Raw genomic sequence first — 54634 nt, 5'->3', positions numbered from 1 at the left:
AGGTCGAAATCGATCAGGGCAATGGCGCGGCCGTCGCGGAAGACGACGTTGTCCGGGCACGCGTCGTTGTGGCACAGCATCGTTCCGCCCTCCGGGTCGGCCGGCTCCCCGGGCCACCCGGCACGGGGGTCGACCCCGACGGTCGCGCTGGTCTCGTGCAAGCGCCGCAGCAGGCGCCCCACCGACTCCAGGGCCGGCGTCGTCATCACCCAGTCCGGGAACGGCGGCAGGGCCACGTCACCGACGATGAAGGTCAGCTGCTCACGGCCGTCCTCGGTGAGACCGACAGGGGTCGGTGCCGCGTCGAAGCCGTGCTCCTTCAGTGCCCGGAGATGGGCGTGCAGGGCGGGTGCGTTGGGCGGCGCCGGACGCTCCACCAAACCACCGCGGCGGAAGACCGCCCCCGCGTTCACCATGCCGCCGACCAGTGCCTCGCCCTCAGCCGTCATGACGATGACGCTACTCATGTTCTCCGAGCGTGTGGGTGGCCTCCCGCTGGATCCTCGCGGAGCGATGAAGGAAGTCGAGGATCACGGCGAGCTCCGCCTCCGAGTACTGCGCGTACAGGTCGGCCAGCTGAGCCGCGAAGGGGGCGAAGAGCGGCGCGAACCGGGTCTCGGCGTCCGGGTCGATCTCGACGTTGACCCGCCTGCCGTCCCGTGAGTCCCTCACTCTTCGGGCAAACCCCTTGCGCTCCAGCCGGTCGATCAGCCCGGACACGGAGGCCGGAGCCAGACCGGTGAGCTCTGCCAGCTCGCCCGCGCTGAGTGCGCCTGACCGCTGGAGCAGGTCGAGCGTCTTCTCCTCGACTGCGCTGAGGTCCATCCGGGCACTGATCGCCGCGTGATACATGACGGCCGCATTGCTGTGCACCCGTCCTGCCTCCCCGAGTTCGGCGAGAAGTTCTGCCCTTGACGGCTCCATGCCCCACTCCCTACATTTAGTTCGGCCGAACGAAATATATCAGGACCGGAAGGGGCAGGGAAAGCATGGACACCCGAGAGACCGAGATCCACGAGCTCTTCGCCGAGTACTGCAAGACCTGGACCGAGGGGGACTCCGCCGGGTTCGGGCGGCTGTTCACCGAGGACGCCGACTACGTGTCCTACGACGGCAGCTGGGCGGCCGGCGCCGCGCAGCTGCAGGACAACCACGACAAGCTGTTCCGCGGTGTGATCGCCGGATCGGCGATGGTCGGCCAGGTCGAGTCGCTGCGCTTCATCACCGATTCCGTGGCCGTGCTGGTGGGCAACGGATCGGTCCTCATGCCCTGGCGGAGCAACCTGCCGAAGCGGCGGCTGTCACGGCAGATCATCGTCTGCGTGCGTACGCCGGAGGGCTGGCGGATAGCGGCGATCCAGAACGGCCGGCAGCGACCGGTGACCATTCCCGAGCCGGACTCGATGCCGTCGAGGATGTCGCAGGCCATGACGCGGCTGGCGCAGCGCTTCGGCGTCGGCCGGGCGCGTGAGGTCGCACTGCCGTGACGGTGTCGACCGGGGCCCGGCGTTCAGCTTCGTTCGCGGGCGGCCCCGAGGTGGGTGTGGGTGTGGGCCATGAACTGCTTCACGGTTTCGGGGTCGAACCAGGCGTGGAAGCAGGGTGAGGAGATCCGCAGTTGGCCGTGGACGACAGAGGCGGCGACGACGGGGAAGGGTGCGGCGACCTGAGGCAGGCCGGCGCTGATCAGTGGCCTGCTTTCGTCGGCAGCGGCTGATGCGCCGGGGCGGGGGTATCGGCCGAGGTCGGTCACGCCCACGGTGACGGGCAGGGGCGGCTGCTCCAGGAGCTGTTCGAGGGCGAGGACTTCGAGCTCCAACTCGCCTCCACGGACGGCTTCGTGGAATTGTGCGGTGATCTGCTGTCCTGCGTGTACGGCGCCGTGGTCCGCGGTGAGATGGAGGATCGCGTGGTACCCGGAGGTGGCGAATACCTGTGCCTGTCGGGGAATGCGCAGTCGGCGACGCATGTCGACGGGCATGTGGCACACCAGCGGCGCCGTGGTCTCGCGGGGACCGGGGTGCATGGAGCGGGCGGCGGCCAGTAAGGCTCCACAGGTCAGGGCGTGCATGGAGATGCGCGCGCGGCGGGCCGTGGCGGCGAGATCCGCCGTGGCGTGTTCGCTGAACCGCAGGTGTTCAACGCTGTAGCCGGACGGTCCCGCGCCACCGCGGTGAGGCAGTTGGACGACGGCCAGTCCGGCAGCGGTACGGCCGCGGCGAGCCGCGTAGCGGGTGATGTCCGCCGCGGTGAACCTTGTGGTGTCGATGGCTGCCTCCATGGGCGCAGGGGTGCTGCCCGGCGTTTCCGGAGGCAGGGGGAGCCCGCTGCGCGCCACCGCGTACAACTCGGTGAGTTCGCTGTTCAGTGAGGCGGTACTCGCATGGTCGGCGACGGCATGGTGCAACACCAGCACCACCGTGTCGGTGTCCTGCCCGGGCAGGACGGCCACGTGCAGAGTGTCCGCCGCTTTCGTGGCGCCGATGCGCGCGAGCTCCTCCTCGACGCGGGTGCCTCGTGGGCGCGCAACAGGTACGGGCGGCGCTGAGCGGGCGTGGAATCGCCAGCCCGAAGGCGCCGGTTCGATGGTTGCGGCCAGCAGAGGGTGGCGGGTGGCCAGGGCGGCCAAGGCGGCGGTGAGGGCCGTTGTGTCGATCCGTTCGGGGTGCTCGCCCCAGGCCGCGAGCCGGACGCCGCCGGGGACGAAGACCCATTCGCTCGGCGCCAAGGCGCGAGGGACCGGCACTGAACTACTCCCACCCGGTGACAGGGGGTGGGGCGTTGCGACACCTCACCGCCAATGGACACTAATTGTAGTCAGCAGACTACGCTCTGGAGTCAACTGGCTGGACCGCCCCCGCTCGCTTGCCACCGAGGATTTCGCCGCACATGACGCCCAACGAAGTCCAGCCCTCCGGGCATGCCCTCGATCGCCGACTTCCGCTCCTCATCGATCAGGTCGGGCCTGCCGGGGCCGGCTGCGGCATCGCGGTGGGCCCAGCCCCGGACAGCACCTGCGTGACCGTCATGCAGTGGGCCCGCGAGTACCTCTGCAACCCGCACCCCGACCTGGGGCGTCGCGGACCGGTCTGCCCGTACGTGCCGGCGTCCTTGGCCTGGGGGCGCTTCCACGTCGTCCCCTACCCGGCGGCAGACATGCCAAGGGCCGCTGTCGCCATGGCGGTTGAGCACTGCCGCCAACTGCTGCTTGCGCGGTCGGCGGAGCGCCGACGCGGCTCCACCAAGGGAGACGCGGCCGTTCACACCACCGTCCTGCTCACCTTTCCGGCACTGGACCCCGTCCCTGCGCAGGTCCTCGTGGAAGAGGTGCAGCATCGCGCCAAGACCGCGTTCGTCGAGCAGGGCCTCATGATCGGCGAGTTCCATCCCGGCCCCCCACCGGCTCCGGGGCTGCACAACCCGCACTTTCGGCCGCTGGCCAGCCCTGTCCCGCTGCTGGCACTGCGCCACATGGTCGCCGCAGACCAGCCGTTCCTGCGCAGCGACCCCACTCACCTGGCCGCCTACCGGCGCCGCTTCGGATCCGGCGCCCGCACGGCGCCCAGCGCAGCCCCACGAGAGCAGGCATGAGCCACACGTCGATGGACCCCGAAGAATTCCGGGCAGAAGCGCACCGCGTCGTCGACTGGATCGCCGACTACTGGCGCGAGCTCCCCAGCCGACCGGTCCAAACCGCAGTCAAGCCAGGCCGCGTCACCAGCCAACTCCCGCCCTCGCCGCCCGCCACCGCCGAGCCCTTCTCAGCGGTCATGGAGGACTTGGACCAGATCCTGCTGCCTGCCATGACGCACTGGCAGCACCCGTCCTTCTTCGGCTACTTCCCCGCGAACACCTCCGGGCCTTCGGTGTTGGGGGACCTGCTGTCCGCCGGGCTGAACGTGCAGGGCATGCTCTGGTCCACGAGCCCCGCGGCCACCGAGCTGGAGACCACCGTCTGCGAGTGGCTGCGCCAACTCCTGGACCTGCCCGGCGCCTACCGCGGCAACGGCGTCGTGCAGTCCACCGCGACCACCGCCTTCCTCATGGCGATCACCGCGGCGCTCAGCCGCGCCGGAGGAGCCGACTGGCGCCAGGAGGGCGACACCCGCGCCTACACCTGCTACACCTCCGATCAGGCCAACGTCATGGTGCAGCGCGTGTGCCGGGTCGTAGGCATCGGCGACCGGCGTCTGCGCCGCATCCCCAGCGACCCCACCACGCTCGCGTTGCAACCGGAAGCTCTGGAGCAGGCGATCCGCGCCGACCTCGCCGCCGGCCTGCGGCCCGCCATGGTGGTGGCCACCGTCGGCACCACGTCCACCTGCGCGGTGGACCCGCTGCCGCGGATCGGCGAGATCTGTGCCCGCCACGGGCTGTGGCTGCACGTGGACGCCGCCTACGCCGGCGTTGCGGCCGTGTGCCCCGAGTACCGCTGGATCCACGACGGAGTGGCGTGGGCCGACAGCTACAGCACCAGCCCGCACAAATGGCTGCTCACCGGATTCGACTGCTCCGTGCTCTGGCTCTCCGACCCGGAGCCGCTGATGCGCGCCACCTCCGCCGCGGCGGACTACCTCGACACCGACCCCGACGCCTGCCTGGACCTGGGCAACTGGCAGCTGCCGCTCGGCCGCCGGTTCAGATCCCTGAAGCTGTGGTCGGTACTGCGCTGCCACGGCCAACAGGGTTTGCGCGCACACATCCGCCGCGGCGTCGCCCACGCCCAGGCGATGAGCGAACATCTGCGCAGCGACGGGCGGTTCGAACCGGCCGCGCCGCAACGTCTGGGCCTGGTGTGCTTCCGCCTGCGCGCCGGCGACGCCGCGACCACCGCGCTGGCGGACCGGCTCAACTCCTCGGGCCGCATGTTCGTCACCACCACCCGCGTCAACGGCAGGGCCGCCGTCCGGCTGGCCGCCGGCGGACTGTTCACCCGCGACGAACACATCGACGAGGCATGGCGGCACATCCGCGCGACCGCGGACAGCATCCTGGCCGCCGACGTGACCCGTCACCGCTGTGACGGACGCACTTCCAGCCCTGACTCCACGAACCCGAAGGAAACTCGATGACCCGCGGCTACCGCCTGCTCGCCGACTATCTCACGCAGCTGTTCGAAATCGACGACCACCTGCTTCGGCCCGACGTCCCCCTCACCGATGTGGGCGTGGACTCCCTCGCGCTGATCGAACTCGGTATGCGCATCGAGGACGACCACGGCATCAGCCTCACCGGCCTGGACCCCTTCAGCACCCTCGCCGAGGCAGCCGATGCCCTCGACCAGGCCCTTGGTACCCCGGCAGCCGAAACAACCGCAAGCCCCGGTCCGGCACCCGCCATTCAAACGGGCGCTGACCGATGACATCCACCGCCGCACCCGACCGCGGCACCGAACAGGCCGTCGCCAACCTCCTCGTCCACCTCGCGACGCCGGCCGGACGGGCCGACCCCTACCCCGTCTACCAGGCCCTGCGCCGGCTCGGACCGGTGCTTCCCGCGCCCTGGGGCGGCGCGCTGGTCACCGACCACACACACGCCAAGGCCGTGCTCGCCGACACCAGCCTGTGGCCCGTACTGACCGCCACCTGGCATGACACCCACCGCCCGCAATGGCGCGAGAACCGGGCGCTGCGCTGCATCGCGGATTCGATCCTGCTCGCCGCACCCGAGGACCACCTGCGGCATCGCCGCGCCATGGGGCCGCGGTTCGCCCCCCGCGCCGCGGAGAACTACCGACCGCTGATCCGCGCCGCGGTCCACCGGTCCTGGGACGCGTGGCAGCGCCACCTCGACCACAACGGCACGGCCGATGTCGTCGACCTGGTGGCCCGGCCCGTACCCGCGGCCCTGCTGGCGGCCCTGCTCGGCGTCCCGCAGCAGCAGGCCACCACGTGGAGCAGGCTCGGGCAGCAGATGGTGGCGGCCGTCGACGTCATGCCGTCCGGGATCGACCTGCGCGCCGCGGACACCGCAGCCCGCACCCTCACCGCGGACCTGGACGCGCTGGTGCGCAAGCGCGAGGCCGTACCAGGTGAAGACCTCGTCTCCTGGTGCCTGGCCTGGAATGCCGGAGGCCTCACCCTGTCGCGTCACGAGATCGTGGAAAGCGTTGCCGCCCTCATCAGCGCGGCAGGCGACACCACCACCGCGACACTCGCGAACATCGTGTTGGGCCTGTGCCGGCACCCGGACCAGGCCGACTGGCTGCGCGATCACCCGGCGCACATCCCCCACGCGGTCGAGGAGTTCCTGCGCTGGGACCCAGCCACCCAGGCCACCATGCGCACCGCTGCGCGCACACAGTCACTCGCCGGGACGTCCCTGACGCAGGGCGACCCCGTGCAGGTCCTCGTCGGCTCGGCCAACCGCGATCCCGCGCTCACCCCTGAGCCCGACGCCCTCGACCTGAGCCGGGAGCCCGTTGACCACCTCGCCTTTGCCGCGGGCCCGCACTACTGCCTCGGCGCGGCCCTCGCCCGGGTGCAGGCTGCCGAATTCCTCACCGCCGCCCTCGACCGGCTCTCCGGGATCGAGCTCGCGGCACCCCCCACCTATCCGCGGCGATTCGCAGTGCGCGGCCCCGCAGCCCTGGTCCTGGCACGACGTCACTGCCCCCCAGGGCCAGGCCGCGCCGTTCGCACGAACAAAAGGCCCCGGCATTGACCGCGATCACCGCCCTGCGTGACAGGCATGCCCACGTTGCGCTCGTCAACGTTCCGCTGCACGGTCACGTCAACCCGACCCTGTCCCTTGCCGGGGAACTGGTGTCCAGAGGCCACCGCGTGAGCTACGCGACGGCCGGGGAGTTCGCCGACGAGGTCACCGCGGTCGGTGCCACGCCCGTCCTGCCGGCCTGCCCCCGACTGCGCTGGAACGGCGGCCTGGACAGGGGTTTCACCCTTGCGGCCGCGTACGCTGCCGCCACGCTGACGCCGCTGGTCGAGGCCTTCCGGAACGATCCGCCCGACGTGGTACTGCATGACGTCCTCGCGTTCGCCGGCCCCGCGCTGGCCGCCCGATGGCGGGTTCCGAGCATGATGCTCGCCCCCACCCACGTGCCGTATCAAGGGTGGCAGGAGGACATGGCCATCACCGAGGAGGTGATCAACGACCCTCAGATGACCAGGTTCGCGGAGGCCTGTGCCGTCCACGGCATCCCGGTTCACCCGGACCGTCTGCTTCGTCCACCCGCGCGAGCCATCGCGTTCTTCCCCCGCGCGTTCCAACGCAACGCCGCCACCCTGCGCGGGCAGTGCACGTTCGTCGGCCCCACCACCGCAGCGGCACCGCCCGCCGGACTGCCCGCCCCGGTCCGCGACGGCCGTCGCACGGTACTGATCACCCTCGGGACGCTCTATCACGGTCGCGCCGAGTTCTACCGCGCCTGCCTCGACGGCCTCGCCGACCTGCCCTGGCGCGTCATCATGGCCGTAGGCCCCGAGCTGAACCCCGCCCGCCTGGGCCCTGTCCCCGGCAACGTGTCCATCCACGCGCGAGTGCCCCAGGCAGACATCCTCGCCACCGCCGACGCCTTCATCACGCACGCCGGCATGGGCGGCACCATGGAGGCGCTCAGCCACGCCGTCCCGCTCGTGGCCGTCCCCCAGATGCCCGAACAACGCGTCAACGCCCAGCAGATCGCCGCGCTGAACCTCGGCGTCCACCTGCCACCGGAGCAGGCCACCCCGTCCGCCCTGCGCAACGCACTGACCACGGTCACCACCGACCCGGCCATCGCCCGTGGCACCGCCGACATGCGCGAACAGATTCGACACTGCGGCGGCGCCAGGGCCGCAGCCCTCGCCGTGGAGGAACTCCTCGCCCGCTCCCTCCGCCCCCGGCCCACTGCCGCCCGCAGCCAGGGACACCTCGCCACGACAACTCGGCCCCCTACCTGAAACGAGCAGCTCAACGCCATGGACCGGTCCATCCTCCAGCCCGCCGACGAGCTCCTCGCCCACTGGCCGACGAGCGCGCCCGTCATCGGCATCGCCTTCACCTTCACCGGCGCATGCGATCTGGAAGCGCTGCGCGAGCGCGCAACCGAACGCTGGGGGGAACTGCCCCGGCTGCGCCAACGCCTCGTACCCCCCGCGACCAAACGCGGCCGCCATCTGTGGGAGCACGGCCCCCGGTTCCAACCCGGCGACCACATCGTCAGCAGCACCGGACCGACCGACTTCGCTGCCTGGCTGCACCGGACCGCGACGCAACCCCTGCCCGGCACCGCCCCACCCTGGCAACTACACCTGCGCTCGGCAGAAGGCGAGTTCACCCTCTTGCTGCGCGCCCACCACAGCCTGCTGGACGGCCGTTCGCTGATCACCCTGCTACGGCGCCTCCTCGACGCCGGCCTCACCGGTGAGGAAACGGCCCGCAGGTCGTCCCCGAGAGCCACCGCACCGGTACCCCGCGCCCGGGCCATCGCCCACGGAATCCGGTCCGCGCTCACCCCGGCGCGGCCTGTTCCACCACCGACCTCCCCAGGGCCGCACCCGGCCTACGCGACAGCGGAGGTCCCCCTCAAGCTCTTCAGGGCCGCCGCCCGCATGCTGCCGTCACACCTCACCACCCACGAGATCGCACTGGCTGCAACAGCCGGAGCTCTACGGCAGTTGCACCTCACGTACCCACCCGCGGCACGCCGACGCCCGGTGTTCGCGAGCCTTCCCGTCGACCTGCGCAACGCCGAGAACGCCGATGAACTGGGCAACCCCATCGCCAACCTCCGGGTGCCCCTCCCCGTCGACGTCGACGATCCCCGCGAACGTCTCGCCGCCTGCCAGGGGTTGGTGGCCCCGTTCGGCGCACTCGACAACCTGAAAATCCCGCTGGCCGTCCTGGGCGCCGCGTGCCGCCTCGGCCCCCGCATGGCCGCCCGTGTCAGCGCCCGCGGCACGGCGGCCTCCTACGTCGCGGCAACGTGTACCTACGTGCCCTACCGAAGCAGTGCACGCACCCTGTTCGGGCAACCCCTCGCCCGCCTCCACGGCTTTCCCCTCATCCCTGCGCCCGGTGCCTACTGCTTCGCCCTCTGCGGCGACACCCGCTCCTACACCGTCAACGTCCTGAGCAACTCACTGCCCGACGACGCCCGGCAGATGGCCGATGCCTTTCTGAGCCAGATGCACACCCTCGCCAACGCCGACCCCAGCGACAGACTCGGCGCACACGGGGACTGTTGATGCCTGCGGCCCTCGACCGAGGTCCACGACCGGTCGCGTGAACCATGATCGTCTGCCGGTGTGTCACAGCACAGCCATGCTGCTTGACGGGTGGAGTGGGGCCCTCCACACCGGCCCCGCCCGTCACGGGCAGAGAAGAGGAGCTGTGCAGACCAACCGGCGAGCAGTCCTGTGCGCGGCCACTGCCGCGGCCGTCTCCGCAATGGCCCCGCCGCTCCCGGGAGCAGGAACGGCCACCGCCGCGACGGCGGTGCTCGGCACGGACCGGGAGCCGGCCGCCTGGCGCGCCCTGGCCCGAGTCCTGAGCCCCGGCGCCCGCCTCTACCGGCCGGGGGATTCCGGTTACCCCTCGCAGGCCAGCGCGGACAACCAGCGCTACGCCTCCGTGCGCCCGGCCGGGGTGGTGGCCTGTGCCGTCGAGAAGGACGTCCAGGCGGCGCTGCGCTGGTGCACCCAGCAGGCCATGCCCTTCGCGATCCGCTCGGGCGGCCACAACTACGCCGGACACTCCACCACCGAAGGCCTGGTCATCAGCCTGCGACCGATGCACGACGTCCAGCCCGTGGGCCGCCGTCTGCACCTGGGCGGCGGCGCCACCAACTCCGATGTGTACGCCGCCCGTTCCGCGGGCCTGTACTTTCCCGGCGGCCGCTGCCCCGGCGTCGGGGTCGCCGGGCTCACCCTGGGCGGCGGACTCGGCTTCAACGACCGCAAGTGGGGCCTGACCTGCGACCGCCTCGCCGAGACCCGCCTCGTCCTGGCCGACGGATCCCTGGTGCGCGCCGCCGCGGACGAGAACGCCGACCTGTACTGGGCATGCCGCGGCGGCGCCGGCGGCAACTTCGGCATCAACACCGCCTTCGTCTTCGACGCCGTCCCCGTCGACCGACAGCGCGCCACCGTCTTCGACCTCACCTTCCCCCTCAAAGCAGGCCCGGCCGTCACCGCCGAACTCCAGCACCTCCTGGACACCGACCGCACCGACGACCTCGACGTGCGCATCGGCTTCAAGCACGCCGGCAACGGCACCACGACCGTGGTGGTCCTCGGGCAGCGCCTGGGCGCCGAGGACGCCCTGCGCCGCCTCCTCACCCCCCTCCTGCGCCTCCGCCCCACCACCGCCTTCCTCCAGGAGCGCGGCTTCTGGTCCGCGCAGGACTACCTCATGGAGTCCCCCGGCAAGAAGGACTGCTACGCCTCCCGCTCCCTGGTCCCCAACCGGTGGCTGACACCCGGCGACGTCGAGCACATCACCGAGTGGACCCGCGCCTGGCAGCCCGGCCCGGCGCAGGCGACCGGCTACATCACCCTCTTCGCCATGGGCGGCGCCGGCGGCGGCCCGCGCCCCGACGAGACCGCCTACCCGCACCGGGACGCGACGTTCGTCATCGACATCGGCACCCACTGGAACCCCGGCACCCCACCGGCCGAAACACAACACCTCCTGGACCGGACCCGCACCGCCCACCACCTCCTGCGCCGCCGCCTGGGCACCGACGCCGCCTACGCCAACTTCCCCGACCCCGAGCAGCGCGACTGGCGCACGGCCTACTACGGGGCCAACTACACGCGCCTGCTCCACGTCAAGCGCCGGTACGACCCCGCCCGTCTCTTCCGCCACCCTCAGTCCATCGGCGCTCGCTGACCCCGGCCGGTCCGTGGCCGCCGCCCACGTGCGCCCCGGCGAAGAGCCGCGCACCCCTCAGGCGGGCTGCAGACCGAGTGCGGTGCGGGATTCCCCCACCAGGCGCAGCGAACCGAAGACGACGATCAGGCCGCCGGGGCCGGCGAGTTCGGCGGCCCGTTGCAGCGCCGACGGGGGGTCCTCGGCGGTCAGGCACGGTCCTCGACGACCGGGGGCGAGCTGAGCGTGCAAGGCGGTGGGGCTCGCGGCCTGGGCTGCGCCGGTGCGGGTGAGGACCAGCGGCCAGTGGGAGGGGAGCGGGGCGAGCATGCCGGAGACGTCCTTGTCCTCCATCGAGGCGAACAGCAGCACGGGCGGTCCCGCATGCCCGTTGCCACGGGCATGGAGCAGGATCTCCGGGGCTACGGTCGCGACCCCCTGCGGATTGGTGGCGCCTTCCAGCAGGACGCGGCCCGTCCAGCCGTCCAGCCGGGTCTCGACCAGTTCAAGGCGTCCGGGCCAGCGTGTGGCTGCCAGTCGTGAGCGGAGCTGCTCCCCGTCCGGCTCGCGGATGTGGCCGCGTTCGGCCATGGCGTCCACCGCGGCGACGGCGACCGCGAGGTTGTGGTGCTGGTGTGCCCCGGAGAGCGGGCAGGGCAGATCGCGGTGCACGGCGCGGGGAGTGGATACGTCGACCAGCGCCGCCGGGCCGTGACCGGCGGCGCGGGCGGTGTAGCGGACCTCGCGGTCCATGCGCCACACGGACAGTCCCGCCCGCTCCTGGAGGACCCGCTCAGCCGCGGTGGCCGCCTCGGGGGCCAGGCGTCCGAGAACGACATGGTCCCCGTCCCGCACGGCCGCGACCTTGGCCTGAGTGATCTGGGACAGGGAGGTGCCGAGCAGCCGGGTGTGGTCGAGCCCGATGCCGGTGACGACCTTCACATCCAGGCCGAGTTCCGCAGCCGCCGACCGACTCCCGCCGATACCCGCCTCGGCCACGGTCAGCGCGACCCCCGCCCGCCGGAAGTGCACGGCCGCGGTTGTCGCGTAGATGCCCTGGGCCAGGACGGGCAGGCCGTGCCGCTCGATCGCCTGCCAGACCTCGGAGAACGCCGCGGCGTACTCGGCGCGCGTCACGGGAACCCCGTCGATCCGGATCCGCTCCCTGGGCTCCTGCAGGTGTGGGCTGGGCATGCTGCCCACCCGTGCGCCGGTCGCGGCCACCGCCGACACCGCGAACGCGCACGTCGACCCCTTGCCGTTCGTACCGACCACCAGCATCCCGCGCAGTCCCTGCTCAGGACCGCCCAGCGCCGCCAGCAGGCCGGAGACGTTCGCCTGTCGCACCTCCCGGGGAAGCCCGTCGGGGTTCTCCTGCACCTTCGCGAGCATGTCGACACACAGTTGGTAGTCCACACGGCGGATCATGCCACTGAGCGCAATGGGTCGGCAGCAATGAGTGCGGTCCTCAGCCAGTGGGGAAGGAGTCCGGGGGTCCTGATGCGCTCGCGGATCCGGACGCCGGCCGGTTTGAGTGAAGTGGTGCCGGTCCAGGGGGCGTTGGCGTTGTATGTGCCGGGCTTGAACACGGCTCCGGAGCGTTCGTCGTCGGAGAAGTTCCAGTTCACCGGGCGGCGCTGCCCAGCTCGGCGGGGGCCTGATGACGGCCGTGATCTGTACGCCGTACTTCCCGACTGGTGGACCTCAAGCGGAAGCGCACCGGGCCGACGAGTGCCCGGGCGATAGTGACCGGTCCGGCGCACGGACAGGCTGGACGGAACCGCTCCGGTAGGGGCATGTCTCATATGCCTTGGGCGAGTTGGCCGAGGGCGTCCCTGCGAAGCCCGCTCAGCACGGCCAGCCGGTTCTCGTCGTGGATGCGACGCGTGGTGATCCGTTCCGGGTAGCAGCGCATGAACATGTTCGTGAAGTGGCTTCCGTAGTGCAGGAGCTCGTCGTGCTCGCAAGCGTCGCCGTCGCAGTCCGAGGAGAAGGGGCGGGCTACGGCGTTGAAGGCGGGCTCGTGAAAGTAGGCCAGCGCATACCGCTCCCGGTCGGCGAGCCGCACCTTGTGCGGTGTGGACAGCAGGGCTCCCCGCGTGACGAGCTGCATGATGTCGCCGGGGAAGACGGTGAGCGTGCAGGGGACCGGCGGGACATAGAGCCAGCGGTCGTCCTCCTCGTACAACCCGGCGGCGCTCTCGTCCGCCAGCCAGTTGCGGTTGCGGCGTTCGTCGGCGACCGGCGGCCGGACGAACAGCGCCTGCCCGACCGGGTCCTGGGCGGCGATGACGAGCAGTCCGTAGTCGGTGTGAGCGCCGATCCCGCGCTCGGCCGTGGCCGTGGCGGCCGGGAAGCGCAGTACGCGCATGTGGTGCCAGCCGGCCTCGGTCAGCCGGGTGAGCGCCTCCAGCGGCAGGCTGAGGCCGAGGGCCGTCAGGCGCAGCAACCGCTGCCCGACACCGGCGAGTTCGTCCATCCACGCCCGCATGGCCCGCCGGTAGTCCTCGTCCGGCCACGGGGTGGGGCCGTGGCAGGGCCAGCTCTGCCGGACCCGGGGATCGTCGGCGGGAATGTCGGGCGTGACCGTGAAGATCTCGGATCCGTCCTGCACCCCGTCGGTGACCTCCTCGCCCGAGGCGATGTATCCGCCGTAGCTGAGGTCGCTGACATGTCTGGCCTTGACCTGTGGGGGGAGGGCGAAGAACCGTCTGCTCGCCTCGTAGGCGGCGCCGATCAGGAGGTCCTGCCGGGCGGTGGTGGCGATCTGGAAGATGCCGTCCCGCTGCCACGCGTTGATCATCCGCTGGGCCAGCCCCGCGTCGGCCGTCGTGCCCGTCACCGAGTCGGGCAGGTGGAAGGTGGACAGGTCGCTCATGGCGGGATCTCCTTCTCGCGGATGCTGGGGCGTGGCCTCCCCGATGCCCTTCTGCACGCCGCGCGGTCGCGGCGGGTTCACAGAATCTCGACATCCGGCACACAACCGCGGGGCCGGTGGCCGTTGCCGGCCTCCAGCCCCGACGGTCCTTGGTGTGTGGTGGTCAGCTCGTGGGGAAGGAGTCCGGTGTCCTGATCCGCTCGCGGATCCAGACCCCGGCCGGCTTGAGTGAAGTGGTGCCGGTCCAGGGGCCGTTGGCGTTGCAGGTGCCGGGCTTGAACACGGCTCCGGAGCGCTCGTCGTCGGAGAAGTTCCAGTTCACCCAGCTGATCTTCTTGGCGGCCAGCAGATCGAGGTACTGCTGGCTGCGCGCGAAGTCGTTCGGGCCGTCGCCAGTGGCTTCCTGGGTGCCGAACTCGGTGACGAAGATCGGGATCCGATCCGACGCCCGGTCGAGAGCGTCCAGGTACTCCTGGTCGTGCGAGGCGGCGTAGAAGTGGAACGTGTACATGATGTTGGTGGCGTTGACCGGGTTGTTGACGACGTCGCTCTCGTCACGGCCGTCCGAGATGCCGAGCGAGCTCCAGCCGTGGGTGCCGACGAGGATCGGCGTGGCGGGGTCCTGGGCGCGGATGACCGGGATGAGCTGCTCGGCGTAGGACTTGATGCGCGACCAGCTGACGCCGTTGGGTTCGTTGGCGATGTCGTACAGCAGGTTGGTCTTGTTGCGGTGGCGCTGCGCGATCTCGGTGAAGAAGGTCTTGGCGCGGTCCAGGTTGTGGTGGGGGTCGCCGGGTGTGAGCTGGTGCCAGTCGACGAGGGCGTACATGCCGCGGGCCGTGGCCATCTCGATGAGCTGGTGGACCCGGTCGGTGAACATGCGCGGGTTGGTCTCGTAGCCGCCCTCCTGGACATAGAGGGAGATCCGCAGGACGTCGGAGTTCCAGTCGCCGGCGAGTGCGTCCAGGGAGGCGTCGGTCAGGCACTGGCTGTACCACTGCAGGCCGTGACTGCTCATGCCGCGCAGCTGGATGGGCTTGCCGTACTGGTTGCACAGCTTCACGCCGCACACCTTCAGCCGGCCGTTGACGGCGGCGGGTGTGCCGCCCGGTGTGCCGTCTCCGCTGCTCCGCGTGGTGGCGGTGAGGGAGCCGGAGGCCGGCGACAGGTTGCCCGCCGCGTCGCGGGCGCGGACGGTGAAGGCGTACGCCGTGCTCGGCGACAGGTTGCTCACGGTGTAGGAGGTTCCGGTCGTCGTGGCGGTCTGGACGCCGTCGCGGTACAGCACGTATCCGGTCACGCCCACATTGTCGCTGGACGTGTTCCAGGCGAGCGACACGCTGGTGGCGGTGGTGGCGGTGGCGTGCAGGCCGGTCGGGACGGTGGGGGCCGTGGTGTCGGCGCCGCTGTCACCGAGCTGCTTCCACAGTGCCGGGGTGGTGGAGGGCTCCCAGCCCGTCAGGGACGTGTGGCTCTGCAGGCATTCGTAGTCCTGGCCGCCGTAGGACACACGTGTGCCCGCGCTGTACCAGGTGTTCGGCTGCCATGCGGGGGAGGCGTCGATCTGGACGCTGCCGGTGGGCGCGGAGGTGGACGCGGCGGCTGTGGGGGAGGGGAGGAGGCTCAGGCCGAGAGCGGCGAGCAGGGCTCCGGCGAGCAGGATGGACAGGAGTCTGCGCATGCTGTCCTCGCGGTGGGGGGTTCGGTCAACTGACGGTGGTCTCGTCGACGTCGGGTCGGCGTCAGACCAGTTGGTAGCCGCGCAGGTTGCGCAGCAGCAGGTAGCAGTCCTGGAGCGACCCCGATGTGTCGCCCAGCGAGCGGTAGATGCCCCACTTGGGCCGCACCCGGTCCAGGAGGAACGTGTCGACGCCCGTCCTCGTCCCGTCGACGAGGGTGGCGCCGTCCTTGCGGAGGATCCAGCGCACGCTGCCCGCGGTGCCGTCGCCGATCTTCATCCGGAAGTCGACGTCGACCCAGGAGTCGTGCAGCGGGACGAGGTCGGTGCGGCCGACCAGGAGGTTCGACTCGAACAGCTTCAACTCGACGGTCTGCACCCCGTTCACCCGGCGCAGCGACATCACGGTGATCGGGGAGGTGCCGGTGCCGGGCTGCTTGGTCTGCATGATGTGGGTGAAGGACGTGGTCGCCTTCAGCGAGCCCGGGATGTACATCTGGTACGTCACCCGCCAGGTTTCGCCCCGCAGCCAGCGCAGATACGTGTTGCCGGACGTGCGCAGGCCGGTCACCTCCTGGCGTTGCCGGTCCGTGGAGGTGTCCCGGTCGGCCATGTGCATGGTGAACCGGTAGGTGTCGCCGACCGGGCGGATGTGCGGTTGGCCCGCCGGGTGGGAGTTCGCGCGGTCGTCCTCGATGGTCTCGAACGCGCCGAGACCGACGGCCGCGGGATCGGGCGCCCAGCGCAACGCCCAGGTGTCGGCGAGTGGTTCGGCGGCGGAGGCGGTCGGCAGCCGCAGTGCGGTCGGCAGAGCGGCCGCGGCGAGACCGCCGACCGTCGCGCCGAGCAGGCCCCGGCGTGAGGTTCCGCGGAGGTCGCCAGGGGGTCGGATCGGGGGCATCAGGGGTCTCCTTGCTGTGAGTCGGAGACTGTTAGGAAAGTTTCCTTACTGTTGCGGCAGAGTAGAGCTCTGACGGGACACGGTCAAGGGTGGATGTGATGGCGATGACGGGCCGATTCCGGGAAGCCGCCGCCAATGACCGCTGAAGGACAGATCATTGAGCGGCTGAAGGGCAGATCATTGAGCGCGATCCGGTCTGGGGAGCACAGCAGGGAGCCGCAGTGAGCACGAGCAAACCGCTTCGCCGGGAGGACAGTTGACGGACGACATGGACAAGCGCGCCGCACGGCAGTCCCCGCCGCCGGAGGCGGAGGGCATGGGGCGCCGGAGATTCCTCGGCTACGTATTGGCCGCCTCGACGCTGACCGTCGCCGCCGAACTCGGCGAGGCGGCACTCGCGCCGGACGAGGCGGCGGCCGTAGTGCCCTCCGTGCCGGGCCCGTCGGAGATCTACGACCTCAACGACATGCTCACGCATGCCGCGTTGCCGACGGCAAACCTGATCACGATCCGGATCGACACCGACGGCACCGCCACCTTCGCCCTGCCGCGCGCCGAGGTCGGGCAGGGCATCACGACCTCCAGCGCCATGCTGATCGCCGAGGAACTGGACCTGCCGCTGGAACGGATCCGCGTCACGCTCGCCGACGCGCGGCCCGAGCTGCTGTTCAACCAGCTCACCGGCGGATCCAACACCACGATCTCCACCTTCACCCCGATCCGGGTGGCCGCCGCGGTGGCCCGCGGCCGGCTGCTGGAGGCGGCGGCACTCCAACTGGGTGAAGCCGTCAGTACGTTGACGGCGAAGGCCGGTGTCATCACCTCCGCCCTGACCGGCAGGAGCCTCACCTACGGCGAACTCGCCGAGAAGGCCGCCGCAGTGACGACCGGTCAGGTCTCCGTCACCCTCAAGGAGGCAACGGAGTTCAAGGTCATCGGCACCGCACAGCGGCGCGTCGACGCACTGGAAGCGGTCACCGGGCGCAAGAAGTTCGCCATGGACCTCCAAGTGCCCGACGCCCTGCCGGCCATGGTCTGCCGGCCGCCGACGATCAACGGCACGGTGCGCTCGGTGGCGAACCTCGCACAGGTCCGCGCGATGCCCGGCATCACCGACGTCGCCGTCATCTCCACCGGGGTCGCCGTCCGCGGCCGTACCTTCGGGCAGTGCATCGACGCCGTGCGCGCACTGGAGGTGTCCTGGGGGCCCGGACCGGCCGAGGCGAAGAGCGACGACACCGTACGGGACGAACTGCGCCGGGCCGAACTGCCGCTGCTTCCGCTGGACTTGCTGACCAAGTCGGTCGACGCCCGGTTCACCTTCCACTTCGCCTCCAACAGCGCCCTGGAGACCAACTGCGCCATCGCCGACGTACGGCCGGACGCGGCAGAGATCTGGGCGAGCCTGAAGTCCCCGATCGTCGCCCAGGAGGAGATCGCGCTGAAGCTGGGGCTGCCCGCCTCCGCGGTCAAGATCCATGTCACCGAGGGCGGCGGCTCGTTCGGTCGCAAGCTCTTCCACGACGCCGCCGCCGAGGCCGCCGAGGTGTCGCGGGCGATGGGCAAGCCGGTGAAACTGATGTGGCACCGCACCGACGACTTCCGCCAGGGCCGCACCCACCCCATGTCCACCTCCCGGGTGCGCGCCACCTACGCGCTCGGCCAGGTGCTCACCTACGAGCAGCGGCACACGTCCGTGGCCACGGACTTCGGCCACGGCCTCGGCGAGATCATCACCGCCGAGGCGGCCCGGCTGCCCGTCGGCGACCTCACCTTCTCCGAGACGATCTTCGCGCTCACCCAGCAGACCCCGTACCACTTCGGCGTCGTGACCCAACTGCTGAGCGAGACCGACAAGGGCTTCAACACCGGCTCCATGCGCAACATCTACTCGCCCAACGTCCGCTGCGCGCAGGAGCTGGTGGTGGACGAGCTGGCCAAGCGCATGGGCAAGGACCCCTACCGGTTCCGCCGCGAGTTCCTGAAGGACGACCGGGCCCGCGCGGTGCTCGACAAGGTCACCGAGGTCGGCCAGTGGGGGCGCGCCATGCCCGCCGGCACCGCGCAGGGCATCGCGCTCCACCCCGAATACCACGCCTACGTCGCCGTACTCGCCGAGATCGACTGCCGCCCCGAGACCACCGGCCGCACAGTCCGCGACGGCTACACCGGCCCGCGCGTCACCAAGGTCGTCTGCGCCGTCGACGTCGGCCTTGCGGTCAATCCGCGCGGCCTGGAGGCCCAGATGATGGGCGGCATCGCCGACGGCATCGCGATCACCCTCAGTTCGGGTCTGCACCTCGACAACGGGCACTTCCTGGAAGGCAGTTGGGACAACTACTTCTACACGCGGCAGTGGAACACCCCGCCCGAGCTGGAGATCGTCGTCATGCCGCCCACCACCGGACAGCCCGGCGGCGCGGGCGAGTTGGCCGTGGCCGGGGCGATGGCCGCGGTGGCCTGCGCCTACGGCCGCGCCACCGGCACCATGCCGACGACCTTCCCGCTCAACCACGGCGAACCGCTCGGCTTCGAGCCGCTGCCCACCACCCCGCCGATCCCCGCGTCCCCCGCCGACGGCCTCGACCGCGCCTTCTAGGAGTCCCCGTGCCCGAACACACCTTCATCCTCAACGGCAAGCGGGTCACCGTCGACATCGAGGACGACGTACGGCTGCTGTGGGTCCTGCGCGACGCCCTCGGCGTCACCGGACCCAAGTACGGCTGCGGACTCGGCGTCTGCCAGGCCTGCACCAGCCACATCAACGGCAAGGCCTTCAACCCCTGCACGGTGCCGGTCGAAGACGTCGCACCGGACGACGAGATCACCACGATCGAGGGCCTGCCCGCCACCGTCGACCGTGACCTGCACCCGATGCAGGAGGCCTGGCTGGAGTACGACGTGGCGCAGTGCGGCTACTGCCAGCCCGGCCAGATCATGACCGCCGTCGCCAAGGTCCGCCAGGCCCGCGAGGAGGGCCGCGAGCTCACCGAGGCGGACCTCGACGAGATTCGCAACGTCTGCCGCTGCGGCACGTACCACCGCATACGGCAGGCGATCACGGCCGGGGCGAAGAGGTACTGAGGAGCCTGGCGCTGTGCAAGCAAGCCCGCTCGTCTTTTGTTCGTGAATGCGACTACTAAATAAAGTTACTATAGGGGTCGCCCTTACCGAAGAACAGGGAGCGCCTGCCCATGCCCCGTACGGAAGCGCACTTCACGCGGTACGTCGCACTCGGCGACAGCCAGACCGAGGGAGTCGGCGACGGCGACGACGAAACGGGACTGCGCGGCTGGGCCGACCGCCTGGCCGAGCACCTCGCGCGGTGCAGTCCGGGGCTGCACTACGCCAATCTCGCCGTCCGCGGCCGCCTGGCCGGGCAGGTGCACGCCGAACAGCTCACCCCCGCGCTCGCCCTGCGCCCGGACCTGGCCACCGTGGTGGCCGGCGTGAACGACCTGCTGCGCCCGGGCTTCGACGCGGACCAGGTGGCAGGGCACCTGGAGGCGATGTTCGCCGCGCTCACCACCCAAGGCGCGGAAGTGGTCACGTTCACCTTCCCCGACGTCGCCCGCATCACGCCGCTGGCCCGCCCCGTCGGCCCCCGCGTCGTCGCACTCAACGACCGCATCCGCGACGCGGCCCGCCGGCACGACGTCGTGCTCGTCGAGACCGCCCACCACGACGTCGTCACCGACCTCCGCCTGTGGAGCCCGGACCGACTCCACGCCAGCCCTCTAGGCCACCAGCGAATCGCCGCCGCAGTCGCCCACGCCCTCACCCTGCCGGGCAGCGACGACTCCTGGACCCACCCCCTGCCCACCCCCGCCGGCCGGCGCACCCCCCTCGCCGAACTCCACTGGGCCGCCACCTTCTTGGGCCCCTGGCTGACCCGCCGCCTACGCGGCCGCTCCTCCGGCGACGGCCGCACCGCCAAGCGGCCGGAAATGACACCCTGGCACGAGGACGTTCCGGGCACCGGGGAGGCGGCGTCCGCGACGCGGTGAACAACGTGCCGGAGATGCCGCTCGCCACCGGCACGTCGTGAGCGCACCGCGTATGTGCGTGTGGCAGGCGTCGGCCCGCTCCCAGTCCTCCTCGTCGACGGCCCGTTCCTGCTCAGTGAACACGGGACGGTACTTTTCGAAGCCGGGGAGTGCCTCGACTTCGGCGTGAGTCCAAGGCATGCCGTGCTCGATCTCGCCCGTGTGGATGTAGGAGGCGGTCAGCCAGGACAGGTACAGGCTCCTGTCGCGCGCGCGTGCCAGGCCCCCCGCACACGGCACTGACCGTGCGCACGCGGAATCCCCCAGTAGCTCAGCCACCTGATCCCCCACCGACCGGGGCTCCGGTGATGGCCTGCATCTCCTGCCCGATCATCTCCTGCAGCGGCACGCCGTCGCGGTTGTTGAGGATGACGCCGACCCAGCCGGTGTCAGGGTAGATGTCCCAGTTGGCGCTGACGCCGGGGTTGCCGCCGGCGCGCTGGTAGTTCCACTGGCCGTTGACGATGGAGACCGGAATCCCGTACGCCCCGAACGACGCCGGTCCGTGGGGGATCTTGGCGGCAGTGAGAACGTCGGCCCAGGGCCGGTCCAGCAGCGTTCCGTCGCCCAGCGCACGCGCGAACCGGACCAGATCCGGTGCGGTGGCGAAGCCACCGTCCCCGGGGGCATCGATGAAGGCGCGGCCCGGATTTTTGCCGAGGACGTTCGGGTCCGGGCTGCTCTTGTCCAGGTTGCGGACGGCGTCCACCACGCTGCCGTCGGCCAGTTCCATGTACGGGTGCGCGATGTGCTCGTCGGTGAGCCACTGCGGCCTGGTGCAGAACGCCGAGCCGGTCATGTTGCAGCGCCCGAAAATGTTCTCCTGCACGTAGTCCCAGTACGTCTTGCCGGTCACGGCCTCCACGATCAGCGCGGAAATGGTGACCTCCGCCTCCTGATGGGCGGAGTCAGCAGCGCCCGGGACGCCCACCAGCTTCGCCTGCCGAGCCCGCTGCTCGTAGTACTCGTGCACCTCATCCCGGCTCTGGAAGATGCGTTGCACGTCGTCATCCGGGCTGTCGAGCCCGGAGGTACCGGACAACACGTGGTGAATGGTCACCTGCTCGGCGATCTCCCTGGCGAAGCCCTTCAGATGGGTGCCCACCGTGTCCGACAGCTTTACCTTGCCCTGCTGCGCCAACTGCAAGACGGCCACCGCGCCGAACGGCTTGCCCGCCGAACTGAGGCTGAACGCGACGCCCTCGTGGTTGGCGATCCCCTTCTCCTTGTCCGCCATGCCGTAGCTGCGGGACAGCACCGTCCGGCCCCGGTGCGACAACAGCACCACGCCTGAGAACCTGCCCTCGGCGGCCAACTTCGCCACATACCGGTCGTAGGCTCCGCCAGGCCGGGTGTCCGGCGGGATCGGGTCGGTCGGGACCTGGTCGGCGTGGCCTGGCTGGGCACCCCCCAGCGACGCGCCTGCCACCACGCCGGCGGTCGCCAACCTGCCCCACCCGAGCAACCGCCGCCGGTTGACACCGCGTACGGAATCCGAGCCCATGATCACAGTCCTTTCCCGATGGACGGACCGACCGCTGATGCACGGTGGTCCATAACTCCACTGAAGACGGGGGACTGTTGCGGTGGCGTACGCGGTTTTCGATACGTCCGCGATACACGTTCCGGGAAGGGCACTGGTCGCCGTACCGAGGTCAGCGCGGCGCGAGCGACCCACCAAGGAGATCCGCGATCGCCGGGGCGACTGCGGGTCAGGAGCGCCTATCCGGTTGTAGGAACGATCGCTGCGCATGGAAGCTGTGGAGCACCCTCGCCGCAGACAAGGACGAGCCGGGGTCGTGGGACTCTTCTTGGGCCGGTCAGTCCCACCAGAACTCCCAGCAGTTCAGGTTGATGAGGTGCTCGGCGTAGGCGGCCAGGGTGGGGTGGGCGCCTTGCCAGATGGTGTCGGGGCAGAAAGCGAAGTGTTCGGCGGCAACGGCCAGGGCGTGGTCGAGATGCTTCGGGGGTGCTGCGACGCTGAGGTGGAGGGTGTCGAAGCCGACGCCGACGACGCGTACGCCGAAGCGTTCTTCCCAGTCGCCGACGACGGCAGCGAACTTGGCTGTGTCGTTGTCGTAGTTGGCGGGGCCTTCCCAGCCGACGGTGGCGAGGGCGTCGGCCCCGCGGGCTGCCGTGACAAGTCCCAGGCGTGCGTGCGGGTTCTGGGCCAGGAAGGTGTGAGCGTACTGCTCGGCCATCGCGGCTGGGTCGTCGCTGGGTGGCGGGGTGAGCGCAGGCCCGGGCCAGGTCCGCCCGAAGGGGGCGGTGATGGCGAGGCGTTCGCTCGCAGTGAGCACGTCGTCGTCCTCGTCGATGGCGGTGTGGTCCTGCCACCAGTGAGACAGGAGTGTCGACGGGCTGTGGGCCGCCGGCGAGGACATGCGCTCGGGATACAGTTCGCCGCAGGCCCAGGGGCGGAAGTCGCTGTCGCGCGGGTCCAGGGGTGTGAGCAGGAGCGGCCAGAGGCCGGAGGTGTCGTGCTGGGCGCGAAGCCGGGACCACAGTTCGGCGGGGGCCGGGCTGTCGCTCAGCCAGAGAGGCTGTACATCGCCGTCGCCCTCGTCGGAGGTGATCAGTCCGCCGGGCGGAAGGGCGATGTCCTGGGGAAAGTGAGGTTCAACGTTCACGGGTCGGATGCTAGGGCGGGGGTCTGACAGTGAGGATGTAGTCGGCATCGCGCGGGCGCCTGACTCCCGGTCTGACTGACGTCTCGGCTGTCTGTCTGTTGAAGTGTCGGCCCTTGAGGGATGCCGACGCGGAGCTCGCTCCCCTCGTGAGACGAGCCGCTCCCAGCCTCGTCGCTCAGCCCGAAGTGGTGACGGAGACGGCCGGCCAGCTGCTGATCACCGCCGGAGACAACCCCGACCGGCTCAGATCCGAAGCGTCCTTCGCGCATCTGTGCGCCGCACCCCCCCAGCGGGTTCTCGGCCGAGCCGAGGAGCCGGCCGAACTCCCCTTCCTCGGCGTCCTGATTGAACGGCGGGAACTCGTACAGGTCCAGGACCATCTCGTGCAGTACGACCCAGCCAAGACGGCCGACCAGTTTGACGATCTAGATCTAAACGAGCTTCAACGGCGTCGGAGCTCCCACGCATCGCTTTCCAGCCAGCCGAAACCCCGAACTGATGGGCGAGTGGCCGGTGTTCGGACATAGGTTGGGTCCTGAGTGATTGATTCACATCTTGGTTGAAGGACGGACCTGATTCATGACCGACCCCGTGACGACGCCTGAACCGGCTCAGCATCAGAACATCGACACGTCGGTGCCGCACTCGGCCCGCATCTGGAACTACTGGCTCGGCGGGAAGGACAACTACCCCGTCGACGAGGCGGCCGGCGACGCCTACACCGCCGTCTTCCCCGGCATCGTCACCATCGCCCGCAGCAGCCGTGCCTTCCTGCGGCGCAACATCGCGCATCTGGTCGGCGAGGCGGGTATACGGCAGTTCCTGGACATCGGCACCGGTCTTCCGACCGCGCAGAACACGCACGAGGTCGCGCAGGGGATCGCTCCCGAGGCGCGGATCGTCTACGTCGACAACGATCCGATGGTCCTGGCGCACGCCCGTGCCCTGCTCTACTCCACGCAGGAGGGCGCGACCGCCTACATCGACGCCAACGTGACGGACCCGGACCGTATTCTCGCCGTCGCCGCCGAGACGCTGGACTTCGGCCGCCCCACCGCGCTCATTCTCAGCAACATCCTGGGGCACGTCGCCGACTACGATCAGGCCCGCTCCATCGTCACCCGGCTGATGGGCGCACTGCCGTCGGGCAGTTACCTCTCCATCAACGACGGGTCGCGCGGTATCGACCCGGTCTTCGAGCGGGCCCAGGACGCCTACAACAGCAGCGGAGCCGTCCCGTACAACCTGCGCAGCGTCGACGAGATCACCCGGTTCTTCGACGGCCTGGAACTCGTCGAGCCCGGCGTCGTCTCGGTCACGCAGTGGCGTCCGGAGTCCGGTTCGGAAACCCCGGAGGTGGTCGCCGAGCACGGCGGGCTCGCCCGGAAGCCGTAGCACGACGATGCGCCTGAGCCGCCCCCCGCCGACCAGGCTGCGGCGGGCGGCTCGGGCGCCGGGTCAGCGCCCGTGGTGGTGCATCACGTGCTTCGTGCGCGAGAAGTCGTCCAGCGCGATCAACATCCACCACTCGTTCCTGCCGAGATTCAAGGGCGCCAAGCCCTACCACCCAGGCGCACGAACGCGGCGTCACGCTCGTCGGAGCGACGGCCCACTACGTCACCGCCGACCTGGACGAAGGACCGATCATCGCCCCGGAGGTCATCGGCGTCGACCACAGCCACACCCCCGAGGACCTGGCCGCCATCGGCCGCGACGCGGAGTCGGCGGCCCTGGCCCGAGCGGTCCGTTGGCACTGCGAGGGACGGGTGTTCGTCCAGGGCCGGCGCGCGGTGGTGCTCCGCTGAGGTCAGGACAGCAAGCCCTCCCAAAAGGCGAGGTTGTGCTCCTCGGTGAAGTCCCGGCTCGCCTTGGAGCAGGCGGCCGGCGCGGCGCCGCCGGCCGGGGAGGTGTCGCAGGCCGAGAGTGACATCAACTCGCCGGTGGACGCACGGTACTTGGGCCAGTTCGGCGCACCGGGGCCGTTCGGGTCGCCGAATGCGGCGAACCGGTCCCAGTAGGTGATCATCTGGCGGGACAGTTCCAGCTGGTCGTCGTCGTAGGGGAGGGTCTGGCCGAGGTAGTCCCAGAGGTAGCCGAGGTCGTCGACGTGGATCGCGCCGCCGAAGGGGAAGTTGCGGGCGGCCTCGTTCTGTTGCTGGATGCGGTGGATGGACGTGAAGTGCGGGGTGTCGCTGTCGGCGAACTCGTACGCGTACGTGGTCACCCACTGCGAGAGCGTCGCCATCAGCTGCTGACGGGTGTACGACGTGGAGCCGTTCTGGGCGTCGGTCCAGGCCTCGCCCGGCGTCCGGTAGGCGCTGAGGGGGTATTCGGCGAGCACCTGGTCGGCGTTTGTGCCGTAGGCCGAGCGGACGGCGGTCTCGTACTGGGCGGCCGTCATCGGCGTGCCGAGGTAGTCGTAGTTCTGGAAGGTGGACAGGCCGCGCTCGCTGTTGGTCTGGCCCAGCATCACCGGGACCCGGTTGAAGTCACCGGTGCGGACGGCGGTCGCCGGGTTGACCGGGAAGGCGCGGCCGCCGAGGGAGAGGGAGACGCCCGCGTTCTTCTGGGCGGCGAGCAGTTCGGCGGCCGGTTTGGCGCGCAGACAGGCGAGGGTGTCGGAGGCGGCCTGGCAGCCCACGGCCTTGACGAAGGCGGTGCTCTGCGCCTGGCCGGAGGCCGCGGACTGCAGGTTGCAGCCGCCGCTCATGATGACCGCGCGGGCGAACAGGCCCTTGGCGGTGGGGGAGGCGAGGTGGTCGCAGACCGAACCGGCGCCGGCGGACTGCCCCGCGATGGTCACGTTCTTGGGGTCGCCGCCGAAGCGGGCGATGTTGGACTGCACCCAGCGCAGGGCGGCCTGCTGGTCGAGGAGTCCGTAGTTGCCGGGGCCGTTCTCGCTCTCGGCTTGCAGCTGGGGGAGGTTGAGGGTGCCGAGCACGCCGAGGCGGTAGTTGACGGTGACGACGACGGAGTCGGTCTGCGTGAGGAACTTGCGCGGGTTGGTGTCTTGGCCCGCGCCGCCGGTGAAGCCGCCGCCGTGGATCCACACCAGCACCGGCGCCTTGGCCGTGGCGGAGTCGGGGACGTAGACGTTGAGGTCGAGGCAGTCCTCGGTGGTGATGGTCTGCTCGTAGCCGGGGTCCCAGCCGGTGTTCTGCGCGCACCGGTCGCCGAAGGCGGTGGCGTCGCGGACTCCGGACCACTTCTCGACCGGTCGGGGAGCCTTCCAGCGGCCCGCGCCGGAGGCGTCGGCCGCGTAGGGAAGTCCGAGCCAGGCGGCGTAGCCCGGCCGGTGGGTGCCACGGACCTTGCCGTCCGTGGTCTGTACGACGTCGGAGGCGGGGCGGGATCCGGCTGATGGGGACGACTGGGCCCGGGCGACGAGCGGAGTCAGCCCGAAGGTAAGAAGACAGAGGGCGATGAGGCTTCGGTTCACGGCATGTCTGAGCACACGGACCTCCAGCGGAAGGGTGGGGGTGGCTGTGCCGACTGTGAACGTAACCGCGCGCAATATTGTCAGCAATATGCGCGACGCAGATTTCTTCATCCCTTGAAGTCGTCCCGGAGCCTGCCGACTCATGGATGACCTGCGCGGATGTGTGCGGTTCAGGATCTGAAAATCGCCGGTGCGGCCGGGCCGGATGCCGTTTGAAGTGTTGACCGCGGGCTCTCCCGCCTCCACACTCGGTCCGCAACCGCCCGACTCCCGAGCCGGCGTGGCCCGGTGCCAGGCTCGTTCGTGTCAGGGGGCGTCGGGCGGTGTGCCGACCAGGTGCGCCGCAGGGGAGGTGCGCGAAGCCGCGGAACCGGCCCATGGCCCCGGCGGGCCGCAGGCCGGGGCTCCGATCACGTGATGACGCGTTCGACCTGCGAGGCCTCGGCCGCGTCCGCCTCGGCCGCCGGTACGGGCCGCCGGCCGCGCACGGTCGAGATCACGGCCAGCAGGGCCATGCCCAGGCACGCGAGCAGAATCACCGCCGACGGCGCCTTCAGCATGGACAGGGCGGAGCCGGTCAGCAGCACCACCAGGGCCCAGCGCACGGCGGAACCGGTGATCCGGGTGGAGATCAGCGCGCCCAGGACGACACCGGGTATCGCGCCGATCAGGAGCGTCGCCGCGAGGCCGAGGTCGGCGTCACCGACCAGCAGGTGACCCAGGGCCGCGGCGGCCACCATGGGGATGGCCTGCACCAGGTCGGTGCCGACCAGATGGTTGGCCTTGAGACGCGGGTGGGCCAGCATCAGCATGACGATGATCAGGGAGCCGGAGCCGACCGACGTCATCCCGACGATGACTCCGCCCACCAGGCCGATCAGCAGGGTCGCCCCGGGGCGTACGGGGACATGGGCGTCCTCGGTGACCGTGGCGGCGCGGCGGCGGTCGAGCCAGATACGGCTGAGCATGCCCGCGACGGCCAGCAGGAGCGCGGCGCCGACGACGTACTTCACGCGCTGCTGGAGGTCGTCGCCGTCGCCGAGCGCCTGGAGCAGGAACACGCCGCCGAACGCTGCCGGGACGGCGGTCGGCAGCAGCCACCGCACGATGTCCCAGCGCACGGTGCCGGCCCGCTGGTGCACCAGCGCGCCGAAGGGCTTCATGAACACCGAGGCGGCCAGGTCGCTGCCGATGGCCGCGGTGGGGTTCACCCCGAACACCATGACCATGATCGGGGTCATGAGAGCCCCGCCGCCCATGCCGGTGAGCCCTACGGCGAAGCCCACGAGGGCTCCCGCGACGATGATCGGGCCGTCGAATTCCATGAGTGAACCCTAAACAGTTTTCCTATGGGAAACGTATGGAATCTGTCACGTTCCCGGGGGTCATCGAGGACGGCCGCCGACGTTCGCGGGAACCACCGACCCGCCCAGCGCACTCTGTGTGTGAGAGTCGGCCCTGTTGAGCCGCGTACGTAGGGGGTTGTTGTGAGCCAGGTGCTCTATGGCGAGCGGTCGTGGAACCCGCTGGCGCGAACCGTCGAACTGACCGAGGACGGGCTGCGCAGGGGCGGCAGGGTCACGCCGTTGAACGAGCTGAATCTCGCGGCCATGGCCGAGGCGTTCCAGCGCGGGTACTGGCTCGGCGGCGGCGGGGCGGAGCGCCCGCTGGAGCGGCTGGCGGACGGGCCCGGGGCCGTGCCCGTGACCCGGGTCACCGGCACCACCAAGCCGGTGAAGGCACGGCGGGCCCAGGAGTTCGCCCGCATGCTGGGGGAGTTGGCGGTACGGCACTGCGGCGGGCCGGAACAGGTGGCCGCCCTGGGCGCGAGGGCCCGGGCCGAGGGCGTACCGCTGTGGATCGCGCGCCGGTTCGCGCCGGGACCCGCCGGACCGATCGCCGTGGCCGTGGACCGGCATCTGGTGCGGGTGGACGTGTGGGGGCCGCACGCTCCGGTCGTCCGGATCCGGGCGCCGTTCGGCTTCCACCGCGAGGCCTCCGATCCCTCCCAGGGGCTGCGGCTGACCGTCGGCGACGTGTCGGCGGAGCTCAGCCTCAAGCGGAAGAAGCGCAAGTCCAAGAGGCGGGTGGAGGTTCGGCTGCCCGGGCAGCACTGGGTGTTGCAGCGGGAGAGCGCCAAGACCTCGCGGCTGCTGCGCGACGAACGCCCTGTCGCCCTGCTGACGCGTCCGCGCGGCCGGCAGGTGCCCGAGGCGGGCTCCGTCCTGCTGCCGCTGACCCCCGTGCAGTACGAGAGCACCGATCCGCTGGACGCCGTCATGGCCCAGGCCTTCGCGGTCGCCTTCGGGCTCGGGGACACGACCGGAGCGGCACGGTTCCGGGCGGAGCGGCGCCGGTTCAACACCGGAGAGCCGGTCGCCGTCGACGAGTGGTGGGACCGCGCCTGGTTCAGCAACCTCGGCATCGGACGCGACGACAACGAACCCGGCGGATCCGACGGCTGGGGCGCGGACGGCGGTGACGGCGGCGACTCCGGCGGGGGTGACGGCGGAGGCGGCGACGGTGGGGGTGGCGGCGACGGCGGTGGGGGTGGCGGCGGCGACTAGGCCGGTGCTGCTCCGGCGGGCCCCGGCCGCGCGCCGAGCGCCACGGACGACCGGCCGGCCCACCGGTCAGAGGCTGGACAGCAGGCCGTCGAGTGGGGCCGGGACGCGGTCGGGGGCGAGGGCCTCGACCAGGACACGGCCGTAGTGGATCTTGCGTCCCTTCTTGGTTCCGAAGAAGCGCCTGAACTGCTGCTGCGGGGCGCGGCCCTGCTGTGCGGGCTGGCGCAGGAAGGTCCGCAGGGCACGCTGGTCGCCTTCCTCCCGGACGAGTTCCTCCACCCGCGTCAGGCCCAACGCGCGGATGAGCTCGTCCTCCAGGTCCGCCGCGCAGACGAAGAAGCCCTGCTGTGCCGCACCGGACCGTTCGAAGCCGCGGGCGTAGTAGGGGCGCTCCGCCTCGTCGCACAGCCCCGTGAGGCGCAGGCCCAGGCCCGGTGCACCGAGAAGCCGGGCGTAGCGGCCGACGCTCATCGCACCGCCGATCGACAGGACACAGACCCCCTCGGCCGCCAGATCCCGGCCGCGGCGCTCCGCCAGCGCGTCGACCGCCGCGACGTCGCTCAGCCCTTCGAGCAGGACGGCAGTGCGCACGGACAGCCGCGCGGCCAGTTCGTGCGCGGGAGCCTCGGGGCCGCCGGCCGCCCACGCGGTGACCGCCTTGCGGAACTCCCCCATGTCAGTCATGAGGGGAGTCTCAGCCAGTTCCTCGCGCAGCGCGAGGGAATTTCCACGCGCCGGCAGGTGTGCGACCGGGTCCGACGCGCGCGGGCCTCAGCAGGGAGTCACCTCAGGGGCGACAGGCGGCAGCCCCCACGGTTCCAGCGCTCCGGCGCAGTACTCGGCGAGGAACTGCACGGCGCCGCCCTCGTAGTGCCACCAGCCGCCGTTGCGGGACGCGACGGTGACGAGCCACTGCTGGGGCCGGTCGCCGGTGGTGGTCCAGAGGAACTTGTCGCCCTCGTTGGACTCGGCCCAGGGCAGCAGACCGCCCGGTGCCGGATGCGGACGCAGGCCGATGGACATGTCCGCCTGCCACCACTCCTGGACGACGCCTTCGAGGTCGTGGCGTATGCCGCGCAGCCAGTCGTGCTCCTGGCCCGGCTCGGGAAGGCCGACGAGGAGGAAGTCGTCGAGGGCGAACGTGGGATACCACTGCGCGAGTTGCTTGTAGTCGGCGGGCAGCGCGGTGCCGAGGCCGTCTTCGAGCACGGCCCAGTCGACAACGGCGGGGGCTGATCGGCGGTGCCCGGACAGTCCCGGAACGGCCCGTTCCAGAGCCGCGATCGCCTCGTCCGGCTCGGTGATGCGACGCGGTGGTGTCTGGGTGCCGATCAGATCGTCAGTCATGGCAGCAAGCGTGCCAGAGGGGTCCGACATCGGCGTGGGCCGCTCCTCGGGTCGCCCCCAGCACCCTTCAGCAGCACGGGACTTCGCGGATCGCGGGCCCACGAGCACGCCCCCTTTCGCATACTGGCTCCCATGGCCACCTACGACACGCTCGGCACGACGTACGCCCGGACACGACGGCCCGACCCGCGGATCGCGGCGCAGATCCACGCCGCGCTCGGGGACGTCAAGGACGTGGTCAACGTCGGGGCGGGCACCGGTTCGTACGAACCGCCGCATACGGTCCTCGCCGTCGAACCCAGCCGGGTCATGATCACCCAGCGTCCGCCGGGAGCGGCACCGGCCGTGCGGGCCACCGCCGAACACCTCCCGCTGCGCGACGACGCCGCCGATGCCGTCATGGCCCTGCTGACCGTCCACCACTGGACCGACCTGGCGGCCGGCATCGGCGAACTGCGCCGGATCGCCCGCCGCCGCATCGTCGTCCTGACCTGGGACCAGCACGTCTTCCGCGAGCGGTTCTGGCTCGTACGCGACTACCTGCCGCAGGCAGCCGCCTTCGACGACACCCGCGCCATCCCCACCGACCGGCTGCTCGAACTGCTCGGCGGCGGACGCCAGGAGCCGGTCCTCATCCCCCACGACTGCGTCGACGGCTTCGGTGCCGCGTACTGGCGCCGACCGCACGCCTACCTCGACCCGCAGGTGCGCGCGGGGATCTCCATGCTGGCTCAGACCGGCGACGACGTCCTTGAGCCGGGGCTGACCCGGCTCGCCGCCGACCTGACGGCCGGAGCCTGGCACACCCGCCACGCCGACCTGCTGACGCTCGATGCCATCGATGTGGGTTACCGGCTGCTCGTCACCGACCTCTGATGAAGATCTCCGACCACCCCAAGCGCGCCGGCTACGAACCCGTCGACCCCCTGTTCCGGCTCGCCGAGCAGACCGGAGTCGTCCTCCTCAACGGCGGCGGCTTCGACGGCCCCGAATGGTCGGTCCGGGTCTCGCTGGCCAACCTCGACTACCTCAAGATCGGCCACCATCTGCGCGAGATCTTCAACGACTACGCGGCCGAATGGCAGGCCTCCACCTCCTGAACCGGTCAGGAATCGAGAAGCGCCGGGCCGCGGCGCGCGCCTAGCGTGAGGGCCATGGACCTCACGATCAGCGCGAGCTTCCTGCCGTACGACGACCCGGACGCCTCCCTGGCCTTCTACCGCGACCTCCTCGGTTTCGAGGTCCGTGAGGACGCCGGACAGGGCGAGCAGCGCCGGATCACGGTAGGCCCCGCCGGGCGGCCCGGCACCTGTGTGGTGCTGCGGCCGCCCGCCGCCGGTCCCGGACTCACCGACGCCGAGCGCCGCACCATCGCCGAACTGATGGACAAGGGCGTCTACGCGGGGATCGTCCTGGTCACCCCCGACCTCGACGCCGCCTTCGCCCGGTTGGAGGCGCGCGACGCCGACGTGGTCCAGGAGCCGATCGAGCGGCCCTGCGGGGTGCGCGACTGCGCCTTCCGCGATCCCGCCGGCAATCTCGTCCGGATCCAGGAGCTGCGGTGAGCCGCCCGCGTAGGCTCGACACCGGTCGGATCGAGCCAGGCCACGGACCCGGGGACCCCGGACGCCGCGCCCGACGGATGGAGACACGAGAGACGATGAGCAAGGCCACGAGGACGGACGCGCAGCACATCGCGGACAGCCACGACCTGATCCGCGTGCACGGCGCACGCGAGAACAACCTCAAGGACATCAGCGTCGAGATCCCCAAGCGCCGGCTGACCGTGTTCACCGGTGTCTCCGGCTCGGGCAAGAGCTCGCTGGTCTTCGACACGATCGCTGCCGAGTCGCAGCGGCTGATCAACGAGACCTACAGCGCCTTCGTGCAGGGCTTCATGCCCACGCTGGCCCGCCCCGAGGTCGATGTCCTCTCCGGGCTGACCAGCGCGATCACCGTCGACCAGCAGCGGATGGGATCCGACCCGCGCTCCACCGTCGGCACCGCCACCGACGCCAACGCGATGCTGCGCATCCTGTTCAGCCGGCTCGCCGAGCCGCACATCGGCCCGCCCAGCGCCTACTCCTTCAACGTCGCCTCCGTCTCCGCCAGCGGCGGGCTCACCGTCGACCGCGGCGCCGAGAAGACCAAGACCGAGAAGGTCACCTTCAACCGCACCGGCGGCATGTGCACCCACTGCGAGGGCCGCGGCACGGTCACCGACATCGACCTCACCCAGCTCTACGACGACTCCAAGTCTCTCAACGAGGACCCGTTCACCATCCCCACCTACACCGGGGACGGCTGGGTGGTGCGGGTCATCAGGGAGTCGGGCTTCTTCGACCCGGACAAGCCGATCCGCCGCTACACCAAGAAGGAGCGGCACGACTTCCTGTACCGCGAGCCCACCAAGGTGAAGATCAACGGCATCAACCTCACCTACGAGGGCCTGATCCCCAAGCTCCAGAAGTCGATGCTCTCCAAGGACCCCGAGTCGATGCAGCCCCACATCCGGGCCTTCGTGGAGCGGGCCGTCGCCTTCACCGTCTGCCCCGAGTGCGAGGGCACCCGGCTCAGCGAGGGCGCCCGCTCCTCCAGGATCGGGAAGGTCTCCATCGCCGACGCCTGCGCGATGGAGATCAGGGACCTGGCCGAGTGGGTCCGCGGCATCAAGGACCGGTCGGTGGCGCCGCTGCTCAAGGCGCTCCAGCACACCCTCGACTCGTTCGTGGAGATCGGCCTGGGCTACCTCTCCCTCGACCGGCCCTCGGGCACCCTGTCGGGCGGCGAGGCGCAGCGCGTGAAGATGATCCGCCATCTCGGCTCCTCGCTCACCGACGTCACCTACGTCTTCGACGAGCCGACCATCGGCCTGCACCCGCACGACATCCAGCGGATGAACGACCTGCTGCTGCGGCTGCGCGACAAGGGCAACACGGTCCTCGTCGTGGAGCACAAGCCGGAGACCATCGCGATCGCCGACCACGTCGTCGACCTCGGCCCCGGCGCCGGCACCGCGGGCGGCACCGTCTGCTTCGAGGGCACCGTCGAGGCGCTGCGGGCCAGCGACACCATCACCGGCCGCCACCTCGACGACCGCGCCTCGGTGAAGGAGTCCGTGCGCACGGCCACCGGCAAGCTCGCGATCCGCGGCGCCACGGCGAACAACCTCCAGGGCGTCGACGTCGACATCCCGCTCGGCGTGCTCACCGTCGTCACGGGCGTCGCCGGCTCCGGCAAGAGCTCGCTGGTGCACGGGTCGATCCCGGCCGAGGAGGGGGTCGTCTCGGTCGACCAGACCCCGATCCGCGGCTCCAGGCGCAGCAACCCGGCGACGTACACCGGACTGCTCGACCCGATCCGCAAGGCGTTCGCCAAGGCCAACGGCGTCAAGCCCGCGCTGTTCAGCGCCAACTCCGAGGGCGCCTGCCCCACTTGCAACGGCGCCGGCGTCATCTACACCGACCTGGCGATGATGGCGGGCGTCGCCACCCCCTGCGAGGACTGCGAGGGCAAGCGGTTCCAGCCCTCGGTGCTGGAGTACCGGCTCGGCGGCCGGGACATCAGCGAGGTCCTCGCGATGCCGGTGACCGAGGCCGAGGAGTTCTTCCGTGACGGCGAGGCCCGTACGCCGGCCGCGCACAAGATCCTCGACCGGCTCGCCGACGTCGGTCTCGGCTACCTCACCCTCGGCCAGCCGCTCACCACGCTCTCCGGAGGCGAACGGCAGCGGCTCAAGCTGGCCACGCACATGGGCGACAAGGGCGGCGTCTACGTCCTCGACGAGCCGACGACGGGTCTGCACCTCGCCGACGTCGAGCAACTCCTGGGCCTGCTCGCCCGGTTGGTCGACTCCGGCAAGTCGGTCATCGTCATCGAGCACCACCAGGCGGTCATGGCCCACGCCGACTGGATCATCGACCTCGGCCCCGGCGCCGGCCATGACGGCGGCCGGGTCGTCTTCGAGGGCACCCCGTCCCACCTGGTCACCACCCGCTCCACCCTGACGGGCGAACACCTCGCGGAGTACGTCGGCGCCTGAGCCGTTCTCTCTCTCCCAGCTCCGGCCGTCCGGAGCTGGGAGGTTATCCTGCCCCGGCAGAACAAGGGGGGCGGGAATGAACGGACTTGCGAACGACGTGGGCCCGGCCCGGCTGGAGCAGCACCGGACCGAACTGACCGGCTACTGCTACCGGATGCTGGGATCGGTGTTCGAGGCGGAAGACGCCGTCCAGGAGACCATGATCCGTGCCTGGCGCGGCCTGGACCGTTTCGAGGAACGGTCGTCGCTGCGCTCCTGGATCTACCGCATCGCCACCAACGTCTGCCTCGACGCGCTCGCCGCCGGCAAGCGCCGGGCCCGCCCGATGGACCTCTCCGGCCCGACCAGCGGCGCCACTTCACCCGGAGCCCCGCTGGATGCCGCCCTCTGGATCGAACCGTTTCCGGCCGGTCCGGCCCGCACGGGGGACAACCCCGCGGAGGCGGCGGAGGTCGGTGAATCGGTGCATCTGGCGTTCATCGCCGCGCTGCAGCACCTGCCGTCCAAGCAGCGGGCGACGCTGCTGCTGCGGGACGTCATGGGCTTCTCGGCGCGCGAAGTGGCGGACCTGCACGGTTGCTCCGTCGCCTCGGCCAACAGCGCGCTTCAGCGCGCCCGCGCCACCCTGGCCGCACGGCGCGCAGCGGGCGACGACACGGCCGTACGGCCGCCCAGTGCCGTCCAGGAGGCCCTGGCGCAGCGGTACGCGGCTGCCTTCTCCCGCTTCGACATGGAGCAACTGAGCATGCTGCTCCATGTGGACGCGACCCTGTCCCTGCCGCCGTACGCCCTGTGGATGCAAGGCGTCTCGGCCATCGAGACCTGGCTGACCGGACCGGCCGTGGGCTGCCGCGGCTCACGCCTGCTGCCCACCTTCGCCAACGGCTCCCCGGCGTTCGGCCAGTACCGGCCCAGCCCGGACGGCGCGGGATTCGAGCCCTGGGCGCTCCAGGTCATCGACATCTCCGGGGACCGCATCACCGACATCCATGTCTTCCGCGACACGCGGCGGCTGTTCCCGCTGTTCGAACTGCCCGACCGCATCAGCGCGTAAGCGCGAGACCGACTACTCCGACAGCATCGGCACCCAGTGACTCGTCACCCGGTGCAGCCGCTTGCGGTGGGCGGCGATCCAGTCGTCCGGCGGGACGACCGGCACCCGCACGGTGACCATGGACCCCGGCTCGTCCTCGACGACCACCTCTGGACAGTCGCGTTCACCAGTGAGCTGGACGGAGAGGGTCGGCCCCCGGTCGCTCTCCATCCACGCGACGTCCTCGCCGGAGTCGAGCCGGTCGAGCGCGCCCGCCCAGCTGTCCAACTTCCGGGCGGAGAGCGCCAGATGGATACGGCCGGAGGTGAACGGCGTCCGGACTACGATCTCGGCGTCGAGCCCGGCGCTCCAGCGGGGACTGCGGCCGAGGACGGTGACGGCGACGCTGTTCCCCTCGTCGTCCGCGAGGCGGATGAGCTCGCGCGGGACGATGTCGCCCGTGAGCCTTCGGGACGGCAGCGCGCGCTCGCCGTCCTCCTCGACCCGGTACAGGTGGCTCTGCGCCGTGCGGGTGACCGTCTCCGTCAGGCGGCCGTCGGTGAACAGGGCGCCGACGCCGTCCTCCAGCGCCCAGCCGGCGGGCAGCGCGCCGGATGCCACGGCGGCTCGGTAGGCGGGGCGGCGGCCCGGTTCGCTGTCGTAGTGCGGGCAGACCGAGCCGGACAGCAGCCCCAAGCCGTCCGGCAGGGACGTCAGCGGTCCGAAGGAGTCGGTCAGTGAGCCTTCGGCCCAGCAGTTGGCGCCGGCGCTGATGCCGCACAGCAGCGTGCCGCGGTCGTAGGCCTCGCGCAGCAGCCGGTCCACACCGTGTGTGCGCCACACCGCCAGCAGGTTCGCGGTGTTGCCGCCCCCGACGTACACGACATCCTGGGCGAGCAGGAAGGTGCGCAGCGCGGCGTCGTCGAGTTCCCTGCGGAACAGCGGCAGGACGGCGGGCTCGCACGCGCGTGACCGGAACGCGGCGAGGAACTGCTCGATGTACGCGGGGGCGTCGCCACTGGCGGTGGGGACGAAGCACACCTTGGGCCGGGGAGTGCGGGCGTGACCGAGCACCCAGTCGTCCAGCAGGCCGTCGTCGTCGGTGGAGAAACCGCCCCCGAGCAGGGCCAGACGGGGTTCGGGAAGGACGGCCACTGATCCTGCTCCTCGGTGCTGGGGTCCATGAGCTCGGGGCGTGGGCGAGACTCTACCGGCCCCGGCCGGCTGTCCCTAAGTCCCGTCCGTGCCGTACAGCTTCGCCGACGCGTCCACATGGGCCAGGCGGCGCAGGGCGCTGAACACGGCCTCGCCCAGGACGGTTCCGACGACCACGCCCTCCACCATGTCCTCGACCGCCACGCGCCGGTCCACATAGGCGAGGTCGGCGGCGGCGACGCGTTCGGCGGCGTCGGCGTAGTCGTCCAGGACCTCGGCGAACGTTCCGTGGCCCAACCGGGCCATGGCGGCAAGGGCCTTGGCGAGGTCGGCCGCGGCGGGGTTCGACTCGGCGGTGCGCCAGCCGCGCCGGGAGATCAGCTCCGCCACGACCGTCTCGGCGGCTTCGGACTCGGCGTCGTCGTGCTCGACGCCCATACCCCCGAGGCGGTCTGCGGCGGCGCCGAGCACCTGGTGCAGCGGACGGTCCCGGTCGTCGATCGCCGCCAGGACGGCCGCGATCTCGACCACCTTCATGCCGCCGACGTCGAGCAGGGCGCGGATCAGCTGCAGCCTGCGCTCGTGCGCCTCGCCGTAGCTCGCCTGGTTCGGGCTGGACAACTCGCCCGGGGGGAGCAGCCCTTCACGGACGTAGTACTTGATCGTCGGCACCGGAACGCCGGTCCTTCGGCTCAACTCTCCGACGCGCACTGCCGGTTCACCCCTTCACCCTTGCCCGCCGACCCTGGAGGGCCCTTGCGGGCCCGGCTCCCATCATAGATAGTGGCGCTATCGGATAGCGGATAGTACTGCTATCCACTTCTTGGGGGTGGCTGTGTCTTCCTTGTTTTCCTTACGTATGCGTCCGCCGTCGTGGCACGGACCGCTGGTCCTGTTCGCGGCGGCGATGGCGGTGATGGCGGGCGTCTGCGCGGTGGGGCTCGTCGTCGACGACCGGGTCCTGGCGGGCGCGCCGATCTGGTCCAAACCCTTCAAGTTCGCGGTCTCGTTCGTGCCGTACTGCCTCTCGCTGGCCTGGATGCTGTCGCTCCTGCCGAGCGGGCGGCGCGTGGGCTGGTGGGCGGGGACGGTCGTCACCCTGGCCTGCCTCGTCGAGATGGCGATCATCACCGGTCAGGTGGTGCGCGGAAAGCGCAGCCACTTCAACTACGAAACGCCCTTCGACGAGGCGCTGTACGACGCCATGGCCGTCACGGTCGTCGTCCTGTGGCTCGGCACCCTCGTCATCGCCGTACTGCTGCTCCGCGCCCGGATCGCCGACCGCGCCACCGCCTGGGCCATGCGCTCCGGCGTCGTCCTGGCCCTGTCCGGCGCCGCCGTCGGCTTCCTGATGACCCAGCCCGCTCCCGGACAGCGACGCGGCGTCTCCAAGGTGGTCGGCGCACACAGCGTGGGCGTGCCGGACGGCGGTCCTTCGATGCCGCTGACCGGCTGGTCGACGACCGGCGGCGATCTGCGGATCCCGCACTTTGTGGGCATGCACGCCCTGCAACTCCTGCCGTTGGTCGTCGCGTTGCTGACCGCCCTCGCGCCTCGCTGTGCCCGTCTCGGCGACGGGAGGGTGCGGTTGCGGCTGGTGCTGGTCGCCTCGGCGGGGTACGCCGCCGTCTTCGCGCTGCTGCTGCGGCAGGCGCTGCGGGGGCAGCCGTTGATCCGTCCCGACGGTGAGACGTCGGGGCTCGCCGGGCTGATCCTGGCGGCCGTCGCACTCGGCGTGTACGGGGCCCTGCGGACCCGAACCGGCAGCTCGCACAAGGAAAGTGACACCCTCTCAGTGAAGGAGCTCGTCTCGTGACCGGATTCCTCTTCGAGTTCACGTTCTGGCTGGCCGCACCGGTCTGGCTGCTCATGATCTTCGCGCCGGGGTGGGGGCCGACGTCCCGCATCGCCGCGTCACCGTGGACGGTGGTGCCCGTGCTCCTCGTCTATCTCGGCTTTGCCGTCCCGGTGTTCCCCGAGTTGTGGGCGGCGGTCAGCAGCCCGGACATCGACACCTTCCGCGACCTGACGGCCCTGGCGGACGGCGCGGGAGCGGTCTGGGCGCAGATCATCGCCTGGGACCTGCTGATCGGGCAGTGGATGTACCGGGAGAGCCGGCGTCTTGGGATGTCCCCGCTGGTGATGGGACCGATGCTGGTCCTCACGATCCTGCTGTCACCGTTCGCGCTGCTGCTGTTCCTCGGGCTGCGCGAGGCGGCACGGGCACGGCGCACGCCCCGCGACGACCTGGCGTCCGCGGCGGCGACCGGACCCCTGCGGGCCTCGTAGCGCGTCGCCGACGTGGTTCACGGCGCCGTGGTCAGGACCGGGACGCGGCAGAATGCTGCCTTGTGAAGATCACCGCGCAGGAACTCAACCGGGCCACGCTCAGCCGCCAACTGCTCCTGGCCCGGGAGCCGTTGGCCCTCCCGGACGGGGTGCGGCGCGTGGTGGCCCTCCAGGCGCAGCATCCGGCCTCACCGTATCTCGCGCTCTGGAACCGGCTCACCGACTTCGAACCGGCCGGGCTGGACGCCGCGTTCACCGGGCGGTCCGTGGTCAAGGCGACTCTGATGCGGATCACTCTGCATGCCGTGCACGCCGAGGACTACCAGGTCTTCCGGACGGCGATGCAGCCGACGCTGTACGGCTCCCGCCTCGGCTATCGCTTCGCCGCCGCGGGCCTGACACCCGCCGACGCCGAGCAGCTGGTGCCGGAGCTGCTGGCCTTCGCGGAACGGCCACGCAGCTCGGCCGAGATGCAGGCGTGGGTCGAGGAGCGGCTGGGCGCCGAGCGGAAGGACGGGGCGTGGTGGGGGCTGAAGGCGTATACGCCACTGCACCACGTTCCTACCGACGCGCCGTGGTCGTTCGGCGTCCGGTCGTCCTTCGTCGCGGCCGGCACCGGCCCCGTGCCCACCGGACGGGCGGTCGAGCCGGAGGCGTTGCGGACCCTGATCCTGCGCTATCTGTCGGGGTTCGGGCCCGCGACGGTCGCGGACGTGGCGCAGTTCGCCATGGTGCAGCGGGCGCCCGTTCGCGCGGCCCTGCGCGACCTGGACGGCGTGGTCGAACAGCTCCAAGGTCCGGACGACGTAACGCTGTTCGACCTTCCGGGCGCCTCCCGGCCGCCCGCGGACACCCCCGCTCCGCCCCGACTCATGGCCATGTGGGACAGCATCCTGCTGGCCTACGCCGACCGCAGCAGGGTGATCCCTGAGGTCTACCGGCCCTTGGTCATCCGGAACAACGGCGACGTGCTGCCCACCCTTCTGGTCGACGGCCAGGTCGCCGGCGTGTGGCGGCCGGTGGACGGCGGCATCGAGGCCACCGCCTTCCACCCCCTGTCACCCGCCACCTGGGACGGACTCGCCGCGGAGGCCCAGGCCCTGACGGCGCTCCTCGCCGACCGCGAGCCGGCGGTCTACAGCCGTTACGGCCATTGGTGGGCGAAGCTGAAGCTCCCCGACGCCGAGGTCCGGCTGCTGCCCGCCTAAGCGCTCCGCTCGAAGTGCGGCGCTGTGCCGTCGGTCGGCCGCGGCGCCGTCGTGGCTGGTCGCGCCCGCGCGGCGGAGCCGCATGTCGATACAGCCCCGCGCCCCTTCGGGGCGCTACCGATCTCGCGGCGTCGGCCCGCAGCAGCTCGCGGCCTATCCGATGGCCTCCGCCAGCCTCCCCACGACCGCCAGGTCCGGCGCCGCCCGCATGGACGCGACAGCCTGCCTGCTCCCGAACTCGCGCTGTGCCTCCGTCACGGTCGGATCGACCGCGCACTCGGCCTGGACATGGATGAAGTTCAGCTCCGTCGCGAAGAGCATCGAGAACGACTGAGGGCCCGTGACCTCGCCAGGGCCACCGGCGCTCCGGTACGCGCGTGCCGTGCGCCGGGCGGCGTCGACGTCGCCGCGGTTGCGGCCGGCCCATACGTACGCGGCCCGTGCGAGCTCCCGTTCCGCCGAAATGGGTCCGGCGTTGTCCCAGTCGAGGAGGACCGGTCCGTCGGGGCCGACGAGGACGTTCTGGGGTTGCAGATCGAGATGCGAGGTCACCAGGTCCGAGGGGTCGGTCGGGGTCACCCAGCGCGCCAGCTCGGCCGCGGACGTGTCGATGAACCGGCCCAGTTCGTCCGCCCACTCCAGACCGGCCCGGCGCACCTTCTTGTGCACGTCCCGCCAGTCGTCGTCCTGCGGGCACCGCTCGTACCAGGCGTTCGGCGGCTCGCTCGCGCCCGCGCCGGCCAGGTGCAGCAGCGCCATGGTCCGGCCGATCCAGCCCAGGATCTCCGGGTCGGAGGCATCCGCCTCGGCACCGTCGACCCAGTCGTACAGCTTGACGTCGGACCCGCCCGAGGAGAGGGCGACATGAGAGGCGTACGCGCCGTGCCGGTCGGGGAGCAGACGCGGTGCCGCGATGCCCAGGTCCGCCGTGGCACGCCGTAACTCGGCCTCCCGGCGCACCTGTTCCTCGTCGCAGCCGAAGAGAAGCTCCTTCACGGCCCATGCGGTGCCGTTCCCGGAGAGCTTCCAGATCTGGCCCAGAGCGCCACGGGTGACGGGGGTGATCGTCCATGGTCCGGGGCCGAGGCCGTAGGTCTCGGCGAGGATGTCGGCTCTGTCGTGCATGGGACACCTCTCTGATCTCATACCAGGGTTCGGTTTGCGCAGAGATCACCGTAGGCGGCCCCGCACACTCTTGCCCCAGCTCCGCCCACACGCTTCACTTGCTCCACCTCCCACAGGAGAACTCCCGACCCACCCGTAGAAGGGGCAGTTCTTTTGTCAGCAATACGTGCCACCGCCGTCACCGCGGCGGCCTGTGCGGCCGTGCTCACCACCGCGCTGCCGTCCTCGGCCATCAACTCCTACAACGCGACGCCCGCTCCCGAACGCACCGAGGTCGGCGCGCTCGTCGCGACCTGGGACAACGATGGTGACCCCGCGACCCCGGACCGGGTCGACTGGGTCTGCTCCGGCACCATGATCGACGCCGACACCTTCCTGACGGCCGCGCACTGCACCACCGACTGGCCGGACAACGTGAAGTTCTACGTGTCGCTCGACCAGGACGTGCAGTCCGGGCTCGACGCCGCCGCCAAGAAGTACCCGGGCGACCCGGCCGCCCAGGCGAACGCCGTCGCCGTCCAGGGCACCGCCCACAGCCACCCCGGCTACCCCGGGCCGGCGTCCGACACGCACGACATCTCGGTGATCGAACTGCCCGCCGCGAAGGTCAAGTCCCGCTGGACCTTCACCCCGGCCACCCTGCCCACCGCCAACCAGCTCGGCGCCCTCGGCCCGCAGGGGCTGAACTCGACCGACTGGTTCGTCGCCGGCTACGGCACCCAGGAAGCCGTCAACGGCCCCGGCGGCCAGACCCACCCCGGCGGCGGCGTCCGGATGAAGGCGCCCGTCACCTTCGACGCCCTCAACAACTCCTGGGTCCGCCTGGCGATGACCGCGCCCCAGGGCAACGGCGGTGCCTGCTACGGCGATTCGGGCGGCCCTAACTTCGCGGTGATCGGCGGCAAGAACGTCCTGGCCGCCACCACGATCACCGGCGACACCCCGTGCTACGCCACCAACGTGGTGTACCGCCTGGACACCCCGGGCGCGCGTGCGTTCCTGTCCCCGTTCGTGAAGCTGCCGTAGGACCGGACGGTCAACTCGCCTCCGCCGGGCGCGCCTTGCGCAGCTCCAGCATGGCGACCAGGCGCTGCGCCGGGTCGTCGAGGTCGATGCCGGACAGGGCCACCGCCCGGCGGATGCGGTAGCGCAGGGTGTTGGGATGGATGTGGAGGCGTTGGGCGACGGTACGCACGTCGCCGAACGCGTCCAGATAGCCCAGCAGCGACTCGCACAACTGGCCGCCGTACTTGCGGTCGTGGCGGATGAGGACGTCCAGTGCGGGATCACGGATCTCGGGGCGGCTGCGCAGCAGGTCGAGGATCTCGCCGAGGACGACGGCGGCGCGCGCGTCCGCGTACGTCGCCACCTCGCGCCCGGGGTCGTCCGCCACGACGCCGAGGATGCGGTCGGCCTCGGCGCGCGCCGCGGGCACGTCCGCCAGGCGCGGCACGGGCGTCGCCACCGCCGCCTGCACCGGCGTACGCATGTGCCGGCGCAGGGTGCCCACCAGCTCCGCGGTCCAGGCGGCGAGCCCGGGGTCGGGCGCGCCGCCGTTCGCCGTACGGGCCCCGCCCTCCGCCGCCGGAGCCGCGTCCGGGACCACCACGTACAGCCGCCCGTCCAGGCGCGCGGCGACCGCGGTGCGCCGGTGGGCGGCGGCGTGCAGGGAGACCATCTCGGCCGCGCGGATGCGGCGCAGCTCCGCCTCCGGGCCGCCGTCCCATACTGACGCTGACCCTGGTCGCCGTCGTGGTGCTCGCAGTCTCCACGTTCCTGGTCGCCCGCTGGTCGGACCGGATCGGCCGCCGCAGGTTCATCATCGGCGGCGCCGCCTTCGGTGTGGTGTGGGGCGCGGTCCTCTTCCCGCTGCTGGACACCAAGAACAGCGTCCTCATCGCCGTGGCCCTCAGCGGCGCCCTGCTCTGCATGGGCATCATCTACGGCCCGGCCGGCGCCTACATGCCCGAGCTGTTCAGCACCCGGCTGCGCTGCTCCGGCGCCGGCTTCTCCTACAACCTCGGCGGTGTGCTCGGCGGTGCCGCGGCCCCGCTGATCGTCACCGCCCTCGCCGAGAGCTACAGCCCCTCGGTCGGCGGCTGGTTCATGAGCGCCATGGCGTTGCTGTCCCTGGTCTGCATCCTGGCGCTGCCCCAGACGAAGGAATGCGACCTGGACCGGGTCTGACGGCACTTACGCTGCCGCCATGAGCACAGCAGCACAGGCGGTGGCACGACTCACCGGACAGGCGGTGCACGCGGAGCGCCGCCTGTCCGGCACGCTCGCCGAGGTCACCCTCGACGACGGACGGGTGGTGATCGTCAAGCGCGGCGACGGCGGCCCCGGCGCGGCACGGGCCGAGGCGGCGGGCCTGCGCTGGCTGGCCGCCGCCGGCACGGTCCGGGTGCCCGCCGTGCACGGATACGACGAGGACTGGCTGGTGACCGAACGGGTCCTGCCCGGCAGGCCGAGTCCCGCCGCGGCGGAGCGTTTCGGCCGCGACCTGGCCGCCCTGCACGCCGCCGGAGCACCGGCGTTCGGCGCCCCGCCGCCCGACGGCCCGCGGGACGCGTACATCGGCCTCGCCCCGATGCGCAACGACCCTGGCTCCGACTGGCCGCACTGGTACGCCGAGCACCGGGTGCTGCCGTATCTGCGCCGGGCGGTCGACGACGGCACCGTCAGTGCCGCCGAGGCCGGGGTGGTCGAGCGGGTCTGCGCACGCCTGCCCGAGCTGGCGGGCCCCGCCGAACCGCCCGCCCGGCTGCACGGCGACCTGTGGAACGGCAACGTCCTGTGGGGCGCCGACGACCGGGCCTGGCTGATCGACCCGGCCGCGCACGGCGGTCACCGCGAGACCGACCTGGCGATGCTCCACCTCTTCGGCTGCCCCCACCTGGACCGGGTGCTGGAGGGCTACCGGCGGACGGCACCGCTCGCCGCCGACTGGCAGGACCGCGTCGGCCTCCACCAGCTCTTCCCGCTCCTGGTCCACGCGGTCCTGTTCGGCCGCGGCTACGCCGAACAGGCCCTCGGGGCGGCCCGTTCGGCGCTGACCCGCTGACTCAGCCCGCCAGCACCTTCAGGACCTGCTCGGCGGTGTCCTTGCTGGACTGGGGGTTCTGGCCGGTGACCAGGTTGCCGTCCCGCACCACCTTGCTGCTCCAGGCGGCCCCGGTGTCGATGACCGCGCCGCGCTCGCGCAGCCGGCTCTCGACGAAGTACGGCGTGTTCTCGCCCAGTCCGCCCTGACGCTCTTCCTCGTCGGTGAACGAGGTGAGGGCGCGGCCGGCGAAGGTGAAGGAGCCGTCGGCCTTCGTGGCGCTCAGCAGCGCGGCCACACCGTGGCACAGTGCGGCAACCGTCTTGCCCTGCGCGTCGGCCTCGTTGAGGACGCGGCCGAGGTCGGCGTCCTCGGCGAGGTCGGCCATCGGGGCGTGGCCGCCCGGGAGGTAGATCGCGTCGTAGTCGTCGGCGCGCACGTCGGCCAGCGCCAGCGGGGCGTCCAGCCGCTCCGCGAGGGAGTCGAGGTAGGCGCGGAACCGCTCTGCGTCGTCCGCGCTGACGCCGCCGCGCTCGTCGAGGCTGAGCGCGTCCACGGTCGGCCGGACACCGCCCGGGGTCGCGAGGTCCACCTCGGCACCGGCGGCCGTCAGCACCTGGTGGGAGGCGGCGACCTCCTCGGCCCAGTAGCCGGTGGGGTGGGTGGACCCGTCCGCGAGCCGCATGCTGTCCGCGCCGGAGATCACCATCAGAATCTTCGCCATTGTCCTGTCCGCTCTCTTGTCACTTGTTGGTCGGTCGGTACGTCGGGGACAACGGCAGAATCCATCAGATACTTTCCCTTGACGCATCGAGCGTCATAAGAATTCTTATGGATGGAGTTTGCGTGCCCAGCCTGGATCTGCTGTCGACGTTCCTGGAGATCTACCGGTCCGGATCCCTGTCGGCCGCCGCTCAGCGGCTCGGCGTCACCCAGCCCGCCGTCACCGGACAGCTCGCCCGGCTGGAGGAAGAGGTCGGCGAGCCGCTGTTCGTGCGCTCCCGCAGGGGCGTCACCCCCACACCGCGCGCCGCGGCGCTGGCCGCCCGCGTCGGACTGCACGTCGACGAACTGCGCGAGGCCCTCGGCTCCGCCGACGCACAGCCGGCGCTGCGCGGCACCCTGCGGATCGGCGGCGCGGCCGAGGTGATGACGCTGCGCGTGCTGCCCGCCCTCGCGCCCCTGACCGGGCGCGGCCTGTCCGTGCACGCGGCGCTCGGCCTGGCCGACGACCTGCTCAGAACGCTCGCGAACGGCGGCCTCGACCTGGTGGTCTCCGCGGTACGGCCCACTGGCGACGCCGTCCTCGCCGTACCGCTCGTCGACGAGGAGTTCCTGCTGGTGGCGCCGCCCGCGCTGGCGCACACCGTGGACGCGGAGCGGCTGCGCGGCGAACCGGCACGGGCGCTGGCCCATCTGCCGCTGGTCGCCTACGCGGAGGAGCTGCCGATCGTCCGGCGGTACTGGCGCAGCGAGTTCGGGCGCCGCCCGGCCAACCCCGTCGCGCTGGTCGTGTCCGATCTGCGGGCGGTGCTGGCCGCGGTCGAGGCGGGCGCCGGAATCTCCGTACTGCCGCGCTATCTGGCCGCCCCGGCGCTCGCGGCGGGCACCGTGGTGCAGCTCCACGAGCCCGAGGTCCCGCCCCTGAACACCCTCTATCTGGCCGCCCGACGAGGGGCGCCGGGCAACCCGGCGCTCACCGTCGTCCGCGACCACCTGCTGCGGACCGCCCGCGAATGGGGCGGGCTGTGACGCCTCAGGCAGGCACCTTCAGCGTCTCGACCGCCCGGACGAGTGGGGCGAGTTCGGGGTTCTTGGCTGCCTCGTCGAGGGCTTCGCGCAGGGCGGTCTCGTTGGTGGGGCGTGCTTCTTCGAGGAGGGTGAGGCCTGCTGCGGTGACGTTGGTGTAGATGCCGCGGCGGTCGGTGGGGCAGAGGTAGCGGGCGAGCAGGCCGCGGTCTTCGAGGCGGGTGACCAGGCGGGTGGTGGCGCTCTGGCTGAGGACGACGGCGTCGGCGACCTGTTTCATTTGGAGGTGGCCGCCTTCGCCGTCGTGCTGGCGGCTGAGGACGTCGAGCAGGGAGTACTCGCGCACGCTGAGGTCGTGTCCGGCCTGGAGGGCGCGTTCGATGTGGGTCTCGATCCGCCCGTGCAGCAGGGAGAGCGCGCACCAGCCCTGGGCGAGGGCGGTGAGTGCGGGGTCTGTGGCGGTCATGAGGCCTGTCTCCTCCGTCCGGATGCGGCTGCCTCCAGGATAGCCAAGAATGAAATAGTCATCGTGAGCGGCTATGTGGCGAATGCAAGCACCCGGAAATCCGATGGCCGCCATGATCACGCCGCCGGTATCGTCCGGACCACCCGACCGGTCACCTCCGAGGACCGGCGACGGCACCGAGAGCGAACCCCCATGACCGGCCGGCCCACCACCACGACCCTCTGGCGCCCCACCGGCCCCAAGGAGCTGGACCTGGTCCGCGAGCTCCACTGGCGCGCCTGGCCGCCGCGCCTGCCCGAGCAGCCGATCTTCTACCCGGTGCTCAACGAGGACTACGCGATCAGGATCGCCCGGGACTGGAACGTCAAGCACGACGGCGCCGGATTCGTGACCCGCTTCGAGGTCGAGTCGGCCTTCCTGACCCGCTACCCCGTACAGCAGGCGGGCGGCGAGACGATCCTGGAGCTGTGGGTTCCGGCCGAGGAACTCGATGAGTTCAACACGCACATCGTCGGCACGATCGAGGTCGTCCACGAATTCCGGTGAAGAGCTGAAGAAAGGAAAGTGCGCATATGTCGTCCGGGTACGGCTTTCACCCGCTGATTCTCGTCGTGAGGTTCGCCTTGGAGCTGGTGGCCCTGGTGTGCTTCGGGCTCTGGGCATGGAGCACGGCGCCCACTCCACTGCGATACCTCCTCGTGGTCGCCGTCCCCCTGGCCGTGGCCGTGCTCTGGGGCGTCTTCGCCACCCCGGACGATGCGTCCCGGTCCGGCGAGACCGTGATCGCGACCCCCGGCCCGCTGCGGCTCGTGCTGGAGCTGGCCGTCTTCTTCGGCGGCGCGGCGGCGATCTACGCGGCGGGTTTCCAGGCGTCGGCCCTGACGCTCGCCGGGGTGCTGGTCGTGTACCACCTCCTGTCCTGGGACCGCGTGGTGTGGCTGCTCGGACATTGAGCCGCCCGGCCACGGAACCCGGAACAGCAGGGCGGCCGCGTTCAGGAGGCTGACGGAGCCGCCTTCGCCCGCATCATCACGCAGTCGAACTCCACGACCCGCCCCGTCGTGGCCTCGCGCGTCACCGGGTACATGCCGGTGATCTCGAAGCCGCCGTTCTCGTACGCGGCGACCGCCTCGGCCATCGCCGGGCTGCCCTCGTACAACCGCAGCACGGCGACCTCCGACTGAAGACCCACGAAGTCCGTGACCCGCTCGCCGGCGCCGGCGAACACCTCAAGGTCGTAGCCCTGGGTGTCCATCTTCAGGAAGGGGCGCGGCTCTGCGATGCCGTCGAGCGCCTCCTCCAGTACGCCGTCCAGGCGCCGGATCCGGATCTGCTCGGTCTGTGTCTTGTGGAACCGCTGGTAGCGGCCGCGGCCGTAATCGCTGGCCGGGAGCAGGGAGTTCATCGTGTTCCAGCCGACGTGGATGTCGGCGGTCGTGTCCTCGCGGCCCAGCCCGCAGTGGTGCACCCGCCACTCCGGGTCGTGCTCGGCGGCCTTGCGCAGCCGGGCGAAGGCCTCGGCCGTGGGCTCGAAGGAGACGATCCGGCCGGTGTAGCCGAGCCGGCGCAGCCGCTTGGCGTACTGGCCGTGGTTCGCACCGACGTCGATGACACAGTTCACGCCGTACAGGTCGAGCATCGCCGTCACGTGCTGGGTGCACAGATACTCGGCGGCCGCCATCTGGAACTTGCGCTCGTCCGCCGCGGTCCGCTCGCCGAGGAGGAGCCGCGCCCCGGTGTCGCCGAGCCGGACGCTGTCCCACTGGCCGGGTGCCGTACCGGGCTTGTCGCGCAGCACGAACCAGGTGTCCTTGCCCGCGGCGGTCACCGTGTACCGGCCGTCGTCCCGGGTCAGCAGGTCGGCCCCCGGTCCGAGCGGGGTGCGCACATGCCCACCGCGCCGGGAGACCACCGCGGTCCCCGGTCCGAGGTCCGTCACCCGCAGGCCGAACTTGGGCATCAGCTGGAGCAGTCGTCGGTAAAGGGTCTGCATCCGCCCACCCTTGCAGAGTTGTCCGGAAGTCATCGCTTGTTTGAACGGTTTTCAACGGGCGGGTTTCGAGCGGGAGTTGGCTCGTGCGCTCATCCGGTCGGGTCACCCGCGTTGCCGGGGTACGGCCGCCCGGTGAGGCTGCCGTAGGAAACAGCGCCGTTCAGCAGGAGGTATGCATGCGCACGTCCCCGGTCCTCGCCGTGGCCGCGCTGGTCATGGTCACGACTCTCGGTGGCGCCGGTACGGCCGCGGCCGACTTCTGCGACGAGTACGAAGCCTGCGCCCAGGGCAGCGCGACGAACTCGCCCGGCGTCGGCAGCGGCAACCTCGTACAGGCCCCCGTGCACGCCCCCGTCAACGCCTGCGGCAACACCGTCACCGTCGTCGGCATCCAGAACCACACCACGGACGACGTCTGCGTCAACGACTGAACGCTTGACTTCGAGAGCGCTCGAAGTCATAGCGTCACCGGTGTAGGTGACGGTCCCCGTGAGCGGAGACGGACATGCGTGTGGGTGTGCACATCAACCGGTTCGACCACCCGGGAGGCGGGCCGGCGCTGGGCGCCGAGCTCGCCGCGGCGGGCGCGGCCGCCGAGGCGGCGGGCGTGAGCTGGCTGTCGGTGATGGACCACTACTTCCAGATGGAGTTCAACGGCGGCGCCGAAGCACCCATGCTGGAGGCCTACACGACGCTCGGCTATCTCGCCGGGCACACCTCCACGGTCCAACTCGGCGCGCTGGTCACGGGTGTGACGTACCGTCACCCCGGACTGCTCGCCAAGATCGCCACCTCGCTCGACGTGCTCTCCGGCGGCCGGGCCACCCTCGGCATCGGCGCCGCCTGGTACGACCGTGAGCATCACGGTCTCGGTGTCGGGTTCCCACCGGTCGCCGAGCGCTTCGAGCGGCTGGAGGAGACGCTGCGGATCTGCCGGCAGATGTGGGACCCGGACGACAACGGCCCCTTCGAGGGCCGGCACTACCGGCTCGCCGAGACCCTGTGCGTACCGGCCCCGGTCAGCCGGCCGCACCCCGAGATCATGATCGGCGGCGGGGGAGAGAAGAAGACGCTGCGGCTGGTCGCCCGGTACGGCGACGCGTGCAACCTGTTCGCGACCTCCCCGGAGGAGGTCGCCCACAAACTCGACGTGCTGCGCCGCCACTGCGACACGGAGGGGCGGGACTACGACGAGATCCGCCGGACCGTGGTCTACACCGGCGAGGCCGCCAACGTGGGCGACCTCGACGCCTTCACCCGGGACATCGGCGGATACACGAAGTTCGGCATCGACACCGTGATCCTCGCGCCGCGCACGGGGGAGCCGGCCGCGTTCATCGAGAGCTTCGCGGCCCCGGCCGTTCAGCGGCTGGCCGGGCTCGACTGAGCGGGGGCGGGCGGGCAGCTGCGCGAGACGATCCGGGTGCCGCCCGCCTCGATCACGCGGACCTGTAACGAGCCGCAGACACACCGGGTCCACACCGTGCTGCCGGCCGCGGTGCCGTGCCGGGACACCACCTGGAAGGGCTCGGCGCCGTCCGGCCACCCGCAGTGCGGGCAGAGGGTGCCGGTCGTGCTGATCATGGCAACTCCTCGTACGTCGTGGTCGGTTCGGTGTCGCGACACGGCCAGAGTGCAGTGCGACGTCCGTACACGTCCAGGTTGACTTTGCGGACCTCACCTTGAAGCGTGGGCTTCATGATTGACCTGCGCCGACTGCACGTCCTGAGGGCGGTCGCCCTCCCCCAGTTCTCGGCTTCGCTCGAACCGGGGGGACCCCCATCGGCACGGTCACCGCGGCCGCCCGGGCCCTGCACTTCACCCCGTCCGCCGCCTCCCAGCAGATCCGGCAGCTCGCCCGTGACCTGGGCGTCGACCTGCTGGAACCGCAGGGACGCGGGGTACGGCTGACCCCGGCCGCGCAGAGCCTGCTCGCGCACGCCGACGCCATCGAGGCCCGCTGGGAGGAGGCCGAGCTCGATCTGCGCGCCGAGTACGGCGACCCCGCAGGGCCGCTGCGGGTCGGCGGCTTTCCGGTCGCCGTGTCGGTGCTGCTGGCCCCGATGGCCGCGCGGCTGCGCGAGCGGCACCGGCGGCTGACCGTGCACATCCAGGAGACAGGGGTGACGGAGAGCTTCGACCTGCTCTTCGAGGGGGAGCTCGACCTGGCCGTGGTGGAGGCCACCCCGCGCAATCCGCCGCTGAGCGACGCGCGCTTCGACCAGCAGCCGCTGCTGGACGACCCGTTCGACCTCGTCGTCCCCGCGGACCATCCGCTGGCCGGGCGCGAGGGCGTGGGCCTCGCCGAGGCGGCGCACGAGGACTGGATCGCCCCGGTGCCGGACAGTCCCTGCCGGCTGCATGTGCTGTCGGCGTGCGGGGCGGCCGGGTTCACCCCCGGCGTGGTCCATCACGCGCTGGACTGCAACGTCACGGCCCACCTCGTCGCGCACCGGCTCGGCGTCGCCCTGATCCCGCGCCTCGCCCAGCTGACCCCGCACCTGCCCATCACCCGGGTTCGCTGCACCGGCAACCCGCACCGCAAGCTCCTCAGCTGCACCCGCCGCGGCTGCCGCACCCGCCCGGCGGTGGCCGCGGCGCTGGAGGAGCTGCGGGAACTGGCGCCGACGGCGGTGGCCTGAGCCCTCAGCGGCCGTCGGTGAGGGTGAGCTGGCGGCGGTGGAAGTCGAAGTGTTGGGTCGGGTATCGATAGAGGTCCGCGACGGTCATCACGTCCTGGAAGAACGGGTCCCACCGCGTGGGGTAGTGCATGGCGAGCGCGAGATCGGCCTCCTGCTCTGCATCGAGGCTGCGGTGCAACCAGCCGATCACACGGTCGAACGCCGTCCCCATCCGCCGCCGTCCGAGGACCCTGGCCGCGCCGACCGGGCCCAGGTAGTTGATCACGTCGAACAGCCCGGTCCCCGCGCTCAGGATCCGGGCGAAGACCCGGGAGGCGCCGCTCGGCAGCCGCCCGAACACCCGCAGCAGCACCAGGAGCGGCCGGATCAGGATGTAGCCGAACAGCATGTGGAACAGCAGCTGCCCATTGGTCCATCGGGTGCCCGCGGTGCCCCGACGCAGGTCGGCGTCGGTGGCGCCGTCGAGGAGCCGGTGAAACGTGACGCGGGCCCGCTCCAGCTCGGCGTGTATCGCCTGCCGGTCCACCGCGGACTCCGCCATGACGGCCTCCCGCTCCGGGTGCGGATCACGCGCCTCTTGTCGTGCTTCCCCGATTGTCCCGCTTCCGCTCCGGCTCGTCCGTGAGCTGTGAGCCGGTCAGCGCATGACGAAAGCGGGGCACGAGCCTCCCGGCTCGTGCCCCGCTTGCCGGCTGTGGGCGTCAGGCGGCAGCGGTCTCGTCGGCGTGGCCGTAGACGCGGGCGATGACCTCGGTCAGCTGGGCGGCGACCTCGGTGTCGTCGACCGGGTGGGTCTCGGCGAAGCGGGTCACGGAGCCGGGGATGGAGAGCTTGACGTCCTCCAGCACCTTGCCGCCGGCGATGCCCACGGCCTTGCGGGTCTCGTCCTGCGCCCATACGCCGCCGTACTGGCCGAAGGCGGTGCCGACCACGGCGACGGGCTTGCCGCCGAAGGCGCCGGCGCCGTACGGGCGGGACAGCCAGTCGATGGCGTTCTTCAACACGGCCGGGATGGTGCCGTTGTACTCGGGCGAGAACAGCAGGAAGGCGTCGGAGGCCTGCGCGGCCTCGCGCAGCTTGGCGGCGGCGGCCGGGACGCTGCCCTCGACGTCGATGTCCTCGTTGTAGAAGGGGATCTCGGCCAGGCCCTCGAAGAGCACGACCTCGGAGCCCTCGGGAGCGAGCTTCACGGCCGCCTCGGCGAGCTGGCGGTTGTGCGAACCGGCACGAAGGCTGCCGACGAGCGCGAGGATTCGAACAGACATGCTAACTCCAAAGGACTCAAGCGGGGGTCAGGAAGCGGACCGCGGTCCGGTTTCTTTTGTAGCACCTTAAGCGGACCGCGGTCCAGTTTCATTCCCGATGCTTTACGCTGGCTTCATGTCCGCGTCCCTGCCGCCCTTCCCGTTGCCACAGGAGCCTCTCGACGAGCCGGAGTTGCTGCAGCTCGGTTCCGCCGAGGACGAGCCGTGCCTGCGGGCCGACGCGGCCCGCAACCGGGCCAGGCTGCTGGAGGCCGCGGCCCGGCTGGTGGCCGAGCACGGCGCGGCCGGCGTGACCATGGAGGCGGTGGCCGCGGCGGCCTCGGTAGGCAAGGGGACGGTCTTCCGCCGCTTCGGCGACCGCACCGGCCTGCTCACGGCCCTGCTCGACCACTCCGAGAAGAACTTCCAGGCCGCGTTCATCGGCGGCCCGCCCCCGCTGGGGCCCGGGGCACCCCCGGTGGAGCGGCTCCAGGCCTTCGGCTGCGCCCTGCTGCGCCGCTCCGCCGACGAACTGGAGCTCCAGCTCGCGGCCGACCCCGGCGCGGAACGCCGCTTCTCCAACGCCCCCCGCCGCTTCCTGCGCGGCCACGTCCTGCTGCTCCTGCGCCAGATCGTCCCGGACGCGGACTGCGAACTGCTCGCTCTGACGCTCATGTCCTACCTGGACCCCGCGGTGATCCACTACCGGACCAAGGTCTGCGACATGCCGCAGGAGCGGGTGGAGGCGGGCTGGCTGGACCTGGTCGCCCGGGTGACACGCACGGAACTGCCCGGCTGAGCCCGCCCGGCGGCAGCGGGGAGAACCGGTCGTCCCGCCAACATTTTCGTTGAGGCGCGTACCGTCGTCCCCCGCCCGGACCCCCGCCCCACACCTCTGCCAAGATGCCGTACGTCATGGTGCAGATACCGAACACGCCCGCCCCCGCGTCCCCCGCACCGCGCTCCGTGCCCACGAGCGCCGATGTGGCCCGCCTGGCCGGCGTCTCGCGCGCGACCGTCTCCTACGTACTCAACAACACCAGCGCCGTACGCATCAGCGAGCCCACCCGGCGCCGGGTGCGCGAGGCGGCCAAGGAACTGGGGTACGTCCCGCACGCGGCGGCCCGCAGCCTGCGCGCCGGACACAGCCGTATGGTCCTCATGCCCGCGCCCGCCTTCCCGGTCGGCCCGCTCTACAGCCAGTTCATCGCCGACCTCCAGGGGGCGCTGGGCCGCCTGGACTACACGGTCGTGCAGTACGGCAGCGTCGGCCTGTACGGCGACGAGGCCGCCCGCGCCTGGGCCGAGCTGCGGCCCGTCGCCGTCCTGGTGCCGGGCTCCGGGCTCGGCCCGCAGGGCGTGACGGTGCTCAAGCGCTCCGGCGCCCGGGCCGTGGTCACCATGGGCCCCGAATCGGTCGAGGGCGCCCACGCGCTGCTGATGGACCACTCGGCCGTCGGCCACTGCGCCGGCACCCACCTCCACGAGCGCGGCCGGCGCCGTATCGGCGTCGTCATGCCCGAGGAGCCCGGCCTGGAGTCCTTCTCCGGACCCCGCCTTGCCGGCGTGCGCCGCGCCCTGTCCGGCACCGACGCCACCGTCACCGAACTGCCCCTCGGCTACGACGAGGAGGCTGCCGCGCGCCTCGCCGCCCGCTGGCGCGGCCTCGACCTCGACGCCGTGTTCGCGTACAACGACGAGTACGCGATGCTGCTGATGCGCGCCCTTCAGGACGAGGGCGTGCGCATCCCCGAGGACGCGGCCGTCATCGGCGCCGACGACCTGATGCTCGGACGACTGCTGCGGCCCCGGCTCAGCACGGTCCATATCGAGCTGCCGTCCGGCCGTGACCTCGCCGAACTGGTCGACCGCGCGGTGCGCAACCCCGGCGCCGCGCCCGAGACGCACAAGGTGCTGGGAGCCTCGGTGGTGCACCGCGACTCCAGCTGACCCCGGGGGAGGCCCGCCATGCGCACCACGGTCGGCATCATCGGCGGCGGGCCCGCCGGACTCCTGCTCGCCCGCCTGCTGCACCGCGAGGGCATCGACTGTGTCGTCCTGGAGAGCAGGACGCGCGCCTACGTCGAACAGCGCCAGCGCGCCGGAATGCTGGAGCAGGGCACGGTCGACGCGTTACGGCAGGCGGGCGCGGCCGACCGGCTGCACGCCGAGGGCCTGGTGCACCAGGGCATCGAGTTGCGCTTCGACCGCGAACGGCACCGCATCGACTTCCCGGCCCTCACCGGCGGCCGTACCGTCACCATCTACGCCCAGACCGAGATCGTGAAGGACCTGGTCGCCCTCCAACTCGCCGACGGGCCACGGCTGTTGTTCGAGGCGGAGGCGGTCG

At 71.2% G+C, this 54634-nt stretch carries 54 protein-coding genes and 5 pseudogenes (2 of these 59 running past the window's edge); 35 read left to right on the top strand and 24 right to left on the bottom strand.

Annotated elements, in window-relative coordinates; genetic code table 11:
- Positions 1-449, bottom strand: partial view of a phosphotransferase gene (locus AB0Q90_RS03385; protein ID WP_363158741.1) — the 5' portion only. 352 nt of this gene lie to the left of the window's left edge; the window shows 449 of its 801 coding nt (coding positions 1-449); its start codon is at positions 447-449; its stop codon lies off the left edge, out of view.
- A gap of 10 nt (positions 450-459) precedes the next feature.
- On the bottom strand, positions 460-924 hold the full coding sequence (locus AB0Q90_RS03380) for a MarR family transcriptional regulator (protein WP_363158740.1): 465 nt from the start codon (positions 922-924) through the stop codon (positions 460-462).
- Positions 925-989: 65 nt separating this feature from the next.
- Between AB0Q90_RS03380 and AB0Q90_RS03375 the strand changes: the two genes are divergently transcribed.
- A complete protein-coding gene (locus AB0Q90_RS03375; protein ID WP_363158739.1) occupies positions 990-1487 on the top strand; it encodes an SgcJ/EcaC family oxidoreductase in 498 nt (165 codons plus the stop codon).
- Positions 1488-1510: 23 nt separating this feature from the next.
- Here AB0Q90_RS03375 and AB0Q90_RS03370 read toward each other — a convergent pair whose 3' ends face one another.
- Positions 1511-2728 carry a hypothetical protein gene (locus AB0Q90_RS03370; RefSeq protein WP_363158738.1) on the bottom strand — a complete coding sequence of 406 codons (1218 nt, stop codon included), beginning with the start codon at positions 2726-2728 and terminating at the stop codon, positions 1511-1513.
- A gap of 161 nt (positions 2729-2889) precedes the next feature.
- On the opposite strand from AB0Q90_RS03370, the gene AB0Q90_RS03365 reads away from it, so the two are divergent.
- The 7 genes from AB0Q90_RS03365 to AB0Q90_RS03335 all read left to right on the top strand — a co-directional run bounded on the left by AB0Q90_RS03365 (position 2890) and on the right by AB0Q90_RS03335 (position 10830).
- Entirely contained in the window at positions 2890-3591 is a 702-nt protein-coding gene (locus AB0Q90_RS03365) for a DUF6875 domain-containing protein (RefSeq protein WP_363158736.1), read from the top strand.
- Complete coding sequence (locus AB0Q90_RS03360) at positions 3588-5072, top strand: pyridoxal-dependent decarboxylase (protein ID WP_363158735.1); 1485 nt, start codon at positions 3588-3590, stop codon at positions 5070-5072. Before AB0Q90_RS03365 ends, AB0Q90_RS03360 begins: the two co-directional genes overlap by 4 nt.
- Positions 5069-5362, top strand: coding sequence for an acyl carrier protein (locus AB0Q90_RS03355; protein ID WP_363158734.1), 294 nt, complete (start codon positions 5069-5071; stop codon positions 5360-5362). Before AB0Q90_RS03360 ends, AB0Q90_RS03355 begins: the two co-directional genes overlap by 4 nt.
- Positions 5359-6663, top strand: a complete 1305-nt coding sequence (locus tag AB0Q90_RS03350) for a cytochrome P450 (RefSeq protein WP_363158733.1) — start codon at positions 5359-5361, stop codon at positions 6661-6663. Before AB0Q90_RS03355 ends, AB0Q90_RS03350 begins: the two co-directional genes overlap by 4 nt.
- Positions 6660-7898 (top strand): macrolide family glycosyltransferase, encoded by a 1239-nt coding sequence (locus tag AB0Q90_RS03345; protein WP_363158732.1) that lies wholly within the window; start codon positions 6660-6662, stop codon positions 7896-7898. The genes AB0Q90_RS03350 and AB0Q90_RS03345 overlap by 4 nt, the downstream gene beginning before the upstream one ends.
- Before the next feature lie 18 nt (positions 7899-7916).
- Positions 7917-9185 carry a wax ester/triacylglycerol synthase domain-containing protein gene (locus AB0Q90_RS03340; protein ID WP_363158731.1) on the top strand — a complete coding sequence of 423 codons (1269 nt, stop codon included), beginning with the start codon at positions 7917-7919 and terminating at the stop codon, positions 9183-9185.
- Between the two features lie 145 nt (positions 9186-9330).
- Entirely contained in the window at positions 9331-10830 is a 1500-nt protein-coding gene (locus tag AB0Q90_RS03335) for an FAD-binding oxidoreductase (RefSeq protein WP_363158730.1), read from the top strand.
- 57 nt (positions 10831-10887) lie between these two features.
- Here AB0Q90_RS03335 and AB0Q90_RS03330 read toward each other — a convergent pair whose 3' ends face one another.
- From AB0Q90_RS03330 to AB0Q90_RS03315, 4 genes are all read right to left on the bottom strand, one after another.
- Complete coding sequence (locus AB0Q90_RS03330; RefSeq protein ID WP_363158729.1) at positions 10888-12237, bottom strand: bifunctional folylpolyglutamate synthase/dihydrofolate synthase; 1350 nt, start codon at positions 12235-12237, stop codon at positions 10888-10890.
- 373 nt (positions 12238-12610) lie between these two features.
- A complete protein-coding gene (locus AB0Q90_RS03325; protein WP_363158728.1) occupies positions 12611-13687 on the bottom strand; it encodes a 2-oxoglutarate and iron-dependent oxygenase domain-containing protein in 1077 nt (358 codons plus the stop codon).
- Positions 13688-13850: 163 nt separating this feature from the next.
- Positions 13851-15368, bottom strand: a complete 1518-nt coding sequence (locus AB0Q90_RS03320) for a cellulase family glycosylhydrolase (RefSeq protein ID WP_363158727.1) — start codon at positions 15366-15368, stop codon at positions 13851-13853.
- Positions 15369-15429: 61 nt separating this feature from the next.
- Positions 15430-16266 (bottom strand): Tat pathway signal sequence domain protein, encoded by an 837-nt coding sequence (locus AB0Q90_RS03315; RefSeq protein WP_363158726.1) that lies wholly within the window; start codon positions 16264-16266, stop codon positions 15430-15432.
- A 268-nt stretch (positions 16267-16534) separates the two neighbouring features.
- Here AB0Q90_RS03315 and AB0Q90_RS03310 point away from each other — a divergent pair, with 268 nt between their 5' ends.
- The 3 genes from AB0Q90_RS03310 to AB0Q90_RS03300 all read left to right on the top strand — a co-directional run bounded on the left by AB0Q90_RS03310 (position 16535) and on the right by AB0Q90_RS03300 (position 20273).
- A complete protein-coding gene (locus tag AB0Q90_RS03310) occupies positions 16535-18865 on the top strand; it encodes a molybdopterin cofactor-binding domain-containing protein (protein ID WP_363159082.1) in 2331 nt (776 codons plus the stop codon).
- Between the two features lie 8 nt (positions 18866-18873).
- Entirely contained in the window at positions 18874-19350 is a 477-nt protein-coding gene (locus tag AB0Q90_RS03305) for a (2Fe-2S)-binding protein (protein WP_363158725.1), read from the top strand.
- A 110-nt stretch (positions 19351-19460) separates the two neighbouring features.
- Positions 19461-20273, top strand: coding sequence for an SGNH/GDSL hydrolase family protein (locus AB0Q90_RS03300; RefSeq protein WP_363158724.1), 813 nt, complete (start codon positions 19461-19463; stop codon positions 20271-20273).
- A gap of 310 nt (positions 20274-20583) precedes the next feature.
- Here AB0Q90_RS03300 and AB0Q90_RS03295 read toward each other — a convergent pair whose 3' ends face one another.
- The gene (locus AB0Q90_RS03295; RefSeq protein ID WP_363158723.1) at positions 20584-21759 is read right to left on the bottom strand and encodes a serine hydrolase domain-containing protein; all 1176 of its coding nucleotides are present in this window, start codon (positions 21757-21759) and stop codon (positions 20584-20586) included.
- A 373-nt stretch (positions 21760-22132) separates the two neighbouring features.
- Positions 22133-22942, bottom strand: a complete 810-nt coding sequence (locus tag AB0Q90_RS03290; protein WP_363158722.1) for a DUF4253 domain-containing protein — start codon at positions 22940-22942, stop codon at positions 22133-22135.
- Between the two features lie 158 nt (positions 22943-23100).
- On the opposite strand from AB0Q90_RS03290, the pseudogene AB0Q90_RS03285 reads away from it, so the two are divergent.
- The 3 genes and pseudogenes from AB0Q90_RS03285 to AB0Q90_RS03275 form a co-directional block, all read left to right on the top strand.
- A pseudogene (locus AB0Q90_RS03285) lies at positions 23101-23217 on the top strand (IS110 family transposase); the annotation flags it as partial.
- A gap of 304 nt (positions 23218-23521) precedes the next feature.
- Complete coding sequence (locus tag AB0Q90_RS03280) at positions 23522-24337, top strand: SAM-dependent methyltransferase (RefSeq protein ID WP_363158721.1); 816 nt, start codon at positions 23522-23524, stop codon at positions 24335-24337.
- Between the two features lie 118 nt (positions 24338-24455).
- Positions 24456-24747: pseudogene (locus tag AB0Q90_RS03275) on the top strand (formyltransferase family protein); the annotation flags it as partial.
- Between the two features lie 2 nt (positions 24748-24749).
- Here the strand turns inward: AB0Q90_RS03275 and AB0Q90_RS03270 are convergent.
- Together AB0Q90_RS03270 and AB0Q90_RS03265 are read right to left on the bottom strand one after the other, a co-directional pair.
- Positions 24750-26381 carry a carboxylesterase family protein gene (locus AB0Q90_RS03270; RefSeq protein ID WP_363158720.1) on the bottom strand — a complete coding sequence of 544 codons (1632 nt, stop codon included), beginning with the start codon at positions 26379-26381 and terminating at the stop codon, positions 24750-24752.
- Between the two features lie 410 nt (positions 26382-26791).
- Positions 26792-27706 (bottom strand): sulfite exporter TauE/SafE family protein, encoded by a 915-nt coding sequence (locus AB0Q90_RS03265; protein ID WP_363158719.1) that lies wholly within the window; start codon positions 27704-27706, stop codon positions 26792-26794.
- Between the two features lie 162 nt (positions 27707-27868).
- Between AB0Q90_RS03265 and AB0Q90_RS03260 the strand changes: the two genes are divergently transcribed.
- Complete coding sequence (locus tag AB0Q90_RS03260) at positions 27869-28948, top strand: hypothetical protein (RefSeq protein ID WP_363158718.1); 1080 nt, start codon at positions 27869-27871, stop codon at positions 28946-28948.
- A 66-nt stretch (positions 28949-29014) separates the two neighbouring features.
- Here the strand turns inward: AB0Q90_RS03260 and AB0Q90_RS03255 are convergent, their stop codons facing one another.
- Positions 29015-29632, bottom strand: coding sequence for a TOPRIM nucleotidyl transferase/hydrolase domain-containing protein (locus AB0Q90_RS03255; protein ID WP_363158717.1), 618 nt, complete (start codon positions 29630-29632; stop codon positions 29015-29017).
- An 87-nt stretch (positions 29633-29719) separates the two neighbouring features.
- Complete coding sequence (locus AB0Q90_RS03250; RefSeq protein ID WP_363158716.1) at positions 29720-30295, bottom strand: SMI1/KNR4 family protein; 576 nt, start codon at positions 30293-30295, stop codon at positions 29720-29722.
- A gap of 132 nt (positions 30296-30427) precedes the next feature.
- Between AB0Q90_RS03250 and AB0Q90_RS03245 the strand changes: the two genes are divergently transcribed.
- The 5 genes and pseudogenes from AB0Q90_RS03245 to AB0Q90_RS03225 all read left to right on the top strand — a co-directional run bounded on the left by AB0Q90_RS03245 (position 30428) and on the right by AB0Q90_RS03225 (position 35391).
- The gene (locus AB0Q90_RS03245) at positions 30428-31171 is read left to right on the top strand and encodes a methyltransferase domain-containing protein (RefSeq protein WP_363158715.1); all 744 of its coding nucleotides are present in this window, start codon (positions 30428-30430) and stop codon (positions 31169-31171) included.
- Between the two features lie 32 nt (positions 31172-31203).
- Positions 31204-31395 (top strand): annotated as a pseudogene (locus AB0Q90_RS03240) (aspartate 4-decarboxylase); the annotation flags it as partial.
- A gap of 54 nt (positions 31396-31449) precedes the next feature.
- Positions 31450-31860, top strand: a complete 411-nt coding sequence (locus AB0Q90_RS03235; RefSeq protein WP_363158714.1) for a VOC family protein — start codon at positions 31450-31452, stop codon at positions 31858-31860.
- A gap of 95 nt (positions 31861-31955) precedes the next feature.
- On the top strand, positions 31956-34337 hold the full coding sequence (locus AB0Q90_RS03230) for an excinuclease ABC subunit UvrA (RefSeq protein ID WP_363158713.1): 2382 nt from the start codon (positions 31956-31958) through the stop codon (positions 34335-34337).
- Between the two features lie 76 nt (positions 34338-34413).
- Positions 34414-35391, top strand: a complete 978-nt coding sequence (locus AB0Q90_RS03225; protein WP_363158712.1) for a sigma-70 family RNA polymerase sigma factor — start codon at positions 34414-34416, stop codon at positions 35389-35391.
- A 12-nt stretch (positions 35392-35403) separates the two neighbouring features.
- Here the strand turns inward: AB0Q90_RS03225 and AB0Q90_RS03220 are convergent, their stop codons facing one another.
- The 3 genes and pseudogenes from AB0Q90_RS03220 to AB0Q90_RS03210 form a co-directional block, all read right to left on the bottom strand.
- On the bottom strand, positions 35404-35805 hold the full coding sequence (locus AB0Q90_RS03220; protein ID WP_363159081.1) for a DUF5959 family protein: 402 nt from the start codon (positions 35803-35805) through the stop codon (positions 35404-35406).
- A gap of 63 nt (positions 35806-35868) precedes the next feature.
- Positions 35869-36525, bottom strand: a pseudogene (locus AB0Q90_RS03215) (peptidase E); the annotation flags it as partial.
- Positions 36526-36600: 75 nt separating this feature from the next.
- Positions 36601-37236: a MerR family transcriptional regulator gene (locus tag AB0Q90_RS03210; protein ID WP_363158711.1), complete on the bottom strand. Its 636-nt coding sequence runs from the start codon at positions 37234-37236 to the stop codon at positions 36601-36603.
- A 196-nt stretch (positions 37237-37432) separates the two neighbouring features.
- Here AB0Q90_RS03210 and AB0Q90_RS03205 point away from each other — a divergent pair, with 196 nt between their 5' ends.
- The 3 genes from AB0Q90_RS03205 (at position 37433) to AB0Q90_RS03195 (ending at position 40022) form a co-directional block, all read left to right on the top strand.
- Positions 37433-38341 carry a hypothetical protein gene (locus AB0Q90_RS03205; RefSeq protein WP_363159080.1) on the top strand — a complete coding sequence of 303 codons (909 nt, stop codon included), beginning with the start codon at positions 37433-37435 and terminating at the stop codon, positions 38339-38341.
- Positions 38338-38814 (top strand): ABA4-like family protein, encoded by a 477-nt coding sequence (locus AB0Q90_RS03200; RefSeq protein ID WP_363158710.1) that lies wholly within the window; start codon positions 38338-38340, stop codon positions 38812-38814. Before AB0Q90_RS03205 ends, AB0Q90_RS03200 begins: the two co-directional genes overlap by 4 nt.
- A gap of 62 nt (positions 38815-38876) precedes the next feature.
- Positions 38877-40022 carry a winged helix DNA-binding domain-containing protein gene (locus AB0Q90_RS03195; protein WP_363158709.1) on the top strand — a complete coding sequence of 382 codons (1146 nt, stop codon included), beginning with the start codon at positions 38877-38879 and terminating at the stop codon, positions 40020-40022.
- 153 nt (positions 40023-40175) lie between these two features.
- Here the strand turns inward: AB0Q90_RS03195 and AB0Q90_RS03190 are convergent, their stop codons facing one another.
- Complete coding sequence (locus AB0Q90_RS03190) at positions 40176-41147, bottom strand: phosphotransferase (RefSeq protein WP_363158708.1); 972 nt, start codon at positions 41145-41147, stop codon at positions 40176-40178.
- A 153-nt stretch (positions 41148-41300) separates the two neighbouring features.
- Here AB0Q90_RS03190 and AB0Q90_RS03185 point away from each other — a divergent pair, with 153 nt between their 5' ends.
- Positions 41301-42173 carry a trypsin-like serine protease gene (locus AB0Q90_RS03185; RefSeq protein ID WP_363158707.1) on the top strand — a complete coding sequence of 291 codons (873 nt, stop codon included), beginning with the start codon at positions 41301-41303 and terminating at the stop codon, positions 42171-42173.
- Positions 42174-42183: 10 nt separating this feature from the next.
- Here AB0Q90_RS03185 and AB0Q90_RS03180 read toward each other — a convergent pair whose 3' ends face one another.
- On the bottom strand, positions 42184-42825 hold the full coding sequence (locus tag AB0Q90_RS03180) for a helix-turn-helix domain-containing protein (protein WP_363158706.1): 642 nt from the start codon (positions 42823-42825) through the stop codon (positions 42184-42186).
- A 47-nt stretch (positions 42826-42872) separates the two neighbouring features.
- Between AB0Q90_RS03180 and AB0Q90_RS03175 the strand changes: the two genes are divergently transcribed.
- Both AB0Q90_RS03175 and AB0Q90_RS03170 read left to right on the top strand, forming a co-directional pair.
- Entirely contained in the window at positions 42873-43334 is a 462-nt protein-coding gene (locus AB0Q90_RS03175) for an MFS transporter (protein ID WP_363159079.1), read from the top strand.
- A gap of 19 nt (positions 43335-43353) precedes the next feature.
- Positions 43354-44211 carry a fructosamine kinase family protein gene (locus AB0Q90_RS03170; protein WP_363158705.1) on the top strand — a complete coding sequence of 286 codons (858 nt, stop codon included), beginning with the start codon at positions 43354-43356 and terminating at the stop codon, positions 44209-44211.
- A 1-nt stretch (position 44212) separates the two neighbouring features.
- Here the strand turns inward: AB0Q90_RS03170 and AB0Q90_RS03165 are convergent, their stop codons facing one another.
- Complete coding sequence (locus tag AB0Q90_RS03165; RefSeq protein ID WP_363158704.1) at positions 44213-44914, bottom strand: type 1 glutamine amidotransferase domain-containing protein; 702 nt, start codon at positions 44912-44914, stop codon at positions 44213-44215.
- A gap of 122 nt (positions 44915-45036) precedes the next feature.
- On the opposite strand from AB0Q90_RS03165, the gene AB0Q90_RS03160 reads away from it, so the two are divergent.
- Positions 45037-45942: a LysR family transcriptional regulator gene (locus AB0Q90_RS03160; RefSeq protein WP_363158703.1), complete on the top strand. Its 906-nt coding sequence runs from the start codon at positions 45037-45039 to the stop codon at positions 45940-45942.
- Positions 45943-45946: 4 nt separating this feature from the next.
- On the opposite strand, the gene AB0Q90_RS03155 is transcribed toward AB0Q90_RS03160, so the two are convergent.
- Positions 45947-46405, bottom strand: a complete 459-nt coding sequence (locus tag AB0Q90_RS03155) for a MarR family transcriptional regulator (RefSeq protein ID WP_365732567.1) — start codon at positions 46403-46405, stop codon at positions 45947-45949.
- A 192-nt stretch (positions 46406-46597) separates the two neighbouring features.
- Between AB0Q90_RS03155 and AB0Q90_RS03150 the strand changes: the two genes are divergently transcribed.
- Positions 46598-46951 (top strand): hypothetical protein, encoded by a 354-nt coding sequence (locus tag AB0Q90_RS03150; protein WP_363162489.1) that lies wholly within the window; start codon positions 46598-46600, stop codon positions 46949-46951.
- Between the two features lie 26 nt (positions 46952-46977).
- Positions 46978-47358 (top strand): YrdB family protein, encoded by a 381-nt coding sequence (locus AB0Q90_RS03145; protein WP_363162490.1) that lies wholly within the window; start codon positions 46978-46980, stop codon positions 47356-47358.
- Positions 47359-47399: 41 nt separating this feature from the next.
- On the opposite strand, the gene AB0Q90_RS03140 is transcribed toward AB0Q90_RS03145, so the two are convergent.
- On the bottom strand, positions 47400-48398 hold the full coding sequence (locus AB0Q90_RS03140) for an FkbM family methyltransferase (protein WP_363162491.1): 999 nt from the start codon (positions 48396-48398) through the stop codon (positions 47400-47402).
- A gap of 176 nt (positions 48399-48574) precedes the next feature.
- On the opposite strand from AB0Q90_RS03140, the gene AB0Q90_RS03135 reads away from it, so the two are divergent.
- The gene (locus AB0Q90_RS03135) at positions 48575-48829 is read left to right on the top strand and encodes a chaplin (RefSeq protein WP_363162492.1); all 255 of its coding nucleotides are present in this window, start codon (positions 48575-48577) and stop codon (positions 48827-48829) included.
- Positions 48830-48903: 74 nt separating this feature from the next.
- On the top strand, positions 48904-49785 hold the full coding sequence (locus AB0Q90_RS03130) for an LLM class F420-dependent oxidoreductase (protein WP_363162493.1): 882 nt from the start codon (positions 48904-48906) through the stop codon (positions 49783-49785).
- Here AB0Q90_RS03130 and AB0Q90_RS03125 read toward each other — a convergent pair.
- Positions 49761-49982, bottom strand: coding sequence for a hypothetical protein (locus AB0Q90_RS03125; RefSeq protein WP_363162494.1), 222 nt, complete (start codon positions 49980-49982; stop codon positions 49761-49763). The genes AB0Q90_RS03130 and AB0Q90_RS03125 overlap by 25 nt on opposite strands.
- Positions 49983-50096: 114 nt before the next feature.
- Between AB0Q90_RS03125 and AB0Q90_RS03120 the strand changes: the two are divergent.
- A pseudogene (locus AB0Q90_RS03120) lies at positions 50097-51040 on the top strand (LysR family transcriptional regulator).
- A 4-nt stretch (positions 51041-51044) separates the two neighbouring features.
- On the opposite strand, the gene AB0Q90_RS03115 reads toward AB0Q90_RS03120, so the two are convergent.
- Both AB0Q90_RS03115 and AB0Q90_RS03110 read right to left on the bottom strand, forming a co-directional pair.
- On the bottom strand, positions 51045-51581 hold the full coding sequence (locus tag AB0Q90_RS03115; RefSeq protein ID WP_363162495.1) for a DinB family protein: 537 nt from the start codon (positions 51579-51581) through the stop codon (positions 51045-51047).
- Between the two features lie 160 nt (positions 51582-51741).
- Entirely contained in the window at positions 51742-52305 is a 564-nt protein-coding gene (locus AB0Q90_RS03110) for an NAD(P)H-dependent oxidoreductase (protein ID WP_363162496.1), read from the bottom strand.
- A 115-nt stretch (positions 52306-52420) separates the two neighbouring features.
- Between AB0Q90_RS03110 and AB0Q90_RS03105 the strand changes: the two genes are divergently transcribed.
- The 3 genes from AB0Q90_RS03105 to AB0Q90_RS03095 all read left to right on the top strand — a co-directional run.
- Entirely contained in the window at positions 52421-53083 is a 663-nt protein-coding gene (locus AB0Q90_RS03105) for a helix-turn-helix domain-containing protein (RefSeq protein ID WP_363162497.1), read from the top strand.
- Positions 53084-53187: 104 nt separating this feature from the next.
- Positions 53188-54234: a LacI family DNA-binding transcriptional regulator gene (locus AB0Q90_RS03100; protein ID WP_363162498.1), complete on the top strand. Its 1047-nt coding sequence runs from the start codon at positions 53188-53190 to the stop codon at positions 54232-54234.
- Positions 54235-54252: 18 nt separating this feature from the next.
- Positions 54253-54634: the start of a 4-hydroxybenzoate 3-monooxygenase gene (locus tag AB0Q90_RS03095; protein ID WP_363162499.1), read on the top strand. Its footprint extends 797 nt past the window's final position; 382 of the gene's 1179 nt are visible here — the first part of the coding sequence; the start codon lies at positions 54253-54255; its stop codon lies off the right edge, out of view.

It is taken from the genome of Streptomyces sp. NPDC079141, assembly GCF_040686775.1.
GTDB lineage: Bacteria > Actinomycetota > Actinomycetes > Streptomycetales > Streptomycetaceae > Streptomyces.
The sequence above is the reverse complement of the archived record's forward strand: the minus strand, read 5'-3'. Positions and strand labels throughout refer to the sequence as shown.

What these genes read in the sequence shown, in the direction of transcription:
- AB0Q90_RS03380 (WP_363158740.1), bottom strand. Translation starts at nt 924, where the DNA reads ATGGAGCCGTCAAGGGCAGAACTTCTCGCCGAACTCGGGGAGGCAGGA.
- AB0Q90_RS03375 (WP_363158739.1), top strand. Translation starts at nt 990, where the DNA reads ATGGACACCCGAGAGACCGAGATCCACGAGCTCTTCGCCGAGTACTGC.
- AB0Q90_RS03365 (WP_363158736.1), top strand. Translation starts at nt 2,890, where the DNA reads ATGACGCCCAACGAAGTCCAGCCCTCCGGGCATGCCCTCGATCGCCGA.
- AB0Q90_RS03360 (WP_363158735.1), top strand. Translation starts at nt 3,588, where the DNA reads ATGAGCCACACGTCGATGGACCCCGAAGAATTCCGGGCAGAAGCGCAC.
- AB0Q90_RS03355 (WP_363158734.1), top strand. Translation starts at nt 5,069, where the DNA reads ATGACCCGCGGCTACCGCCTGCTCGCCGACTATCTCACGCAGCTGTTC.
- AB0Q90_RS03350 (WP_363158733.1), top strand. Translation starts at nt 5,359, where the DNA reads ATGACATCCACCGCCGCACCCGACCGCGGCACCGAACAGGCCGTCGCC.
- AB0Q90_RS03340 (WP_363158731.1), top strand. Translation starts at nt 7,917, where the DNA reads ATGGACCGGTCCATCCTCCAGCCCGCCGACGAGCTCCTCGCCCACTGG.
- AB0Q90_RS03330 (WP_363158729.1), bottom strand. Translation starts at nt 12,237, where the DNA reads ATGATCCGCCGTGTGGACTACCAACTGTGTGTCGACATGCTCGCGAAG.
- AB0Q90_RS03325 (WP_363158728.1), bottom strand. Translation starts at nt 13,687, where the DNA reads ATGAGCGACCTGTCCACCTTCCACCTGCCCGACTCGGTGACGGGCACG.
- AB0Q90_RS03320 (WP_363158727.1), bottom strand. Translation starts at nt 15,368, where the DNA reads ATGCGCAGACTCCTGTCCATCCTGCTCGCCGGAGCCCTGCTCGCCGCT.
- AB0Q90_RS03315 (WP_363158726.1), bottom strand. Translation starts at nt 16,266, where the DNA reads ATGCCCCCGATCCGACCCCCTGGCGACCTCCGCGGAACCTCACGCCGG.
- AB0Q90_RS03310 (WP_363159082.1), top strand. Translation starts at nt 16,535, where the DNA reads ATGGACAAGCGCGCCGCACGGCAGTCCCCGCCGCCGGAGGCGGAGGGC.
- AB0Q90_RS03300 (WP_363158724.1), top strand. Translation starts at nt 19,461, where the DNA reads ATGCCCCGTACGGAAGCGCACTTCACGCGGTACGTCGCACTCGGCGAC.
- AB0Q90_RS03280 (WP_363158721.1), top strand. Translation starts at nt 23,522, where the DNA reads ATGACCGACCCCGTGACGACGCCTGAACCGGCTCAGCATCAGAACATC.
- AB0Q90_RS03265 (WP_363158719.1), bottom strand. Translation starts at nt 27,706, where the DNA reads ATGGAATTCGACGGCCCGATCATCGTCGCGGGAGCCCTCGTGGGCTTC.
- AB0Q90_RS03255 (WP_363158717.1), bottom strand. Translation starts at nt 29,632, where the DNA reads ATGACTGACATGGGGGAGTTCCGCAAGGCGGTCACCGCGTGGGCGGCC.
- AB0Q90_RS03250 (WP_363158716.1), bottom strand. Translation starts at nt 30,295, where the DNA reads ATGACTGACGATCTGATCGGCACCCAGACACCACCGCGTCGCATCACC.
- AB0Q90_RS03245 (WP_363158715.1), top strand. Translation starts at nt 30,428, where the DNA reads ATGGCCACCTACGACACGCTCGGCACGACGTACGCCCGGACACGACGG.
- AB0Q90_RS03235 (WP_363158714.1), top strand. Translation starts at nt 31,450, where the DNA reads ATGGACCTCACGATCAGCGCGAGCTTCCTGCCGTACGACGACCCGGAC.
- AB0Q90_RS03230 (WP_363158713.1), top strand. Translation starts at nt 31,956, where the DNA reads ATGAGCAAGGCCACGAGGACGGACGCGCAGCACATCGCGGACAGCCAC.
- AB0Q90_RS03225 (WP_363158712.1), top strand. Translation starts at nt 34,414, where the DNA reads ATGAACGGACTTGCGAACGACGTGGGCCCGGCCCGGCTGGAGCAGCAC.
- AB0Q90_RS03205 (WP_363159080.1), top strand. Translation starts at nt 37,433, where the DNA reads ATGGCGGTGATGGCGGGCGTCTGCGCGGTGGGGCTCGTCGTCGACGAC.
- AB0Q90_RS03190 (WP_363158708.1), bottom strand. Translation starts at nt 41,147, where the DNA reads ATGCACGACAGAGCCGACATCCTCGCCGAGACCTACGGCCTCGGCCCC.
- AB0Q90_RS03180 (WP_363158706.1), bottom strand. Translation starts at nt 42,825, where the DNA reads ATGGTCTCCCTGCACGCCGCCGCCCACCGGCGCACCGCGGTCGCCGCG.
- AB0Q90_RS03170 (WP_363158705.1), top strand. Translation starts at nt 43,354, where the DNA reads ATGAGCACAGCAGCACAGGCGGTGGCACGACTCACCGGACAGGCGGTG.
- AB0Q90_RS03165 (WP_363158704.1), bottom strand. Translation starts at nt 44,914, where the DNA reads ATGGCGAAGATTCTGATGGTGATCTCCGGCGCGGACAGCATGCGGCTC.
- AB0Q90_RS03155 (WP_365732567.1), bottom strand. Translation starts at nt 46,405, where the DNA reads ATGACCGCCACAGACCCCGCACTCACCGCCCTCGCCCAGGGCTGGTGC.
- AB0Q90_RS03150 (WP_363162489.1), top strand. Translation starts at nt 46,598, where the DNA reads ATGACCGGCCGGCCCACCACCACGACCCTCTGGCGCCCCACCGGCCCC.
- AB0Q90_RS03145 (WP_363162490.1), top strand. Translation starts at nt 46,978, where the DNA reads ATGTCGTCCGGGTACGGCTTTCACCCGCTGATTCTCGTCGTGAGGTTC.
- AB0Q90_RS03140 (WP_363162491.1), bottom strand. Translation starts at nt 48,398, where the DNA reads ATGCAGACCCTTTACCGACGACTGCTCCAGCTGATGCCCAAGTTCGGC.
- AB0Q90_RS03135 (WP_363162492.1), top strand. Translation starts at nt 48,575, where the DNA reads ATGCGCACGTCCCCGGTCCTCGCCGTGGCCGCGCTGGTCATGGTCACG.
- AB0Q90_RS03130 (WP_363162493.1), top strand. Translation starts at nt 48,904, where the DNA reads ATGCGTGTGGGTGTGCACATCAACCGGTTCGACCACCCGGGAGGCGGG.
- AB0Q90_RS03125 (WP_363162494.1), bottom strand. Translation starts at nt 49,982, where the DNA reads ATGATCAGCACGACCGGCACCCTCTGCCCGCACTGCGGGTGGCCGGAC.
- AB0Q90_RS03115 (WP_363162495.1), bottom strand. Translation starts at nt 51,581, where the DNA reads ATGGCGGAGTCCGCGGTGGACCGGCAGGCGATACACGCCGAGCTGGAG.
- AB0Q90_RS03110 (WP_363162496.1), bottom strand. Translation starts at nt 52,305, where the DNA reads ATGTCTGTTCGAATCCTCGCGCTCGTCGGCAGCCTTCGTGCCGGTTCG.
- AB0Q90_RS03105 (WP_363162497.1), top strand. Translation starts at nt 52,421, where the DNA reads ATGTCCGCGTCCCTGCCGCCCTTCCCGTTGCCACAGGAGCCTCTCGAC.
- AB0Q90_RS03100 (WP_363162498.1), top strand. Translation starts at nt 53,188, where the DNA reads ATGCCGTACGTCATGGTGCAGATACCGAACACGCCCGCCCCCGCGTCC.